Here is a 52,992-nt window from a genome sequence, read left to right on the forward strand (position 1 = left end):
TTTTAAGTTATTACGTGCGAGATAGTGTAATATTTTGTTACATAATATACGTATTTTATATATATATGTTTAAAGTATCTGCCACCTCCCACCTTTTTTGTAAAGATGTAGATACGGTAAGGCTTAGTGAGGGTGGCAGATAGGTATTTTAAGTGCCACCCAGTGCCACCTCCACGTTTTCACACTTCTAACGGAGCGACAAAGATCATGAGCAGAGACATCGAGAAAATACTACTCCACTGGGGCGGGTGGTGTGCGGGTAATCCGTATGCCGCGGTAAGTTGGTTGCCGGTGGCATCGGGCTTTGATCGCTTCATGCCGTTTACCGGGGCAAATCGTTTATCATGCAGTGATGCAGATGGGTTAGTGATTGATGTGTGCGTCAGTCGCCTTAACACGGTGGGGATGGCGAGAGAGCTGAATTACATCGAGGATTATTATATCCGTGGGATATCCAAGCGTGCTATCGCGCGAAAGTTTGCGGTACGAGAGGATGAGGTGCGAAAAAGAATGCAAATTGCGGAAGGCTTTATTTTGGGATGCTTAGAAACCCTTGATATTCAATTAGATATCGATGTGTTGTACAAATATCATACAAACAGTTATCAAACACTGGTGCGGCCGCAAAAGGTATGCTAAAGTGCCCATGATGAATTTTTGCGTCCAGCCGAAATGTACGCTGATAAATAAAACCTCGATTAAGTATTTTTTGCTCACCTCGCTTTTGCGAGGTTTTCTTTTTTGTGGGGTGGGGATGAACAAACTTCCAAGTGATTATTTCCTTGATGTGGATGATGACCTATTGGCATTTCTTGAAAAACAAGGTGAGGAGTGCGCTAAAGAAATTTACAAGTCGAATACGGTTAATATTGAAAACGCGTATAAATTGCTAAACATTTTGATAGTAGGCATTGGCTCCGCTTTCTTGCTCTTAACGCAAAAGCCAATTTTTGCGTATTTAACGATGGGTTTAGCTACCTTCCTGATGTGTTGGGTGCTCTGTGCAGGGTATCTGGTCTTGTTCTGCTTACGACCAAATATTAGAGGTGCTGTGTTTACTTCGCCAAACAGATTGTATACGCAACCTTACAAAGCCATTTGTGATACCGATTATAAAAATTTAGAAATCAAAGGGTTCAAAGCGCAAAGAAAACCCTTAACGCTCATACGGCGTTACCGGCTAATTGATTTATGTGCTACCGCGGATGAATTGATTGATATTAACATCAAAATTAGAAAACATTTAAATAGAGTGAGGATCGCAACAATCCTCACTCCAATATTATCAATGACAATATCTGCAATTACTTATTACTTTTTTTGATATTTTTCGCTGAATCCCCGACAACCATACGTTTTGTTGTGAAGTCTTTAGCACCTTGTTCTGGCGTGGTTTTTCCGGCGTTAGAAGATTGGGTGTTGTTTTCACTTGGTGATTGTTTTTGGTCAGACATAATTTTCCTTATTTTGACATTGGTTTATTTGACGATTTAACAATATCAAATACGGATATGTGCCGCCAGTCGCTTAACTGGCTTTATTTCGCTTTGGCATTTACGCCACCGCAATACTGACAAATCTAATAATCGAAACGAGTAAGGCGGTTGGCTCCCCTGTTTAATCCAAGCAATGGAACCCTCAACAAGGAGGGTATATGCGCATGCCTGAAAAATACTCAACCCCAACGGCCTATCTCTGGGGTATTATGACGACCATTTTAGGTTTTTTTACCCTTGAGCAGTGGGTGGCTATTGTCGGTATTGTCTGCACGATAGGGACATTTTTAATCAACGTGTACTACCGCAAAAAGGAGTACAAACTCAAGGAGCGTCAGTATGAAAATACCGAAAAAAATAGTGATGGCAACGGGCGGTAGTGCGTTGTTTTTGGCCTCAAGCATAATAACGCATTTTGAAGGGTTGAGACTTAAGCCCTATTTCGATGGGGGTGGTGTGCTTTCCGTCTGTTACGGGCACACAGGCAACGAGATTGAGCCTAACCGGACGTACACGCAAGAAGAGTGTGATAAGTGGCTTAATGACGATTTAAACGCGGTTAAGCGTTACGTTGACCCGTTGATTAAGGTCAGTATCAATACGCTCACTCAGGCAGCCCTTTACTCATTTGCCTACAACGTGGGCGTAGGAAATTTCGCTAAATCGACGTTACTCAAAAAGCTCAACGCTGATGACCGAAAGGGAGCATGTGATGAGATGAAACGATGGGTTTATGTGAAAGGCGAAGTCTGGAAAGGACTAATGACCCGTCGAGAAATAGAGAGCGTAATATGTTATGGCGACCTTACGCATTTGTCGTAGTGATTATTGCAGGATTAATCTTATGGGCATCTTGGTTGTTGACATCCTTAAACGAAGTCAGGGCATTAAATAAAAAACTCACTGTTGACCTCAATAAACAGGTAGCCATCACGACTAATGCTTTTCAGTCAATAAGGGTAATCAATGATATTGCACGAATTAATAGTGAAACCCGTCAGCGTAAAGCGGTTGACTCTGAAGCAACACAAGCAGCAATTAAAACGCATGTCGCCAATCGGAATTGTGCCAATCGCATTATCCCTAATGGTGCTGTTGTCGAGTTGCAGCAGCACACAAATCGAATACGTTCAGATTCCTCACATTCCGATACCCTCTCACCTACTCGCTGACTGCTTGCCGCCAGCGATTGCGGGTATGATGACATGGCGTGATAGCCTGATACTCAATGAGCAGTTACTGACAGTGATTGAACAGTGTAATCTTGACAAACAGGCAATAAAGCGAATTGAAGAGCAGAGAAATGATAGTTGAGAACGATAAGCAGACAGAATATTTACAGCAGTACATCAAAACACAGTGTCAATAAATCAGTAAACGTGTTTTCGATTGAAATTAACCAGAATAAATTATATTAACTTAGTAGGAGGGGTAACCAATGGCGGCATTATCTCCAGAGGTTAAGGCCTTCATCGTGCAGTCGTTAGCCTGTTTCGATAGCCCAACTCAGGTGCTCAAACAGGTGAAACTGGAATTTGGATTAACGCTCACCGTACAACAGGTCTCTTCCTATGACCCCACAAAAGCGATTGGAAAAAGCCTTGGTCAAAAATGGGTTGATCTCTTTCACTTCACGCGAGAGCGATTCAAAAAAGAGATTAGTGATATTCCTATTGCCAATAAAGCGTATCGACTGCGTGTGTTAAACCGTATGGCGATTCGAACAGAGTCGATGGATAATTTTTTACTCACGGCGCAAATGATAGAGCAAGCAGCTAAAGAATGTGGTGACGCGTATACCAATAAACAGAAAATAGAACATTCAGGAACTTCACATAATCAGGTTGAATTAATCACGCATGAGATGACCCCCGAACAGGCGGCAGAAGCCTATAAAAAATTGATGGGGTAAAGGGCTAAAAATCGCTTACTTATTTTTACTAGAAATAATATTTAGATAAATATTATGTATTAATATCAATATATTACGTTAATTAATTTCCTGTTTTTATTTTTTATGTACGCAGTTATGTGCGATATATTTTTTTGACTCGCTTTTTTCTGGACAAATCCCTATGCCATTACCGTTCACTTTTGACTTTAAAAAGCCGGATTATGTCCAGGTGTTTAAGTGGCGCGCGGAGCGACTACAACGTCTTCGGGAGCAGCCGGAAAGTTTTGAACTATTAACCCGATTTTACAAGGATAATCCCGCGCAGTTTATTATCGACTGGGGCATGACAACAGATCCGCGCAATATTGATTATGGACTACCGGTGACTATTCCTTTTTTGCTGTTCCCGAAACAGGAAGCCTGGATTGACTGGATAATGACCCGCTGGCGTGGGCGTGAAAATGGCATTACCGAAAAAAGCCGCGAAATGGGCTTAAGCTGGACGTCAATTGCGTTAGCCTGTGCGTTATGTCTCTTCAACAAGGAAATGGTGATTGGCTTTGGCTCCCGCAAAGAAGAGTACGTTGACAGCACCGGTGATCCGAAAGCGCTATTTTGGAAAGCGCGCAAGTTTGTGGAATCGTTACCTCAAGAGTTTAGGGGCGGTTGGGAAGCGAAAAAACACGCCCCCTACATGCGGGTCAATTTCCCAAACACAGGCGCCATTATCAAGGGTGAAGCAGGGGACAATATCGGACGGGGTGACCGCACGACACTCTATTTCGTCGATGAAGCCGCCTTTTTGCCCAGACCGTTACTGATTGATGCTGCCTTATCTCAAACCACCCGTTGCCGCATTGATTTGAGCTCGGTTAACGGCATGGCTAATCCGTTTGCCCAAAAACGTCATAGTGGCCGTATTCCGGTGTTTACCTTTCACTGGCGAAGTGACCCGCGCAAGGATGATGGATGGTACGAGAAAGAATGCCAGAAAATTGATAATCCGGTCATTGTGGCGCAAGAGTTGGATTTGAACTATCAGGCGTCGGTTGAAGGGGTGCTGATTCCGGCAGAGTGGGTACAAGCAGCAATTGATGCCCATACGAAACTTGGCATTAACCCAACCGGAATACGTCTAGGGGCCTTTGATGTGGCGGATGAGGGCAGAGACAAGAACGCCTTTTCTTGGCGGCATGGTTTTTTGCTTGAGGGTATCGAAGAGTGGTCAGGAAAAGGCAGCGATATTTTCGGCAGCGTTGAAACCGTTTTTCAGTTAGCGGATAAGTATCAGCTTGAGAGTTTTCGCTTTGATGAGGATGGGTTAGGTGCGGGCGTAAGAGGGGATGCGCGAATTATCAATGACCAGCGCAGACAAAGAAGAGCCGTACGTATTGACGCCGTGCCGTTTCGCGGCAGTGGCGGGGTGTTTGACCCAGACAAAGAAGCGATCGCCGGATTTGACGGCCAGAATGCGCGATTAAACAAGGATTTTTTTGCCAATGCCAAAGCGCAAAGTTGGTGGCATTTACGTAAACGCTTTCAAAATGTGTATCGTGCGGTGGTGGAAAAACAGCCATTCAAACCGGATGAACTCATTGCAATTAATGGTGCAATGCGACTCAAAGACAAACTCATCGTTGAATTATCGCAGCCAACCTATTCCATCAATGCCGTGGGGAAAATCGTAATAGATAAACAACCCGATGGGACAAAGTCACCCAATCTAGCCGATTCAGTGATGATCAACTTTGCCCCAATGAACACGGCACTTGAAATCTGGACACTACTGGGTAGAAGCGCATGACAAAAAAGAAAAAATCATTCTCTCAAAAAACGGCTGACGGGTATGAGAATTTTACCGCCCGTGTCGGGATGCAAACCCCCAATCAACATGCGGATTCAACTTATCGCCCTGACTGGACAAGTCGAAACCGGTTATTACTCGAATATGCTTATCGCTCATCGTGGATCATTGGTGCGGCGGTCGATACCGTCGCCGATGATATGACCCGAAAAGGTGTTCGCATTACTTCACAAATGGAGTCGAGCGACAAAGGGGAAATCGAATCTTTATTTGATGAACTGGAAATCTGGGAGAGTCTCAATAACGCGATCAAGTGGTCACGGCTTTACGGCGGCGCATTAGGGCTTATTATGATAGAAGGGCAAGCGCCTTTTACACCATTACGTATCGAGACGATAGGACAAGGTAAATTCAAAGGTATTTTACCGCTTGACCGTTGGCAGGTTAACCCGGATTTGAATCGTCGTATCAAAACGTTAAGCAAGGACCTAGGTAGACCAGAATTCTACGACATTGTGACCGTTGAGAACGGCATTCCCGCCTGGAAAGTGCATCATAGTCGATTAATCCGTTTTGATGGGGTGACACTCCCTTACCAGCAAGCCAAAACCGAGAATGAGTGGGGCATGTCGGTCATTGAACGTATTTTTGACCGGTTAACCGCCTTTGATAGCACCACAACCGGTATTGCGCAATTGGTGTATAAAGCGCATTTACGAACATTCAAAGTGAATAAGCTCCGTGAAATCATCGGTTTTGGCGGCAAGCCATACGAATCGCTGATGAAGCACATGGACATGATACGTCAGTACCAGAGCAACGAAGGGATGACGCTCATGGATACGGACGATGACTTTGAAACGCATAGCTATTCGTTTTCAGGATTAGATAACGTGCTGGCGCGGTTTGCTGAACAGATTAGCGGAGCGACAGGTATTCCCTTAGTCCGGCTGTTTGGTCAATCCCCGTCAGGGTTCAATACTGGCGATGCCGATTTAGCCAATTACTACGACAATATCGCCACGCAACAATCAAGGCGATTAAAGCAACCGTTAAGGAAGCTATTTGAGATAGCGCATCAATCGGCATTAGGTAAACCCTTACCCGATGATTTTAGTTTTGCGTTTAATCCCCTTTGGCAAATGTCAGACATGGATAAGTCTACCGTCGCGGTTAACATGATTAATGCGCTCAATGCCGCGCAGGATGGCGGCATGCTGTCAATGAAAGCGGCCATGTCCTCGCTACGGGATTTGTCCGATGTTATCAGTATTGGCAGTACCATCACCGATGAGGATATCAATCATGCGGAAGACGAACCGCCGCCAAGGCTCAGTGCTGTCCACGCAGCGACGGTCAAAACGGGCGGAAACCCAATATCGAACGAGCCTGAGTAAGGTTGCCCGCGAAATTGGCGCTATTATCAACCAACGCTACGACGGTTCGAATGATTCAGTGCTGGACATTCAGCAAGCATTAGAGGATTACAGCGAACTTATCGAGAGTTGGGCAAGGCGGGTAGCGACAAAATTTGTCGACACGGTATCACAAGATAACGCGAAATTGTGGCAACAAAATAGCCATGAAATGAGCGGGGAACTCAAACAGTTAATTGCTCAAGCACCCGTGGGGCATGTCATGCAGTCTATTGTCCATGAGCAAATCAAGTACATTAAATCGCTGCCAATGGATGCTGCTGATAGAGTCTACGATATCCAAAACAGAGCGATTGAAGCGGTAGTGAACGGCGAAAGACCTGAACATTTTACCACAATGATAGCGCAATCCGGTCAGGTGGCGGCATCGCGGGCAAAGATGCTAGCCCGTACCGAACTAGGCCGAGCAACGCAAGCCTTAACTCAAGCGAGAGCATTGGCAATTGGCTCAACCGGCTATATTTGGCGTACCGCCCATGATGGTGATGTAAGGCCATCACACAAAAAACTGGAAGGTCAATTTATCGATTGGCACAACCCACCTACCCTGGATGGTATGACAGGGCACGCGGGCGCATTACCCAATTGCCGTTGCTACTGTGAAGTCTCTTTTTCTGACAGATAAAACCCATGAAATATTATTTTGAAACCCGTCTTGGTAACACCCGTTACCAGATGGCGAACGGCTCGCTATTGTGTAAAAACGTACCGATTGCCCGAACGGGCACGCAGGTTTATTCCGCCTTGGATTTGCCGAAGGTCAAACCGGATAGCCGCGGACAAATCCTGGTAGAAAGAGAGGAAAGTGACGTCTTTCGTCCCGAAACGCTGGCCTCGTTTGAAGGGATGAGTGTCACACTACTGCATCCCGAAGATGAAGAAGGCAATGTCATTTTTGTTGATACCGACAATTGGCGCGATTTGGCGCAGGGGCATGTACAAAATGTGAGGCGCGGAGAAGGTGAACAGGCGGATTTGATAATCGCGGATTTAATTATCAAAGATGCGCTCGCAATCGAGGAAATTAACAACGGCAACGACGAAGTCTCGTGTGGCTATGATGCGCAATACGAACAGATTGCGCCTGGCATCGCACGTCAGTATGAAATCGTTGGCAATCATGTCGCTCTGGTACCTAAAGGCAGAGCGGGAATACGATGTGCAATTGGAGACAGTATGTCAAACAAAACACAAACCTGGTTCAAACGGCTGCTAAGTGCCCATCGCACGAAAGACGCCGTGGCAATGGAATCAGTCCTAAATAATCCGCCTGAATCCCTCACCGGTGATGAAGGCACCGGCGAGTTACCGAAGGCGATTAATATTACTATCAGCCCTCAAAACCCGATGCCAGCCGAAAAACCCGAAGTCGTGACCAGTGATGAGGGGGTACCGGATTACATTCAAGCCATTTTGACAAGGTTAGATGCCCTTGAGGGTAAAACCGCTAATAGTGGCGATAAACCGGATGATAAAACAGACGGTACTGTTGATGACGAGGAAAAAAACGAAAAGGCAGAAACCATTACCGGCGATGCGGCATATAAAGCAGAGTTGATTATGCCAGGGGTAGCCCTTTCAACACCGGTAAAACCCACGGCCTTTAAACGTCAGGTGTTAGCCAATGCAGACCAAACTATTGTGCGCTCTATTGTCGGCGATGCGGAAATTAACCGATTACCCAAACGCACTGTGGATATGGCGTTTAATGCGGTCGCAGAACTTTCGAAAAACCGCAATACCGCCAATACCCCCACTATCGATTCAATCCGAAAATCCGGCAATGCGATTGCGGATTTAAACAAGTCAAATGCCGAATTTTGGGCGACACGAGGTAAAAATCTATGATGATGAAACCTTATTTATACCGGATGCCAGTTGGTATCGCCGGTGCAATCTCCCGTTACCGTGATTTAACCACCGAACCGGTGTTACTAAAATCTAAAGACGGTTTTCCGGATTATGGACTAGCAGGTAAATATGACGGCGATTATTTTGTGCCGCTTGCTGAAAATGACACGGCAGACGTCATCAAAGGCATTTATATTCGCCCTTATCCAACGACGCAGGCGCCGGATTTTATCCGGCAGGTTGGCACCGAGAAGAACTTTACTGGTGATGCGCTAAAGCGAGGCTATGTCTTGGTGAATGTTGGCGTGGATAGTCAACAGGTTAAAAAAGGCGCCAAGGTCTATGTGCGAGTGGCAGGGGCAACGGATAAGAGCCCACTGGGTGCTATTTTGATTGCCGAAGAAAAAACAGGGTCAGGGGCATCAGAAAAAACCAATACCGTGATATTGAATAATGCTGAGTTTACCGGCCACGGTGATGCTGACGGCAACGTTGAAATCTCGTACAAAATTTAAGGAATGACTATGTTAACTTTTGACCAACGCACGATTGATTCAACGAGTGCGTTTTTAATCGGTGAGCTTGAGCGTTTAGACCCTACAATTAATATGCCTTTGGTGCAATACACCAACAGTCGGGATGTGCAGCGTAGGGAAGATGTCTCGATTGCGGATGAAATTTCGAGCTTTACCCGTACCGGATTTGCAGCAGCAGGCAGTGGCGCTAATCCTAACGGTAAAAACTGGATTAGCATGGATTCCACCGCATTAGCGGGCATCAATATCGATATTCAAAAAAAGGGTTTCCCTCTGCCACTGTGGGGAATGGAGTTGGGCTGGACGGTTGTCGAATTACAATCCGCCAGACAAGCAGGTCGCCCCGTGGATGCACAGAAACATGAAGGGATGCGTCTGAAGTGGAATATGGATATGGACGAACAAGTCTATATTGGTGATACCGGATTGGGCATTAAAGGCTTGCTGAATCTTGACAATATCAAGACTAATAATGCCTCCAAAACCTGGAGCCAGTCCACCGCTGATGAAATCCGTGACAGTATTAATAAAATACTCAGTGATGCGTGGGCAGCATCGGCCTACTCGATGGTTCCCACCGACTTACTTATTCCGCCTGAACAGTTTGCTCACATATCCAGTATTATCGTTTCGAGCGCAGGTAATCAGTCACTGTTAACGTATCTGAAGACCAATACCATTGCCTATCACCAAAACGGGGTGCCACTCAATATTTACGCGGTGAAATGGTTAAAAGGGCGAGGTGTCAGCAACAAAGATCGCATGATCGCTTATACCAATGATAAACAGTATGTTCGCTTCCCGATGGTGCCGTTACAGAGTATCCCTATCCAATACCGCGGATTGTATCAATTGGTGACTTATTATGGTCGTCTGGGTGCGGTTGAAGCGGTTTATCCGGAAACACTTGCTTACTGCGATGGTATCTAAGCCCCTTATTGGGGCTTCATTTTTGGAATCTAATTATGCGAATTCAGGCAAATTGGGGAATGGAGCTGGGATGGACTCCCGTTCAGCTGCAAACTAAAGAAAACGGGAATGCCAAGACCGAGAAAAAAGGGAAAGAAAAAATCAACCAGGAAACTGAAAATAAAGAGGGTATCGATGAGCCAACGGAACAAACACCTGCCAACGGTACAACGATTTCGCAATGATTTTCCCCCGTTTAACGATGAGGTTAAATTTCCTGATGCACAAATTCAGTTTCGCTTGAATTTAGCCGACAAATTCCTGAGCGAAAATGTCTCAGGGAGTGAAGTTTTTCCTTACTGGGCGGGGCTGTTCGTGGCGCATTATCTGGCGCTTTATGCCATGGATGCACAGTATTTAAAGGTTGGTGGCCTTGCGGGCTCAAGTTCGGGTGTCGCTGCTTCGGAATCGGTCGATAAGGTGAGTGTCAGTTATGACAACGGTATGACACTCAACCCCAACGCCGGATTTTGGAATAACACCCGTTTTGGCGCGGAATTTTATCAGTGGGTACTGATGTTTGGCGCAGGAGGGCGGCAATTATGAAAAGTGGTGTAGCGATACGTCTTGATAAAACGAGTCAGTTATTTGCTGCCCTACACCAGCTGACCAAACAAGACGTAATGGTTGGTATTCCGGCTGAAAATAGCGAACGGGAGGATATTCCCTTTAGCAATGCGGCGATTGGTTATATCAATGAGTTTGGCTCACCGGCAAAAAACATTCCGGCAAGACCGCATTTGATACCGGGTATTCGTTCAGTGGAACCCAAAACCACTGCTGAATTGAAATCTGCCGCTAAAGCCATTTTGGATGATCAGCCGGATAAAGCAGAGCAAGCGTTAAATCGAGCAGGTTAGATCGCCGTTCAAGGCGTGCAAGCCGTCATTACTCAAAGCAAATTTGTGCCACTGGCGGACAGTACATTAGCTGCCAGAGCAAGACGTGGGCACAAAGGCGCGGCACAAGAGCTTGAAAATCGAAAAGCCGGTTTAGCGCCGGATAATGCCAACGCGAGACCCCTGATTGACACCGGCATTTATCGTCGGGCGATCACCTATGTTGTGAGGAAGAAAAATGCCAATGCTTGATGTTACGCGGGTATTACTCAATCCCCGTTTTAATGACTCTACACTCACGTATACTCGACGGGAAATTTTGATTGATGATGAAGGTATTACTTCGACAAAAGAAAGTACGTATCCTTTTTCAGGTGTAGTAACGGTGGATAGTTCAATTGAGGCACAAATAAGAACGTCTGGTCAACTGGTCAGTGGTCGAATATTGGTGGTGACCACCACCCGATTAATAGCCGGTGAAACCCATCATATTGGCGATATTGTCACCTATCAGGGGCGCAAATATCTGGTGAAATCCGTCGATCCTTACACCGCTTATGGCGCGGGATTTGTTCAGGCGCATTGTGAACTGATGCCGTTTGACGGAGGCATCGCTCATGAGCAATAACAGCAGTACGGAGGCGGGATGGCTAACGCCCTTTGATGATAATGCCCTGTATAATGAAGGCTTAAATCGTATGTTAAGTCTTTGGGTTGGTGGCGTTTCTGGATTGCCAGCGAAACACGTTTTACCCCGCTGGCAACGCGATCCGGCACCGTTGCCATCCCCTGATACTAACTGGTGTGCCTTCGGTATCATTGATATTACCAGTGAGCCAAATCCCGCTTTGGTAAAACAAAGCGATGAATCGAGCGAACTTTGGCAGTACGAAACCTTAACCTGTATGGCTTCTTTCTACGGAAGAGAAGGTATGGTTTACGCCGCCCGATTTCGGGATGGCATTATGCTCAGTCAAAATAACGCCGAACTGAATAAGTCCAATCTTACCCTCGGTAGCCACAGCCAAATTACCGCGTTTCCTGAGCTTATCAACAATCAGTGGGTGAACCGGTTTGATATAACCGTTCATCTACGTCGCAAAGTGGTGCGTCGCTATCACATAAAATCAGTGACAGATGCCCACGTCACGTTTTTGGGAGACAAATAATGTCAACAGGTTTACCCGTTTCAAGGGTGGTTAAGGTCACTCTTGATATGTCACCGCGTGCCGCAAGTAGCCGTAATTTTGGTTCACTACTCATTTTAGGTGATTCACCCGTTATCGATCCGCTTGAGCGATTACGGGCGTATTCCAATATCGAGGAAGTCGCCAATGATTTTGGTACAACCGCACCCGAGTATCAGGCGGCTTCACTCTATTACCAGCAGTCACCAAAACCCGTCGATTTATACGTGGGACGCTGGGTAAAAGCAGCCTCACCCGCATTATTGCGCGGTGGCATTTTGTCCGAAGAAGAGACAAAAATTAACAATTTTAAGGCGATTACCGATGGCGCGATGAATATCAGTGTAAACGGAAGAACGGTTAAGTTAAGTGCCATTGATTTTTCGCAAGAAACCAATTTAAACGGTGTTGCCGCCCGAATTGGTGAAAAAATGAGCACGTCTACAATAACGTGGAATAATAACGATAGTCGATTTGTGATGACATCGAATACGGCAGGTAAAACAAGCGCAGTGGGTTTTGCTTCCGCACCGGAATCAGGTACCGATTTATCGGCGTTGTTGAAACTAACCCAAGAGAGTGGCGCAACCCCTGTTTTAGGTATGGACGGTGAAACTATCGTTGATGCGGTTTCAACATTGGCGGATTTTTCGAGCGGCTGGTATGGACTGGTGGTAACCGCTGCGCTTTCTACCGATGAAGTGAAAGGTATCGCCAACTTTATTGGCGCGGCCGGAAGTTCCCGCGTTTTTGGGTTTACCACCCAAGATACCGCCGTACTGGATAGTACGAAAGCGGATGATATCGCTTCTGTTTTGAAAAAAGCGAAATATCAACGGGTCTTTACACAATATTCTTCATCAACCCCCTATGCAGCAGCCTCTGCTTTTGGACGGGCGTTTTCAGTGAATTTCAACGGCAATAACACCACGATCACCCTCAAATTCAAACAGGAACCGGGTGTTAAAGCGGAGACGTTGACTACGTCACAGGCGAATACGCTGGCGGCCAAAAACTGCAACGTGTTTGTCAATTACGATAACGACACCGCCATTATACAAGAAGGCGTGATGGCCAATGGTGATTTTTTCGATGAACGCCATGGGCTGGACTGGTTGCAAAACTTTGTGCAAACCAATCTGTATAATCTTTTGTATACCAGCACCACCAAAGTCCCTCAAACGGAGCAAGGCAGCACGCCGCTTCTGACCAATGTTGAGCAATCGTTAGCGCAGGCGGTCACTAATGGGCTACTGGCACCGGGGGTATGGAACGGTGGCAGTATAGGTTAATTAACAAGCGGGGATACGCTCACCAAAGGATATTACGTTTATATTCAACCGCTGGCAGAGCAGGCGTAATCTGAGCGCGAAAAACGCAAGGCGCCGCCGATTCAGGTTGCCTGTAAGTTAGCGGGTGCCGTGCATTTCGCGGATGTCTTAATCACCATTGTTCGATAAGGAGAGAAAATGGCCGCTTATAGTTTTGCTGATGTTTCCGCCACGCTAACCGGCCCCACGGGGGTGATAGATTTGGGCTCTGGCTCGGCGAACTCGGAAGAAGGAATAGTGGTGACAATGACCGAAGCCAAAAACACCATGACCATTGGTGCTGATGGTGAAGGGATGCATACCCGACATGGCGGAAAATCCGGCACCGTTACGGTCAGTCTGATTAAAGCCTCACCGGTTAACAAAAAACTGATGATCGCCTATAACGCGCAAAGCGTGTCATCTACCCTTTGGGGTAATAACGTGATTGTGATCCGTAATCCGGTATCTGGCGATATGATCACCGCGCGCAGTTGTGCGTTTCAAAAAATACCGGATTTGCAAAATGCAAAAGAGGCGAATGTTTTAGCATGGGTCTTTGACTGCATTAAGATCGACGCCTTATTAGGAGAATTCTAGTGGAAATTGAAATTAACGGTCATGAATATCGAAGTCAAAAACTCAATGTGTTTGACCAGCTTAAGGTGACGCGAAAGTTATTGCCGGTGTTATCCGGTTTAACGGGTGAACTGCAAAAATTACAGCAAGGGGAAATGCCAATGGCAGCGGTGTTACCCATTATGGCAAATTCCATTGCCCAAATGAGCGATGAAGACTGTAACGCGATTTTGCACCCTTGTTTAGCCGTGGTTTCACGCAAAAATGCCAAGGCATGGACGCCGATTTTTCGCCAGGGCGAATTGATGTTTGATGATATTGACTTAAAAACCCTGCTTGAGATTGTGGCGCAGGTGATTGGAGATTCCCTCGGTAATTTTTTTCACGCACCCCAAGGCGACGAGACAGCCAGCCTCCTGTCGCAGGATTAACCCTGGATTCAATGCCGGATGGTAAAGACTTTTTACGCCTTCCTGTTAAGTATGGGTACATAAAATTCGACAAATTAAAAGATGGCTCAATCGATTTGGCAGATTTAGCAGAAATGAATGAGTGGATAGATATCGAACAGGATAACGAAGCGCGAATTACGCGTTGGAGAAATCGCCATGGCGAATGCTGAAACGTTGCAAGATTTTCTCATCAGCTTAGGTTTTAAGGTTGATGACAGTGGCCTGCGAAAATTTCAGTCCGTTGTTACGGGGGTGAGTGCCAATGTTATCAAACTAGGTGCGTCGGTTGAGGGGGCAGCGCTTGCCGTCGTGGGATTTACCACACAAATTGCCGCCGGTCTTGATAAGATGTACTGGGCGTCACAGCGTACAGGCGCTAGTGTTAACGGCATGAAAGCATTAGGGTATGCCGCCAGTCTCACCGGCAGTAGCGCAGAAGCGGCAAGAGGTTCACTTGAAAATCTGGCACGATTTTTGAGAAACAGTCCGGGTGCTGAGGGGTTTTTAAATCGTCTTGGGGTGCAGACCCGTGATGCCAATGGCAATTTGCAGGATATGAGCGCTATTTTTACCCGTGTGGGGAATAAACTGGCCTCAATGCCCTATTACCGCGCCAATCAATATGCCCAACTGTTAGGCATTGATGAAAATACGCTAATGGCCATGCGTAGAGGGTTGAACAAATTTTCTGCTGATTACCAGCGTATGCTTAAACAAACCGGATTTAACGCAGACGTTGCTGCCAAACAGTCCAACCAGTTTATGACCTCGATGAAAGGATTGACCGGGTTATTTGGTATTTTACGCGATAAAGTCGGATCAAACCTAGCAGGGGGGTTGACTAAAGAGATAGACAATCTGCGCAAAAGACTGCTGGATAATTTTCCTAAAATTGAGAGAGTATTAACCCGTCTCATTAGTGGCATTATTCGAGCCGGTGAAATGGTGGGGCGCGTTATCTGGCGAATGAGTCAGGCGATCGAGCAGATTTTTGACTGGTGGCGCAATTTAGACGGAAAATCTAAAAAACTCATCACTACCTTTAGCGGATTGGCAGTGGCTATCTGGGGGCTCAATCGGGCATTCTTTGCTTCGCCCATCGGGATTATCACCGGTCTTATCGCGGCCTTATTGTTACTTTGGGAAGACTACCAGACGTGGAAAGAAGGTGGAAAATCCTTTATCAACTGGTCTAAGTGGGAAGGTGAAATCAACCAGGCAAAAGAGGCATTTAAATGGTTAGGTGAAAAATTAACGGGATTGGTTGACCTGGTGGGTGGATGGAAAAATGCACTTGAAATCTTAGCAATTTTTATTGCGGGCGCGTGGGTAAGTAAGGTATTGGGCGCTTTTAGTAAAATAGCGAAGTTACCTATCCCACCTTGGCTGAAATTGTGGGGTCTCTATGCGGGGTATCTGATTTCAGATAAAGATAATATTAGTGATAGCGCAAGCGCATCATGGGATTACAATACCCGTCAAGTCAAACGTGCGATCGGTAACGGTTTGCGTTTTTTTGGTATTGATAATGACTGGGCAAACAAAAATCAAGGCAGCAATATACCGGATAATATCGCTGATGTGCCTACCGGCGATATTCCACGGGGTATTCGTAATAACAATCCGGGTAATTTGAATTTTGTTGGACAACGCGGTGCAGTACGTGAATCACCTAACGGAAGATTCGCCAAATTCAATACCGCATTTGAGGGCTTACAAGCACTTTCTTCACAGCTTAATCGCTACGCTGAAAGGGGATTAAATACCGTTGAAAAAATTATTAGCACCTGGGCTCCCGCCAGTGAAAATAATACTCGTGCCTACATTGATAAAATATCCGGTAAATTAGGGGTTTCCCCTGACACCGTGTTGAATCTGTCCAATCCGACGGTCATGACATCGCTCATGTCTGGCATCGTTGAGCACGAAAATGGCAGACAGCCGTATAGTCAGGCAATGCTCTATCATGCCGCAAATGCGGGTATGCGAAATAATATTGACCAGAATATCACGATCAATGTTGAAGGCGCATTAGACCCCCACGCTACCGCCAATGCGATTGCCGATAAACAAACGGGCGTTAACGCCAGACTGATTGGACAATTAACCCAGCGAGCCTACTGATGGATATCCTTTCTACGCTTTTTTCACAACGATCGCGCAAAATCGGTTTGCTGGTGCCGGATGTCATTATCTCAGAAAAACATCACGACACCCTTGAAATCACAGAACATCCGGTTGAACTGGGCGCGGAAATTGCCGATCACGCTTACAAACGTCCGGCGGAAGTGACCATGGAGGTGGGTTTTTCAAGTGGTGGATCTCTACTGGATTTTTGGGACACGGCAAAAGTGGCTATTCGCGCAGGGTTAAGCGCACCGGAAATCTACCAGCAAATTTTAGCGCTTCAAGCCAGCCGTCAACCGTTTGATGTCATAACAGGTAAGCGCAAGTATAAGAATATGCTCATTCGCGCTATCGAGGTGACCACGGATAAGCACACAGAAACCGTGTTGATGGCGATATTAACCTTGCGGGAGCTTAACATCACCCAAACCCAAACGGTTAATATCAAATCTACCGATGCAAAAAATATGCGGGAAGGGAATACAACGAGTGGCGTGAGTAATACCGGTATGAAAACGCCAAAACCCGTTGATAATCGCAGCCTATTACAGCGAGGAGCCGCATTTTTCAATGGAAATTAACGAAATACCGCTTACCCCCACCAACCAGCAATTTACGATTAAGCTATCTGATACTGTTTGGCAGTTTCGCCTTATCTGGCGTGATAGTGCGGGCTGGGTGCTGGATATGCTCACGGTTGACAATCAACCGGTGATACAGGGTATTCCGCTGATCGTGGGTGAAAATCTACTGGCTCAATATAGTCACCTTATCAGTAAAGGAAATCTCGTTTTGCTATCAGATGAAGAAAGCGATATCAACGCGGATACGTTGGGCGCAACCGTAAAATTATACTGGATCACGGACTGATTGTTATGTCAAAAAACTGGATACGAAAATGCTCACTGATTGTTTCTGATAAAAACGGGGAAGGTATTGAGCTATCGGATTTTCGCGCCACGTTCAATATCACGTGACCAGATACGCGTTACCCTCGTGCGGGGGTGTTTAAAGTCTGGAATCTGAGAAAAGAAACCGTCAGTCAAATTCAGGCGAAGGAGTTTGTTAACATTCAGCTCATGGCAGGCTATCAGGATAATACGGGTCTGATATTTACTGGAAAAATCCGCTACACGATTTCAGGTAGAGATAATCCTACTGACACGTTTGTTATTGTTCAGGCGATTGATTCTCATGAGGCCTATGACTACGCCACGCTAAATACTACCTTAAGCGCAGGGCATACTCAGGCAGAGCAACACAATACGTTACTGACAGGGCTTACCCCTTACGGGATTGTCAAAGGCGTGACGCCTGAGTTTGATAGTATCCGCTTTCCAAGGGGTAAAGTCTATTTTGGTATGGTTAGGGACGCCGCTGATAATCTGGCAGGGCAATGCCTTGCCTCGTGGCAATACATTAACGGCCAGCTCGTGATGGTGCCGGAGAAGAATTATATCCATGAAGCGATTGTCCTGAATAGCGCAACGGGCTTGATTGGCTTACCGCAACAAACGATTGAGGCGGGGGTGAATGTGCGTTGTTTGATTAACCCAAACATTCAAATCAATGGGCTTATTCGTCTTGACCAGGCGTTAATCTATCGCACGATGTTGCCCAACAGCGATATCGCTTTGGGGTACAGCAAGTTAAGCGAAAACGATGACGGCGGCTTACAGCAAACCCAAGGCGCTGTTTCACAACCGGCCAGTCTTTCCACCGATGGGGATTATATTGTGAAAAACATCACGTATTCCGGCGATACGCGCGGCAAGCCGTGGTATATGGATTTGGTGTGTATTGCCAAGGGATCAAATGACCGAATCGATATCAAGAAGGTGGGATGATGGCGATTTCCGTATCAGCGCGCACCGGCGACCAACAACAACTGCTTGAAGTCTTTCGCCATGCGATTTCGTCACAACTTCGCGTCGCGATGCCGGCTATTGTTCAATCCTTCGATGCCAGCAAAGTCACTTGTGTTGTACAACCAGCGATAAAGGGAGCCTTGACGGATACCAAAGGGAATAGCCAGTCGGTGAATTTGCCCCTGCTAGTTGATGTACCGGTTGTTTTCCCGCGCGGTGGCGGTGTCACAATGACCTTTCCCATCAAAAGCGGTGATGAGTGTCTGGTGGTCTTTGCGGATAGATGCATTGATTTCTGGTGGCAAAATGGCGGGATACAAGAGGCGATTGATCCAAGACAGCTTGATTTATCGGATGCCTTCGCTTTTATTGGCCCACAATCGCAAGTGCAAAAGATAAGTAACATCAATCAGGATGCCATGCAGTTAAGAAGTGACGATGGCGCAACCTATTTTGAATTAAATCCTACAAGCCAAAAGATTAAAATTGTTGCACCAAATGGGCTTGAAATAGTAACACCCGATGCTATTTTTTCGGAAAGAGTGACCATTAAAGGATTACTCAGCTGGTTTGCCGGAATGGTTGGCTCGACGGCATTAGGTGTGGCAGCAAAAATCACCGGTGCCATTGAGTTTTTAGGTACATTGACCGCTAATGGTAAACAAATTGACGAAACACATACCCACAAAGGCGTCAAAGCAGGTGGGGATAGTTCAGGCGAGGTAAAGTAAATGAAAGAAAGTATTAACATTTTTTTTGGCGGTTCTTATTTACACAAACTAAAAACCGCATGGCGACTTCTGGGTGTGATTTTTTTATTAATCATCAATGAAGAGACATCCTTAAAGTTAGAAGATATCGAGGTAGTTGAAAAAAATAAAAAGCAACAGTAAAAGGGTTCTATTGATGCGTTACCGACGAGAAACAAATGAGGGCGACTACAGCTTTGGGCAAGGGGATAACGCATTTTTAACCAACAGCCCTGATGCCGTCACCCTGGCGATTAAAACCCGCTTGTCCCTCTGGCAGGGGCAATGGTTTTTAGACAGTGAAGGAGGTACCCCCTGGTTACAATCCATATTAGGTAAACCTTATCTTGATGCTTATGGTATGACAGTCAAACAACGCATACTGGACACGCAGGGCGTAACCACGTTAACCGATTTTAATGTCAATCAAAATTCAACCACCCGAAAACTGACCATCACCGCAACAGTTAAAACGCAATACGGCGAAACTTCCTTTATCCAAGAGGCATAATGTTAAATCTTGATACGTTAGCGTTGTCAGCGAAAGTGACTGACGACGGCATCAGTGCGCCGGATTATCAGACCATACTGATGCGATTAACCGATTTTTTTCATGAAATTTATGGGCAGGATGCGTATTTAACGCCGGATAGCAAAGACGGCCAGATGATAGCCATTTACGCACTCGCCATTCACGATGCCAATAATGCGATAATCGATACCTATAACAGTTTTAGCCCAAGCACGGGTAAAGGCGCTGCACTATCAAATAATGTGGCTATCAATGGCATTTCCCGTCATGCATCGGGTTACTCGAATGTGGATGTCGTATTAACGGGGCAGGTGGGTACGGTGATAAAAAATGGCCGTGTACGCGATAAAAACGGCAATATCTGGCGATTACCTGAAACCGTCACACTCGATACGCACGGCGAAGCTACTGTCACTGCCGTTTGTCTGGTTACGGGGAGCATCACCGCATTAGTAGACGAAATTACCGAGATAGCTACCCCCACGCGAGGCTGGCAGACGGTGAATAATCCCAAACCCGCCACGCAAGGCAGACCGATTGAAACGGATAACCAGTTACGGGAGCGGCAACGCAAATCGGTATCACTGCCGTCACGCACCGTATTGGAAGGGATACAGGGTGCGATTAGCTTGATATCGGGGGTGACAAGGCAGCGCGGTTTTGAAAATGATACCAGCAAAAACGATAAAAATGGGATTCCGCCGCATTCCATTGCGATGATTGTGGATGGAGGCGATGTCACCACGATTGCCAACGTCATTGCGCAAAAGAAAACCCCTGGCGCTGGAACATTTGGCGATACCGCCGTGACAGTTAAAGACCGTTACGATATGCCAATTACCATTCGCTTTTCACGCCCCAAAACGTTTGATGTGCATGTGGAAATTGACTTAACGGCGTTTTTAGGATTTACCACGTTAACTGGCGATAAAATCCGGCAGAAAGTCTCAGACTATATCAATCAGCAACTGATTGGCGATAATCTCTATCTTGATAGGACGTGAGATATTTAAAAGGGAAACGTGCGATAAATGTGGATCTACCTGGGACAAACTGGATCTATCTGGGACGGGTGAGGTAATTAAGTTTCACATAGTGAAACAGAAATCAGTACTCAAATCGACCGATTATTGAAATCATGTTGCTGCTTGAAGTCGTATCCGGTTCAGTCAGGAGAAGAGCCTGATGGCTTTCCTGCTGTAATTACTTTTCAGTATGTGAAAGAGAAAACAGAATCAAAATCACCTGCCATTGCATCTTTCCTCAACGATAATCTAGAATCTCGTTTGCTAGTACATCGATTCTTATACTACGTGAGGAAAGTGCAATGAGTGATAACAAAGACCAGAGGCATGACCGGGTTGACTACTCTGACGACTCCAAAGGTATGGTGACGATTGTTTTCGACAAAGATGCGCTTCGTAATGAGAAAACAGACTCATCTTCTAAACCAGTCACACCACCGCCATCCAGACCAGCCCGACAATAACGTTACTCTTCAGGGAGAACCCTTGCCTCTTTGAACTTGGTTCTCCTTACCTGTACCCGCGCTATCTGATCCGCAGGGACATAAGTCGCCAGTGCTCCCCAAGTTTCATGCAGTACATCACTGCATTCTTTCCAATCTGTGCTGCCAGCCGCTTTTTCATGGGTTACATAGAGCAAAATGTCTTTTTCGTTTCCCAGAACAAAGCATCCGCATGGTTGCCCTTCAAAGTGGCCAGGTGCTTCCGACAAAAGCGTTGAGCCATTTTTCAGGTAAACATAGACTTCCGAAGCATAGTAGCCACGCTGGTCAAACATCCTCTGCCAGGCAGAGTTGGTGCTGTCAGACCACGATATATCATATTTCCGCAGGAGGCCATACATCCATTTCTTGCCGTATTTGCGCCAAACCGAACCTACAATAAAAGCAGAGATAACAGCCGGAACAGATGCTATGTAGGTGTTGAACCCCAACCACACTGCTGAATGATAAAGCCCGGCGGGTAAAAGACAAAAGACCAAGGTCGTAAACGTGATATCAATAGGCTTATGGTGCTGTTTCAAGCCAACATTGGCAATAAAATAACCGATGTAGCCAGAGGCCAGTGTTACCAGAGTTGCCCAAGGCAGATTCAGCAGCGATGCCTCTATCATTCAGTCCTCCTTCGCCCCGTGTTGCCAGGGCTCATTAGTGCTTTCTCGCGGAACATTCTTGTATACATATGGCAAATAGACTAGTAAACACCTTTAATGACGTTGAGAATTTTACCCTCATTGCACAACAAGTGATGAATCGAGCATATGAAATATTCTTCTATTGTCTGGTTAGCATTAAACCAATACTCACTATCTGGTGTATAGGTTATGTTTTTCTCTCCGACGTTTCACTGTGTGAAACAAGAAACGGTCATCGAGGCGGCTTATCTTCATCTTCAAACAGATTGCCCTGGATGCGAGCCAGTTCTTCTTTTTTAACCCGCTTGACTACCGAATAAATCCACTGTAGCGAGACTTTGTATTTACGCGCCAGCGCGTGGTGGTTATGGCCGTTGAAGTCGGCAAATATCTCCCGGTCACGCTGGCTGACTTTCCATATCAACCCCATCGGGAAATAGACATTCTGCCCACCCCAGACCGCCATCATCTGACTGGCGACGGCATCGCCTATCTGGCTGGCGACGGCGGGGTCAACATCGATAATCTGCCTGACGGTCTGGGCGGTGTGTTCGGCCAGCTCAACCAGTAACTCCGGCCCTTTGCTACGAAAGGTATTCTCTAGCATGATGTTGCCCTCGCCACGCGTTTTTGCCACTGCTTGAGTTTCTCGATAACCTGGCTGGCCTGCTGGCTATCCAGCCAGTAAGGCGAATCACAGCCGGTTTCCCGTTTAACAAAATGGGCCAGGGCTGTTGCTGACGCATCACGGACAATGCCCTCGTGGGCCATTGCCTGCCACAGGGCTTGCATTTTTTGGATTTGCGGACGGTCAGTCTGCTTTTTTGTAGTGGCGTGATGGGGCTGGATGCGGAAGCCTTTGGCTTTCAGGGCGTTTAACACCTGAGCCAGTTGACCGATATTCAGGGCTTTTGCCGATGTTTTCCCGGTTAGCCTGTGCAGCATCTGGCGGTAAGTCGTGTCGTCCAGCTTGAGATTGTGGGCGGCAATATGGATTAACTGCAGGTACTTTTGTCGGGTCATCGGGGGCGTCCTTTATCGTTGTGGTCGGGGTCAGGGTTCCTTATGCAGTGAGCAAAAAATAATCCTTCGGGTTTTGAAGGATTATAAAATGAATAGCGTTATTATACAATTGAATGAATTACATGTCGCTTTTCCGCTATGACTTCTTTACGCAAATTGCCCTGGCATCAATACCCTTGAAGGTTTCAAATTTTTCCGCAAACAGTCTGGCGGCCTGTTGACAGGCGGTTTCCGTGTCAAATTCCTGTGTATGCAGAGTGGAAAAGGCATTATCGCTATAAGGACTGGCGTACATGGCCAAAATTAATATCCACATGGTGATGTCCTCCTCGTTAATCGGCGGGTTTATGGTGAGTGTGTGGCGTTGATGGCGAATTTGCCGTGATACCTTTTAGTGGCACGACATCCCAGTTAAGTACCCAGGCGCTATACGACTGTCCGCAGTGTGGGCAGGCCAGTAGCAGGTCAATTCCCCACTCGCCGCTTTCCGGTTGTTGGATAATGTCTGCCTGGGTAGGATTCAGGCGTCGGGTTGCCTGATGGCAGCTGATGCAGGTAATACTCATAACGGGTTTTCCTTATCTAAGTCGACGATGAGTTCGGCCAATATCTCGAAGGCATTTTGAAATTCACAATACGCGGCGGCGGAATGGTCTGCCCGCAGGTGATGCATGGCGCGGTTTATGTGCCTTTCAATCTGACGGCGCAGATGTTTTATTTCCTGATAGCTCATGAGGTCACCTCCTGCGCCAAGGGTGTAATAATGACGTTTGACGGTGGGATTGTTTTAGTGGTGTCCAGGGTCAGGGCGTGCATACAGGCAGCGATGAAGTTCTCGGCCTGTGGCGCGTTGAGGGTGTTACCGTAGGCGCGCAGTCGTCCCACTCTGTTGGTAATCCCATTAGCCAGCGGGAGTGTGCCGGGTTCAACTGGCCGCCACTTGCCATCCCGGCAGAAGAGCCAGTCAGCCTCTTGCCAGAAGCCGTTAGTCGGACAGGTGGTGTCATTTGTGTCCATCCCGTCAGACAGGCAACGTCCTGTAAATTTGACTGTCTCCCTGCTTGTTTTCGGGCCAAAACTTTCTTCCAGTCCTGATAGGCATTTTTTATGTTGCCGGCGGTCGGCGTTGGCCAGCCCGTTAACCACACCACCCTCCCCAGTAGGGCATTGAGCGACACATTCGGGCATTCCCTGCCATCCTTTCCGTCCCGCGTGGTGGGCGTCGGCCACCCAGTAAAGTCGTTGTCTGATGTGCGGCGCACCGAAGCCCGCAGCGCATAAATCAAGCGCTGCTGTGGCGTAGTTCTCTGCTTCCAGGTCAGTCTGTACAAGGTCGAGCCATGCGAATCCGTCTTGACTTGCAACCTGTTCACCAAAGACAACGCCAGGCTTGCACTGCTGGATGAGGTGGAAGAACGCGGGCCATAAGTGCCGCTCATCAGTAAACCCCTTTCCTTTGCCTGCCGCGCTGAAAGGCTGGCAGGGGCAACTGCCTGTCCACACGGGTTTATCATCGGGCCATCCGGCTTTTCGCAGGGCGTATGACCAGGTGCCGATACCGGCGAAGAAATGACACTGGGTGTAGCCCTGTAACTCATCGGGTTTAATCTCCTCGATTGAACGTTCATCGACATCACCAGGCGCAATATGCCCGGCGGCTATCAGGTTTCGCAGCCACTGCCCCACATAGGGGTCAGTGTCGTTATACCAGGCGCACATTACTGCACCTCCTGCTCGAAGGGCGTAATAATGAAATCCTCAAGCTGGTGATGAAAGGTAATGCCGCGAATATTAAGGGAGCTGATGGTATCCTGATTTTTTAGCAGGGCATTTTTATCCACCTGTGCCTTGCGAATAATGCAGTGCTGTTGCCCGTTTTCTTCCAGCGCCTGCAGGATATCGTCCATCCCTTTAAGGGAGACGGATGGCGGGCGGTTACGCCATGACACCTCGCCGGTTATCAGGTTAACGGTTTTGGTTTTGCCGTTTTGGGTCAGCCCCTCCCGGTTGGCGTCGCACCAGGTCTGGATACCTTTTTGTAACAGGGTTATCCGGGCTTTCATGGCCTCAATATCAGCCGCATGCTGATGCGTTAACCGTGCGATTTCATCATTAATCTGCGTCTCCAGCCGGGTCATTTCCCGCTGGATATCGCCCATCCGTTTAATATCGTCCATCACCTGTTCGCGGGTTTGCGGCGTGCAGGCACCCGCCGCGGCTTTAAGCCGCGTTATTTTCTTTGCCATCTTTTTTACCTTTTAATTAACAACGTCGGGAATTAAACGCGCTCGAAAATAATGTCTTCAAGGGCGTCACTGTGTTGAATATGCTCAAATAAATTCATGTTGTATCGGGCCGCGATTTCACCAAGACGCTGGTCTTGTTCATCAAAATCACGGCAGTTTTCGCAAATCGATAAATAGGCTTCATAGTCCTGCTCGGTAATATCCACGGTTTTTTCCAGATAAACCGATTGGCGAGCGGTAATACGGACAGGTCGTGTTGTCATGATTAACGTACCTCCCAGGTTATTCGGCAGTTATCTTGCAGGAACTGGTATTTTTCCCAGCGGCCCTGACGGTCAGTGCCCAGGGCATAGCGAACGGCATGCCCCTTTTTATGTAAGGCATCACACCGTCGGTCATGCAGCAGGGTAATGGTCGGACGGCTATAGCCATCAACGGTAAACTGACTGACGATAAAACCTTCCTGGCTGAGTTTGTCCATCACTGACAGGCATTGCCTGAACTGTTGCTGGATGGTCTGGTAGGTCATCGCTGATGGGTTTTTAATGGTCACGGCGGGGTTCAGCATAAAAGCCTCCTTAATGCACACTGTGAATAATATTGGCGTCGATAACCGGGATGGCGTTTTGCGCGGCCAGGTTCATGGCGGCGGTCACCAGATTGCCGATAGCCAGGGGGTAAAGCAGGCTGACCGGCGTGTCTTTTTTCGGGCGCAGCCAGCTTAAGCGTTGGCGTAGTGCCGGTATCGCATCCGGGCCGAGAACGTTGTTCATGTCGCCGCCGACGCGCTTAAATTTGAAGTCAAGAAAGTCGGCCAGATGTTCATCCAGTGGCGGCAGGTCAATCACCTCGCAGCGCTGTACCACTTCCCTGACCGCCAGCAGGCGCTCAGATAACTTGTCGCCCAGCTCGGGTTGTCCCAGCAGGACGATGGACAGCAGTTTTTTAAAGCCGTCTTCCAGCTCAAAGAAGCGTTTGAGGTGCTTTAAGGTCGGTATGGGCAGCGCATGGGCTTCTTCAATCACCAGCACATGGCTGTACCCGGCACGGCTGCTGTCTTTTAATACCCGGTGTAGCTGACGAAAGCGGGCCTCCGGCGAGCGTTTGAGCTTTTCCAGTGGAGCCAGCGTATGAACAATAGCCTCGGCAAGACTGGCGGCTTTCAGGGTTTTGCCCTGATGGTCGTTGTCTTCCATGGCCAGCACGTAGGGTTCAATCACCACCACAGGGGCATGTTCCCGGTTAATCCGGTCAACCAGGTCGCGCCTCAGGGTGCTTTTACCCGAGCCGGATTCACCGATAACCGCGATAAAGCCGCCATAACGGGCGGTCTGGTACAACGCCTCACGCACATAACGGCTTTCAGGGGTTAAAAACACATCGTCATGACCTTGTACCGCGTTGTCATCAAACGGGGCGCGAAACAGCCCAAAATGCTTTTTGGTGGCAGGCAGTAATACCTGTTTTTTTAGTAACATGGTGTCTTCCTCATTGCTAAATAGTGGGCACTTTTCCTTGCCGTTAAGCGTGACCCCGTCAAAGCAGTCGTCCGCCGCGATGCCCTGGTCACGCAGCCAGGCCCGGATACGGTGTTTTAGCGCGTCGGTGTCCTGTTTTGGCCACTGGTGGTGATTGACTATCTGCGCCAGCGTCGCCTCGGAAAGGTCAAGCGCGCGGGCCAGTGCTGCTTGCGTCAGGTTGTGTTGTTGTAACAGGGTTTTCAGTTTCAGCATGATGGCCTCCCGTTAACCGTGACTGGCCAGGCTGACCACCACATCGCCCGTCTGCGCCATTAACTCATCACCCAGCGCGTCGACCTGGCCAGCGGGGATGCCGTCCGGGAAGCGCTGGGTTAGCGTAGTGTAAAATTCACTACGCCAGGTCTTGCCCGCCGCCTGAAAACGCGCCCGCAACTGTTGAACCACCACGACTGGGTTTAAACGTTCTTCAAAACGTGGGGCACAAACTGTGGATGCCTGCCCCTGTTTGGCGAGGTAAATGGGTGGGGTATCGCGTTCATTATCAAGATAAGGGTTAAAGCGCCCACCAAAGGGTAAGGCGTTGGCTTTTTGCACGGCGGCGGTTTCCCCCGGCGTGGTGGTGCCATACAGGGTCTGCTCGACTTCCGCCAGATGGTGTTGCGCCGGGGTGTGGGGTAATGCTTTGAACGATTCGCCGAGGGTCGGGCTGTTGAGGGCAAAGCCGTAGTCATCTTTCGCCACTTCCGGCACCCGGCAAAAGAATTCCAGTCCGTCCTCATTAATCATGACCACCTGCGCCTCACTGTCACGCCAGGGGTTACGCACTATCTGTACGGTGTCGCCTACGCAAACGCCAGGGACTTGCCGTACATCGTATTCACTGCCCCTGAACGACACGCGAAGATGCGTCGTGACCTTACGGCTTTCCGGCAGACTCACTGCCAGCTCACGGCATACGTCAACGGGCGGTGCCTTGATTAACTGTCCAGGGGTAATACGCAGCCAACAGTCGGTGCGGGTCATGCCGGTACGGCGATGCAGCGCGGTGCGGTTATACTTTTTACGCCATAACCCGACCAGGCGGTTCAGTTCATCAATATGATTGACTTGCACAAACCGCAGGCCGGATTCAAAATGGCACTCGAGAATGTCGCGCGCCTTTTCCACTGAGCCGGTAGCGCGGGCATTACCGGCTTTATGGGCGATAAGTTGAATACCAAGGGTTTTACACAGGTTGCGCAGGGTGGACGAGACCAGGGCGCAACCGGGGTCGGTATAAAGGATGCGCGGCACGCCATGCAGGACGTCGGCCCCACCGCGTTCTTGCATGGCATTAATCAGTACATCGGTAAAGTTTTGTGTCGTTTCGCCGCCAAAGCGGTACTCGGCGTAAATCCAGCCGCTGGTATGGTCGGTCAGCTCAAATGACCAGACACGGTCGTTAACAATACGGTCGAGATTTTTGGGCTTGTTCTTGTTAAATTCCGCCTCACTCATCATGCGCAGGCCGCTATCGCGCTTAGTGCGACCTTTGGCGGGATTTTTCAGGTAATAAAGCACACACAGCGACGCATCCAGTTGCCAGACATGATTGGGGTGGTCGGTTTTTAACTGGACGCACGGGGTCGGTGCCCGTAACTGGTTGGGGTGCAGGCGATATTGGTACAGCGCCCGACTGATGGCATCGACCGACAGGGGGAACCACTCGCCGGTCTCGTTATCAATATACCCAGCATTAATCAGGTTGTTCGCCCGTAGGTCATTAACCGCCTGCTCAAGGCTGTAAAGGCGCTTGCCGTTCTTGCGATGCGAGGCCATCATCACGCCAGATATCTGCAGGGCTTCTTCACGTGTCAGGGCACTGGTACCACAATCCACCCGTTGCTTGCGCGGCGGTTTAACGCTGACCTGTTTGATTTTTCGTAGCAGCGTGGCTTTGGAAATGCCGAGTGCCTGGCAACCTGTCTGATAAACGGCGTCTTTGCCGCCATGTCCGGCTTTTTCGGCGGCCTGGGCAATCGCCAGTACGCGTTCGGTCAGGATGGCGTTCATAACACCACCTCCTCGCCGCTATCCTGTCCGGTACCACGCAGGTGTTCCGGTAACTGAAAATCCGCGTCTTCAGCATCTGCATCATCCTTTACCCAGTCTGGTACGGTCTCTGATGGGGTGTGATGGGGGAGCGAAAAATCACTGCGTAACACATTGATTTCAAACTCAATGTCATTAAGCAAGCCTGCTAAATAGTCAGCATGGGACGTGATATCGCCACTGTGGCTATGCAATTTTTCCAGCCCTTCCCGAAAGCGCCCCATTAATATGGCTTTAACATCAAAGCCCACCAGGCCAATTTCTTCACGGAGCTGGCGTATGCCTTCTTCCCCTAACGGGCGATGCTGATTAAGCAGGCGGTTTTCACTCAGCTCATTGATTTTTTGGTCTTTTTCGTTGGCTAGGCGGCGGCTGGCTTCCAGGCTGTCACGGGTTTCACGCAGTTTTGCTTTTAGTTCACGCACGGACATGCGATCGACCTCATCGAGCGTCAAGCCCGCGATGGTGCCGCCTTCGGCGAGTTCGGCGAGGTCTTCATCGTCTTCTAACATCAGTTCATAGAGTTTTGCCTTGCCGAGAGCCGCAAACGTCTGCGCTTTTCCACCTAATTGAGGTGATAAATATTTTAGCGATGCCTTCATCATAATTTGAGCGGTTCTTTCAGCTAGCCCTAACTGGCTTGTTACGATATTTACAAACTCTCCATGCGGCTCATTCTCTTTCAGAATAATCAACCGCTTTCCCGCCTCCAGCATGGCTTCGGCACTTTGTGCCATATAGAAGCGCGCCTCATGTACAATCCTCTCTCGTTCATAGGGCAGGCCCTCGCCGTACTTCTCCATAATGGCCTGCTGATGTTCAGCCAGGGCATTAAGGTTGTTCATTAAATCCGGTGCTAAAGGCTGTTCGGGAGCGATTTCAGCCGTCATCGGTAACGCTTTTCTACCCATTATTTTTCTCTCTTACAATTTTGACGGTGAGGCTACGCAGCGGCCACGTCGTTCTGCCATCTTGATTTGCGCCCGTTCGGTTTCATCGAAAAAGGCCAGGGCAATCTGTATCAATTCCTCGCTGAGGGCGTAATTCCCATTGAAGCGCTGCTCAACCATGCCCTCTTCCACTAAAAATGGCAGAGTACGACTGATATTGGCGGGTGAGTCATTGATAAGCTCCGCCAGGGCTTTATTGGACAGGCCGTCACGGTAATGCCCCTTCATGGCTTTTAAAATACGCAGCGCCCGTCGTGTGCGTGAAGAAGGGTGCAGTAATAAGGTGTTTTTCATCGGATGCCTCTTTTTCATTAATGGAAATTGTGATACCGTCAGTGAAACAGGCGAATGTTATGTTTTATGGCGTTTTTTACTGTGTGGCATCGGTGAACCGACTATCTGTTCAATGGCGCGTTTTGCTTTACGGGCTTTTCCGCGTGAACCTTGGCAAGCACCATTCAGTAACACATAGATGTCATGAGGCTTAAAGCCAGATTCCTGTGCCCACTTAGCGACTGAAGGATATTGCTGATAGACATGCTCGTAAAAATTGCGCTTAAAATCGGCGGGATGTTGCAGTGACATGGTGTTATCTCCGTCATAAAAAGTTAAAAATAAATATATATTGGTATACAAAATATTGTAAAGTCTTTTTTGTTTATTTTTGTATATTTCTTATTACCGTAAAAAAACACTGGCTGTTATCGGCCTAAAGGAGACCTGTATGGCAAAGAAAAAAGCGGCAACCAGCCTGTCTGTAACTACCGCGGACAATATCACGATTGCGGGGGGGGGGGGGGCAATTGCATACCCTGAAAAAAATGCAGCAAACAGTGCCCAGCAGGAGGTGATGGCACGTTTTGGCGATGGGCTGCCCTATGAACGAGAGAGGATTGTGCATGAAGCGCGCTTCTATATGGCACAAAGTGCCGAAGCCATGCTGGAGGCGGGAAAGCGGTTGATTATTCTGAAAGAGAATGAGCCGCATGGAGAGTTTGTAAATATCGTAACAAGCCAGTTAGGGCTAGCTGAAAGAACCGCTCAAATTATGATGAAGGCATCGCTAAAATATTTATCACCTCAATTAGGTGGAAAAGCGCAGACGTTTGCGGCTCTCGGCAAGGCAAAACTCTATGAGCTGATGTTGGAAGACGATGAAGACCTCGCTGAACTCGCCGAAGGCGGCACTATCGCAGGTCTGACCCTCGACGAAGTTGACCGGATGTCGGTACGGGAATTACGGGCAACATTACGTAAAGATGAAGCGGCGCTTAAACGCAGCCAGCAACTGGTGGCCGAAAAAGAGAAGCAACTACAACAGTTAAGCCAACAACTGGCGGGCAAAACCTCGTCGGTTGCTGCGAGCGATGAACAAATACCCGTTGATGCCCAGCAGTGGGTCACGCTGACACTCGAAGGCGTGGGAGATCGCCTCAAATCCGAGCGCCTGCGGTTGGGGCTTAGCCAGGAGATCTTCGCCGAACGCTGTGGGGTTAAAAAGCTCACTCAGTATAATTATGAAAAAAGTGAGCGACATCCGGATGCGGGCTACTTAATCGCGGCAAAAGCGTTAGGAGTCGATCTTCTTTATGTGATGACCGGTGAGCGCAGCGATGAAGCCAGTGCGCTCGATGTGGTGAGGGATGAGGAGGAAGCCACTTTATTGACGACGTTCCGACACATCCCTGGTGAAACACGCGAGGTGGCACAACGTACCCTGGCTGCAATGGCAGAGAAAAAATCCACTCGTCACCGCGCTTAAGTCTTCCCTGCATTCGTGGCCGCAAAAGGGATTATTTGACGGTAATAATCAGCTCACGCCGTTGGGTGGGCTGATTGCTATTGAGACTATACCGAATCGGTACGCTCTCCATCTCGAACCCCTGAAACACTGCCCGCATTTCAGGAATATCATTGACCGAAATAATCATCATCCCCGCCAGGTCTCGTCCCATCCCCGCCAGTTTTTCGTATTGTTCCAGACCAAAATCGACGCCATAGCCTTCCGTTCCCCAATACGGCGGGTCGCAGTAAAACAGCGTGTGCGGACGGTCATAACGGGCAATACAGCTGGCCCAATCCAGGTGTTCAATGGTGGTGCGTGATAATCGCAGATGAGCGAGCGATAACTCTTCTTCCATGCGCAACAGGTTCAAGCGTGGCGCAGTGGTGGTGGTCACACCAAAGGTGTGATCCGCCACCTTGCCGCCGAACGCCTGTTTTTGCAGGTAATAGAAACGGGCTGCCCGCTGGATATCGGTTAAGGTCTCGGTCGGCGTGATGTTTAGCCATTGATACATCGCTCGGCTGACCAGCGCCCATTTAAACTGGCGCATAAACTCTTCCAGATGGTGTTTCAGCACCCGATAGAGATTGACCAGCTCGCCGTTGATATCGTTAATCACTTCCGCTTTGCTCGGTGACTTCATAAAGAAGAGCGCCGCTGCGCCACAAAACGGCTCCACGTAGCAGGTATGCGCAGGGAAGCGCGGTAAAATCTGTTTTGCCAGCCGCCGTTTACCGCCTATCCAGGGCAGTATCGGTAAAAAATGTTGCTGCATTGTCTGTAAGCCTTTTTCACTAATGGAAATTCGTGTAGACTCTTTCCTGTCCTCGAGGACGGAAAGCGCCACGGTTGACTCACAGGTTCGGTCTGTGTGTTGACGGCCTGTCCGGTGTGACTGCACTGGGTGGGTCGCGCTTTTTCCCTTGCCCCGTTAGGGGCTAATGACTGCGCCTAACCTAACCGTTCACCCATCCTCCCACTAGTAAACCGCTTTAAAAGCGTTTAGCGACCTGCCTTGTCACACTGTCTGCCTGATTCTCAGGGAGATGGTGATGAAAACACGAAAAAAATTAATCTTACCGCCCTTAACCACCCCGCGATTAAGCGGTTGGTTGCTCACCGCTGCCGGTTTGTTGCTGGTGATTGGCCTGGTCTCGCCACAGCAATTACCGGTGGTGCTCTACAAGCTGGCTTTGATTACCCTGGCGGCGGTGGTCGGTTACTGGCTTGACCGCTCGCTGTTCCCCAAGGCCCGCCCCGGTCAATACCTGCACCATGACCATCCCGAGGTGGCGCAGGGCCGTCATCCGGTGCGCGGCGGCTGCCATCAGGTGTTTGCTGCTGCACAACTGCGCCGGGCGCTGATTGTTGCAGCCGTTTGCCTGGCTGTGGCTACGGGGCTTTAACGATGACTCTCTATATGTACGGGCCTCAGGTTGTCTGGGCTGTGCTGGTACTGCTGAAACTGGGCATCGAGTTAGCCCTCCACGGGCAGGCCCGTACGAGTAAGCACAGTTTCTGGGGGCAGCTCTTTCGTTCGGCCACGGTAGCCTGGCTGCTCTGGTGCGGTGGTTTCTTCAGCCAGGCCAGAGCGGCACAGCCACCGCAGACGTCCCTGCAGTACCGTGCTGATGTGATCCGCAATGCGCGCCTCGAATGGGGAATGTCTGCGCCAGTGGCAGACTTTGCCGCGCAGCTGCATCAGGAGGGCGGATGGCGAGCAAATGCAGTTTCACCGCTTGGCGCTCAGGGGATGGCACAGTTTATGCCTGCCACCGCCGACTGGATTAGTCAACGGGTACCTGGGCTGAACAGCCGGGAGCCGTTTAATCCGGCATGGGCTATCCGGGCGCTGGTCAGCTACGACCGCTGGCTGTGGCAGCGTGTCAGTGCTGTTGATGACTGTGAGCGCATGGCGATGACCCTGTCGGCCTACAACGGTGGCCTGGGCTGGGTACAGCGTGACCGCCGTCTGGCGGAAAGTCAGGGGTACGATAGCCGCCGCTGGTTTGACAGCATTGAGCGAGTCAATGCCGGACGTCGCGTGAATGCCTGGCGTGAGAATCGTCATTATCCACGCCGCATTTTAAAAAGCCTGGCCCCCCTTTACCTGAGTTGGGGAGGGGCAAGCTGTGTTTAGTTCAGTCAGCCTAAAAAGCCTCGGCGGGGTGCTGGTGATGGCTCTGCTATCGGGCATCTGGTGGCACGGCTACACGCAAGGCAGCCATCGGGCAACGCAGAGGAGCGAGGCAACCCTCCATCAGCTGCGTGAAACATTTGCAATGCAGGAAAAGCAACGCGCCGAGCAGGCCGCGCAAGCCCTGCGAGTCCTGCAGCAACGTTTTGCCCATCAGGTGCGGGTCGCCCATCAGGCCGAACAGGACTACCTGACGCGTATTGAGCAGCTTCGCACTCAAACCCAACAATTAACCCGGCGGATAGATGATGTTACCCAACGTTGGCAGGATGAAAAAGGCCAGCCGCATGCTGTGTCCTGCGTATTTACTCGTGGCTTCGTGCAGCACTACAACGCCGCCCTCGGTGTGTCCGACGCCAATGATTCAGGCGCTGCCGCCGCTCCCGGCGGCGCTGGCAACACGCCCCAGCCCACTGCGCCCGCTGGTGAGCCGCTCAGACCCAGCCCGGTCACCCAGCGCGATATCCTCGCCAATATCACCGACAACGGGCAGCAATGTCAGGTCTGGCGGGCACAGGTAAACGGGCTACTGGATTATATTGAAGGATTAACACCATGACATTACAGGTCGATTTTTGGGTACTGGTGAGCTATCTGTTCGGACTGGCAGGCTTTTTGGGTGGGCTGGCCCGCTGGTTTATCCGGGAGACGGAAAAGCGCCAGGCCGAGCGGTTTGCGTCACTGGAGCGGTTAATGCGCGAGGCATCCGATAAAGGGTCGCGCCTTGAGCGTGAAGTCCTGGAGTTCAAAGTGGAAGTGCCGGCGCGTTATGTCCGGCGCGACGAATTTATTCATTATCAGCAGGTGGTGGAGTCACGGCTTGACGCGATTTACCAGAAGCTGGAAACGATACAACTGCGTCAAGTGACGGGAGGATAAGGATGATAGAGACCGAACAGGTGCGCCGCGAAGGGTTGCGCTGGGTGTTACTGCAGGTGGTCAACAAGGCACGGCCCTATCCGGCCAATGACCGGCTGCTATGGGATGTGGGCCATTCGCTCTACCCGGACATGACCATGCTGGAGCTGCAAAAAGAGTTACTGTTCCTTGAGGGCTTAAGTCTGGTTCGCCTGACCCGACCGCCAGCACGTGCCTGGACTGCCACGCTAACGCCGGAAGGGGTGAATCTGGTGGAATACGTCACCGACGATATCCCCGGGATTGCCCGCCCGGCCAAATACTGGAGGGAGTGACGATGGCACCGCGCAGTCATATCGAGGTATTGCCCCCATCGGTACGTGAATGGCTCGACCGGGCGCTGACCGAGCGCAATTTCAGTGGCTACCGGGAGCTGGAGACGTTGCTGCGTGATAAAGGGTATAGCATCGGTCGGGCGCAGATTTCCCGTTACGGTCAAAAGGTGCAGCGCCGCTTTGCCGCCATTCGTGAAGCCACCGAAATGGCACGCGTCATTACCGAAGGGGCGGAAGACGACCAGGACAAACGCTCGGAGGCGATTATCGCCACCATTCAGGCCGATATCCTGACCGCGCTGATTGACGTACGAGAAGCCAGTGATGACGAGATGGAGCCCGCCGAGCGCGCATCCCTGTTAGCCAAAGTGGGTAAAAGCATTGCCACCCTGACCCGCTCGTCAGTCAGCCTCAAACGCTATCAGGCAGAGGTGCGCGAGAAAATCGCCGCCCGTCTCGATGAGCTGGAGCAGGAAGCGGCGCAGCAAGGTAAAGCACATGTCAGTCTGGATACGCTGAAGCGGGTGCGTGAAGAAATTTACGGGATTATCGCATGAGCAAAAATGTTGAACTCTACCCTTACCAGCAGCGCTGGCTGCTTGACCGGTCGCGCTTTAAAATCGGCCAGTTTGCCCGCCAGACCGGCAAAACCTTTACCACCACGCTGGAGCTGGTTGACGACTGCTTTGAGACCGAGGCCCGTGGCGGTCGTACCCGCTGGGTCATTCTTTCGCGCGGTGAACGACAGGCCAAAGAGGCGATGGAAGAAGGCGTCAGAAAGCATTGCCAGGCTTATAGTCTGGTGGCGCGTGAGTTTGAAGGTTACCTGATGGGCAGTGGAGGTGAGCGTTATACGATGCTAGAGGCGGTGCTGCCCGGCGGCTCGCGTATTACCGCACTCCCGGCCAACCCGGATACGGCGCGCGGCTTTGCCGCCAATGTGTTTCTCGATGAGTTCGCCTTTCATGCCGACAGCCGCAAAATCTGGACGGCGCTATTTCCGGTGATATCGAACGGCTACAAGCTGCGCGTCACCTCCACCCCTAACGGCAAAGGCAACAAATTCTATGAACTGATGACCGATGCGTCATTAGATACCGTCTGGTCACGCCATGTGGTGGATATCTATCAGGCGGTGCGTGAAGGGCTGCCGCGCGATATTGCCGACATGCGTGCTGCCTTGAACGACGAGGATGCGTGGGCGCAGGAGTTTGAACTCAAATGGCTCGATGAAGCATCAAGCTGGCTCTCCTATGAACTGATTGACGGCGTAGAGCATGACCTGGCGGGCATTCCTGAGCACTATGCCGATGGCCCCTGTTTTGTCGGCGTTGATATCGCCACCCGTCATGACCTGTTTGTGATTTGGGTGATTGAGCAGGTGGGGGATGTGTACTGGACGCGCGACATCATTACCCGCAAACGGGCCACCTTTGCCGAGCAGGACGCGCTGCTCGATGATGTCTTTTTTCGCTACCGGGTACTGCGTTGCTGCATTGACCAGACCGGCATGGGCGAAAAGCCGGTGGAAGATGCCAAACGCCGTCATGGTACCCATCGCGTCGAGGGGGTGCTGTTTACCGCCGGTAATAAACTCACGCTGGCCACGCGCGGCAAAGAAATCTTTGAAGACCGCCGGTTGCGTATTCCGCAAGGTGACAAGGATTTACGGGCTGACCTGCACAAGTTAACGCGCGTGACCGGCCCGACCGGTGCCCCGCGCTTTGTGGCCGATAGCGATGCCAGTGGCCATGCTGACCGCACTTGGGCCTGTTTTCTGGCGCTCAATGCCGCCGACAGCCCGACCGGGCCGGGACGTGTTTACTCCCGCCGCCCCCGGCAGGCTAACCGATTACTGGAGGGTTATTAATGGCACAAGGACTCTATGTGACACCGACCGAATTTGTCGCCTTCGCTGACCCGCGTCGGCCACTGATGCGCACGATTGCCTCGCGCGAGCGCAGCCCGGCAGGCATTCTGGGGTTTACCCAGTGGCTGCCTAACCCGGACGTTATTCTTAAATCCCTGGGGCGCGACATCAGCGTCTACCGTGAACTGCGCGCTGAGCCGCTGGTCGGCAGCAGCATTCGCCGCCGTAAATCAGCGGTCAAGGCGCTGGAGCGGGGACTGACGCCCCGCAATGCCGATCCGGCGGTGGTGGATTTTCTGCGTGAGGTGATGGAAGGCTGGGATATCGACCGTATCATTGGCGAGCTGCTGGATGCGGCCTTCTTTGGCTACCAGCCCGCTGAACTGACCTGGGTCAAACGTCACGACCGCCTGCAGGTCAGTGATATTGTCGGTAAACCGCCGGAGTGGTTTAGCTTTGATGACGGCAACCAGCTGCGCTTTCGTGCCAGACAGGCCGGGCTGGCCGGTGAATTATTGCCGCCGCGCAAGTTTGTGGTGGCAACACAAGATGCCACCTTTGATAACCCCTACGGCTTTCCTGACCTGTCGATGTGCTTCTGGCCGGTGGCGTTTAAAAAAGGCGGCTGGCGTTTCTGGATGCGCTTTACCGAGAAGTACGGCAGTCCCTGGCTGGTTGGCAAACACCCACGCGGCACCGCCGATGCGGAAATTGACCTGCTGCTCGATTCGCTCGACAAGATGGTGGAAGACGCGGTGGCGGTTATTCCCAATGATTCCACGGTGGAAATCATTGAATCGGCGGGCAAGGGTGCCTCCAGCGACATCTATCGCCATCTGATTGAACTGGCGCGCTCTGAAATCGTCATTGCCCTGCTGGGACAAAACCAGACCACCGAAGCAGAGACCACGCACGCCTCGGCGCAGGCCGGACTGGAAGTCGCCGCCGATATCCGCGATGGCGATGCGTCCATGGTGATGAGTGCCATCAATCAGGTACTGCGGTTTATGGTGGAGCTTAACTTCGGTGAGGTGCCGATGCCTTCATGGGAGCTGTGGGCGCAAGAGACCATTGACGAGACCCAGGCCAAACGCGATTTGAGCCTGTCTCAGGCCGCGACGCTGTTTACCCCGCAATACTTTATGCGTGAGTACAACCTGCAGCCGGGCGACCTGCGCGAGTCTGCGGTCATGACGCCCCTGACGAACGCGGCCTTTGCCGAGACGCAGTCCGACGCCGCCGGGCTGGCAGAGGATGAACTGGAGCACGCGCTGGAGAGTCTGATAACCAGCGGGCAACGGGATAAGGCCATGCAGCCGATACTGGCTCCGCTGTTTGCCGCCGTCGAGCAGGGCCAGTCTCCCCAGGCATTAATGGGCATGCTGGCAGAAATGTATCCGCGTATGGCGGCTGACCGTCTGCAAGCGCACCTGGCGCGGATTTTATTTGTGGCGAACATCGCCGGGAGGCTCAGTGCTCAACAGTAACGACATTGCCGTCTGTTTTGGCCTGCCGCCTGCACGCGCCATTGCCTACCTCAGAGCCAAGGGCTACCGCATCACCTGGGACTGGGAGGAGATGTGGCAGGAAGCGCATGCACAAGCCTTTACCGTGGCGAAAGTGATGCGCCTCGATATTCTGGAGGATATCCGCCAGGCACTGGAAAAAGCCCTGGCGGAAGGCAAGACACTGCAGTGGTTTAAAAAGGAACTGACATCGGTGCTACAGGCTAAGGGATGGTGGGGAAAAACCGATACCACCGACCCCGTCACGGGCGAGCCGGTCACCGTCCAGCAGGGCAGTGCATGGCGGCTGGAGACGATTTACCGCACCAATCTCTCTATGCTCTACAGCGCCGGACGTTGGGCCGAGCAGCAGGCCAATATCGATGATCGGCCTTACTGGATGTACGTGGCCATCCGCGATAACCGTACGCGCAAAAGTCATCTGGCACTGCACGGATTGGTTTTCCCGGCGGATGATCCGTTCTGGCAGACTTTCTATCCCCCTAACGGCTGGCGCTGTCGCTGCAGCGTGATTGCGCTCTCCGCCGACGACGTTCGTCAGCGCGGGCTGGCGGTGGGGACGGCAGCCGGTCGACTGGAGACGGCGCTCAGACTGGTCTCTGAAAAAACCGGGGAAATGAAGCCGGTGACCACGTTTCATTTACCGTCCGGTAAAACCTTCAGTCCGGACGTCGGCTTTTCCTATACACCCGGTCGTGCTTACGAGCCTGACCTCGCGCGCTACGGCGGCCCGCTGGCTGTACTGGCGCGTCAACAGTTACGAGGGCTATCATGAAAGACCTGATGCACATTCAGATTGATGCCCGCGAACTGGCAAAGGCGCTACGCGACCTGAGCCTCGCCGGGCAGGACATGACGCCGCTGATGCGCGCACTGGCAGAAACCCTCAAGACCGAAACCGACCTGAACTTCGAGGATGAGGGGCACCCGGCCTGGCAGCCTTCCGTGGCCGCCTTGGCGCGCAAGGGGATGACCTTGTCGGCCAGTGGCCAGCTACGCGGCAGTGTCACCACCGATTACAGTAGCCATCATGCGGCGCTTGGCAGCAACCTCGATTATGCGCGTATTCATCAACTGGGCGGCAAGGCCGGACGCCAACGCCGCGTCACCCTGCCTGCGCGACCGTATCTGCCTGTGGATGAGCAGGGTGCGCTTCAGCCCGGTACCGAACAAAAACTGCTGGCGTCGGTGCTGCGCTATCTGGAACGGGCCACCCGCCGCTAACGCCCGTGGCGCGTTTTACGGCGTTCAGGCGGGTCAGTTTACCCCTGAACGCCCTGACGGCCTTTATAAACCTTTATAAAGGCTTTCCTGTATAAAGGCTTTCCTGCGCCATTTTTATCACCTGCGTTGACGGTCGTCGCCTTTTAACGGCATGATGTGGGTGACCCGCCGTTATCCGTACATTCTTAAACCCCTTTAAAAGCCTGCCCCGTTTTCACACGCCACACTGTCCCCCTGTCTATTGACCGGAGGGGACATGAGCACACTCCATATTTTCAAAACCGGTACGCATACCGATATGCACGGCAACCGGATCCAGTTTAGCGAAGCGGCGGTCGCGGCGATGGTGCAGGCTTACGATCCGGCGCTGTACGATGCGCCTATCGTGGTCGGGCATCCTGCGCTCGACTCCCCTGCCTACGGCTGGGTAAAAAGCCTGGTGGCACAGGGTACTGATGTGCTGGCTGAACCCCAGGACGTCGACCCGGCCTTTGCCGAACTGGTGGCGCAAAAACGCTACAAGAACATTTCTGCCTGTTTCTACTCCCCCGATGCGCCCGGCAACCCGAAGCCCGGTAACTGGTATTTGCGCCATATAGGTTTTCTCGGCGCACAGCCGCCCGCGATTAAGGGCCTCAAGCCTGCCGCGTTCAGTGAAGCGGAAGAAGGCGTGGTCGAGTTTGCCGACTGGAGCAGTACAACCAGTGCGTCACTGTTCGCCCGGCTGCGTGACTTTTTGATTGAGAAATTTGGCCGTGAAGCGACCGAGGCGGCGCTCCCTGCGTGGCAAATCGACGCGCTGCGCGACGCAGGCCAGGAAAGCGACAGCGTGCGTCCGGCTTTCACTGAAAGCACACCTGCCGCCCCAGCATCCCCTACACCATCAATTCCCCCCACCACTGAGGACAACACTGTGGATGAGAAAGAAACGCTGCGCCTGGCGCAGGAGAACGCTGACCTGAAGCGTCAGCTTGAGGCGCGTCGTCAGGCCGACAGTCAGGCCGAACAACGTCAGCGCCATGAAATGAATGCCGCCTTTGCCGACGGTCTAGTCAGCGAAGGGCGTCTTGCCCCTGCCGCCAAAAACGTGGTGGCGGCGCTGCTGGATGCGGTTGAACGCGGCGACTCGCCGGTGGCCTTCAGCGAGGGCAGTCTTACCCAGCCGCTGGGCGAGGCGTTTCGCGCCGTGCTGAAAACCGCCCCGCCGCTGGTCAGTTTCAGCGAGGTGGCGACCAAGGCACGCGGCAACCCGTTGGGGCAGTCGTTGGAGTTTGCCGATGCTGACCCGGTCGCGCTGGCCCTGCACCAGAAAGCGCAGGCCCTGGCGACGTCTGAAAACATCAGCTATGAAGCGGCGGTCAAGCGCTGCCTGTAAGGAGAGAGTATGTCTGATTATCTCAAGGGGAAGCGCATCGCTGACCCGGTACTGACCACCGTCGCCCGTGGCTATAAAAATGCCGCGTTTATCGGTGAGCAGCTGTTCCCGATGGTGATGATGGAAAAGGAAGGGGCGAAAGTGCCCACCTTCGGCAAGGGGCTGTTTGCGGTGTATGAGACGCAACGCGCCGTCGGTGCCGACAGCAATATCATGATCCGCGAAAAGCAGGACGCGATGGATATCGTGCTGGATGAACATGATTTGGCCGCGCCGGTGGATTACCGGGAACAGGCAGAGTCGATGTTCAACGAGGAAGCCAAGGCCGCACGCCGCGCCACCAATGGCATTGAGCTGCGCCGCGAAGTGTATGTGGCCGAGCTGGCACAGAACACCAAGATCTACCCGGCCGATGCCGTCAAAAAACTCACCGCCGCCACCGGCTGGGGAGCCAAGGACAGCAACCCCCTCAAGGATATTGAAGCCGGCATGGAAATTGTTCGCCAGAACATTGGTCTGCGACCGAATGTGATCACGCTCGGTGCATCCGTGATGGCCCTGCTGCGTTTTCATCCCGCTCTGCAGGCTGCCATCGGTGCCAATGAGCGCAAGCGCATCACCGAGGAGATCCTCAAGGACCTGTTCCAGGTGGACAAGGTGCTGGTCGGCGCGCCACGGGCGATCGCCGAGGACGGCAAAAAGGTCTCCGACCTGTGGAAGGACAACGTGATGCTGCATTACGTGTCCGGGCCACAGGCCAGCGGCGACAGCGCCGATGAACACGAGCCGTCATTTGGTTACACCTTCCGCCGTCAGGGTATGCCGAGGGTCGATAAGTTTGACAGTGCCGGGGGCAAGGTGGTGAACGTGCGTTACACCGATATCTACAAGGTGGCGGTGGTGGGCAGTGATGCCGGTTATCTTATCACCAACGTAAAAGGAGCCTGAGTCATGGTGACCCAACAGGTGGTGCTGACCACCACAATGATTGCCGCCGAGGCGTTAATCCAGCACCGACTGGTCGGTATCTCCGGCAAGGTGTTTAAAGGCAGCGGCGCAGAGCTGGGCGTGGCGGCGGTAGACGGTAAAACCGGCGATGCCGTCCCGGTTAACGTGATAGGCATTATGGCGGTGGAAGCCGGGGGCGCAGTCAGTGCCGGTGAATATGTGAAAGCCGATACCGAGGGGCGTGTTATCCCTGAAAGTCCACTGGATAAGGGGGCGTTGCCCGTTTCTACGGTGGGGGTCGCGCTCGATAGCGTCACTGCCGAAGGCCAGCTTATCCGCATGGTGCGAGGTATCTGATGGATTACTGCACACCCGATGATGTGGCGGCGGTGATTCCCCGCCAGACGCTGATTGAGCTGACGCAGGATGGGGTGAGCATGGCGATTTGCCAGGCGCTACCGGAAGTGGTTAATGAGGCCGTGGTCAGTGAGGCTATCCGGTATGCGGTCGAGCTGATTGATGCGCATCTGCGCGGGCGCTATACCCTGCCGCTGACGCAGGTACCCACTGTCCTTAAGGATTTGGCGCTGAATCTGGTGTGCCATGCCCTCTATCGCCGCCGCCCTGAAGGTGACCTGCCGGACGCGGTGAAGGAAAGCTACCGCGCCACCGAGAAAACCCTGGTGGCATTGCGCGACGGCAAGCTGACGCTGGGCATTCAGGCGACACAGAAGGATATGCCCGAGCCGGGGGAATACCGTGTCCGCAGCCGGGAACGGCAGTTCGGTGGCCGTGATGGCCTGTTGGAGCGCTACTGATGGATACCCTTACCCTACTGAGTGCGGTGGTTGAACGCTTGCGCCTTCAGCTGCCAGGGCTGCATGTGGATTTTTTCCCCGAACGGCCTGAGCAGTTTCGCCTGAACCATCCGCACGGGGCGGTGCTGGTCAGCTACGGCAAATCCCGCTTTGGCCAGACGCAGGATATCGGGGTAGTTATTCAGCCGCAGACCGTCAGACTGACCGCCACGGTGGTAGTGAGACAGCTTAACGGCAAAGACGGCGCGGTGGCGGTACTTGACCAGGTGCGCCAGTGTCTGGGCGGCTGGCGTCCACCCGACTGCCAGCGTGATATCTGGCTGGTCGAGGAGGTCTTTTTGGGGCAGACCGAGGGGCTGTGGCAGTACGCGCTCACTGTTGAGACCGTGACGGTCTTTATCCAGAACGACAGCCCCGAAGACAATCCCCCATTAACCCATATAACCCGTGAGGAGCAATAAAGATGGCCCTGTTTCGTTATGACGGCCCACCCAGTGGCGTCACCCTGCGTACCGGCGAGGTGCTGCAGGAAGTCCTGCTCTGGCCAGGGCGGGAAGTGAAAATGCCGGAAGATCATGAGTACACCCAGACACTGGTGTGTCTCGGCTATCTGACGCGCCTGGATGCGCAACCAGTCTACATTGAACCGGCGGCGCGTCCGGTGACATCCCGGCCTGCCGCCACCCCCTCGCCGACAGCGAAGGCGGGAGAGCGTAAAACAGACAACCCGCGCACGGAAGGAGAAAAAGCATGAGCGATCCCTATGTACACGGCCCGGAGACCATTGAGGTCGAGCGCGGCCCCCGTCCGGTACGAGGCTCTAAATCATCGGTGATAGGACTGATAGGCACCGCCCCGACCGGCCCGGTGAATAAACCGATACAATGCCTGTCAGAAAAGGACGCGGCCCAGTTTGGCCCGGAAATCGACGGTTTTACCATACCGCAGGCGCTGCGGGCGATTTACGATCATGGAGCCGGTACGGTGGTGGTTATCAACGTACTGGATCCAACACGGCACACCCAGCACGTGGATGAAAATGACCTGAAATTTGATGTACAGCATCAACGTGCCGGACTGCGCTATGGCTATGTCAGCCATCTGGTATTGAAAAGCGCCGACAGCAAAACCACGTATCGGCGAGAGACGGATTATCAGCTTGAGCCGATAAGCGGGACGCTAACGCGGCAAGCCAAAGGCGCTATCCCGGCAGGCGAAGCCTGTATCGCCAGCTACGATCATCTGGATACCGGTCAGGTCACGCCGGCAGATATTCTGGGCAGTATCGATACCGCCGGACGACGGAGCGGCATCAAGGTGCTCGACGATGTTTATAATCTGCTGGGCTATGACGCCAAAATTTTGATTGCACCGGTCTATTGTACCCAGACCTCGGTCACGGCGGAGCTGGCGGCCTATGCCGACAAGCTCAAGGCTATCGCCTATGTGGATGCGCCGATTGGCACCACCTTTGCGCAGGCTATCGCCGGTCGCGGGTCGGCGGGTACCATCAACTTCAACACCGCCTCCGAGCGGGTGCGCCTGTGCTATCCGCATGCCCTGGTCTATGACAAGGCCAGCAACAAAAATCGCCTGGAGCCGCTCTCGCAACGCGCGGCGGGATTGCGGGCGAAAGTCGACCTGGAAAAAGGGTTCTGGTGGTCGTCCTCCAATCAGGAGATTGCCGGGATTGTGGGTATGGAGCGGGCGCTGTCGGCGAAACTTGGTGATGCCCAAAGTGAAGTTAACCAGCTTAATGAAAACGGCATCACCACGGTATTTAACGGTTTTGGTACCGGTCTGCGCCTATGGGGCAACCGTACGGCTGCGTTTCCGACCGTCACCCATATGAAGAACTTTGAAAACGTGCGGCGCACCGGCGATATGCTCGACGAGGCGCTGCGCTTTTTCAGTCTGCAGTATATGGACAGGCCCATCGATCAGGCATTGATTGATGCCCTGTGCGAGTCGGTCAATGCCTACGGGCGCAAGCTGATAGGCGATGGGGCATTGCTTGGCTTTCGCTGTTGGTATGACAAGGCACGTAACACGCAAGAAGCGCTGTCTGCCGGGCATCTGCTGCTGAATTACGCCTATACCCCGCCCCCTCCGATGGAGCGGCTGACCTATGAAACCGAGATCACCGCCGAGTTTCTGGCTAACCTGAAAGGAAGCGCGTCATGATAAGGAGAGGTGGACGCCCGGTATTACGTCAGCGCCACTGTGTGGCGGTGATAAGCGGGCGTCTAATAAAAGAAAACAGCGGCGATGCGCGGCCCTGTGCTGTCAGCGGCATTAATGTTATCGAGGAGAATGCGTATGACCGGTAAAATTCAGCTTAACGCCATTAGCAATGCCAATATTTACGTTAATGGCAATAATCTGCTGGGCAGGGCCGAAGAGGTGAAGTGCCCGGAGATACAGGCCATTATGCAGGAGCGCAAGGCGCTCGGTCTGGTGGGCAAGATAGAGTTGCCCTACGGTTTTGACAAACTGGAGGGGGAAATCAAGTGGAACAGTTTCTACGCCGATGTCGCCCGGCTGGTCGCCAACCCGTTTAGCACCTACCAGCTGCAGTGCCGTTGCAGTGTTCAGCAGTTTGCCAGCCAGGGTCGGTTCAATGAAGTGCCGATGGTGACCTATATGACGGTGATGTTCAAAAAGAACCCGCTGGGCACCTTCAAGCAGCATGAGGATCCGGATTTAAGCAGCGCCTTTACCTGCACCTATATCAAGCAGGTGCTGGATGGCGAAGAATTACTGGAGCTGGACTACATGGCGAATATTTTTCGCGTCGGCGGGGTGGATATGCTGGCAGACTACCGGGCCAATATTGGTGGTTAGCGGGTGATCCCTTTTCAGCGGTGTTATCACGCCGCTATTGTCAACGACGGTCGAAAAGTGATCCACTTTTAGCACGTACCAACGGTTGAATAGTGATCCACACTTTTTAATGGTGTTTAAAAGACCCTGACCGCACCAAAAGACAGACTGTCAGGGTCAAGATCATCCTCTCAATCCAGGAGCTTATTATGCACGACACTTACCCCCTGCGTTTTCCCTATCAGCTCGCCAACGGCGAGACGCTGACCCAGGTCACCGTGCGGCGTTTGACCGTGCGCGACATGAAACAGGTACGCAAGCAAAGTCAGGATCCGTCTGATTTGGATGAATTGCTGGTTGCCAGCATGACCGGGTTGTTGCCGGAAGATTTGGACAAAATGGATCTGGCGGATTACCAGGCATTGCATGGCCGATTTCGCGACTTTGCGGGGCTGGATACAGTATCCGGGACAACTGCGTAAGGCGGAGGCGTTACTGGCAAGGTGGTTTCGCTGGCAGCCCAGTGAAATTGAGCGGCTAGCGGTAGAAGAATTTGAGGGCTACCTTAAGGAAGCGGGCGAACAGATAAAGCGCGAATACGGCGAATAGTCCAAAAAAGAAAGCGAAAAAAACCTTCAGTGGCGAAAAAAGCCAGTGCGATAAAGGGACCAAAACAGAACGCAAGAAGGGCTAAAGCCAGGCTAATTACGGCTGTAGCAATGCCGGACATCATAAAAATGGTTATCCAGGATTCGCTTTTGGCCACCATAGGTTCTATTACCCAGTACAGGCCATAGCAATAACATACAGTGACCACCATACCGATCAGCACGTTAAAGATATTAAGACGTGTTTCCATGGTTGCTCTCCTCATTGATTATTAGTGAGTTTACCATTATGGCAAGTAGTTTTTCAATTGGCATTGTCGTTTCCGCTGCCTTGCACGGCACGTTTCGGGCTGTCATGGGAAATTCGCAGCGCGCGCTGGAACGGCTCAGTTCAGCGACCAGTCAACTCCAGCAGCGTCAGGCATCGTTGACACGCGCGGTAAGTCGATATGGCGACATTGGCGGCGATGCTGCCCGTCGCCTGAACGGTGAACTGATCCGGGTTGGCCATACCCTGTCCCGGCTGGAAAGGCAGCAGGCTCGCCTGACGCGTGTTACTGCCACTTCGACTGCCTTACGTGATAATCGCCTGAAAATTTACGGTCAGGGACTGGAAACTTATGGCATGGCGCGCGCTGCCTATGGTGCCGTTCAACCGTCAGTAAAACAGTTCATGACTTTCCAGGACAACATGATCGACATGGCGATCACGGCGGGCTTTAACACGAAAACCCGTGACGCGCTGGGAAAAGATATTCGCGTCTGGAGCCTGAAGTACAACCAGACTCAGGACGATTTACAGGCGGCAAGCAGTTCACTGATTGGCAATAATATTGATGATTTGGATGATCTGCGCGCCTACCTGCCAAGTATTGCCCGCGCGGCGACGGCCACAAAAACCCCAGCAGAACTGTGGGCGCAAGCCGCTTTTACCACCAAACAATCATTAGGCATCGCAGCCAAAGATTTTGCTGCCGTACAGAACATCATGACCTATGGGGGTAAAGCAGGATCGTTTGAAATTGCTGATCAGGTGAAGTGGTTACCCGAGCTAGCCCCACAAATGGCGAGTGTAGCGCAGGGTAAGGAGGCCGTTGCGGAGATGGTGGCCGCCTTACAGGTGGCAAAAATTGGGGCGGGCAGTTCAGATAAAGCAGCGAACAATTTTAATAATTTTCTCGAAAAACTGTATGCCCCAGAAACAAGAAAACGCTTTGCCGATGTGCATATCGATATTGAAAAGTCGTTAATGCAGCAAAAAGCGTATGGCATTTCACCGATTGAAGGGATGATGAATACCCTGCAAACCTATCTGGCGCGAAAAAGTCCGCAAGCCCTGGCACAATTTAAATCGGCGATGGCACTGCAAGACGATAAGGCTCGCGATAAGGCGTTATTGGCACTTCAGCAAAATTTTGGGCTGGGTGAGCTGTTCGCCGATATGCAGGTGATGGCTTTTGTCCGTCCGATGCTGGCCAATATGGAGAAGTACCGCACTATCCGTGCTGAATCCTTGAGCACCGCCAACACCGACGTGCAGGCGGAGGACTATTCCAAGCGACTGGCATCGCCGATTGAGAAAATGAAGCAATTGATGATCGCCAGCAGTGATCTGGGGATCAGTATCGGGGAGCAGCTCACACCGCAAGTCGTCGGATTTGTCGATACGGTTGTGCCCTTGATAACGCAGATCAACAGCTGGGTTCAGGCTAACCCTCAACTTGTGCAAAGCATTGCCGGTGTGGTTGGGGGATTGCTGGCCTTTAAAATCGGACTATTTGGTGTGCGAATGGTGTTAAACTTGGTCGCTACCCCATTTGTCTCGCTTTTGAAGGGCTTTCAGACAGTTCGCAGCGGCTGGTTACTGATGTCTGCCGCCTTTAGCCAGGGCGGTAGCCTTCGCCGCCTGACCGGCTTTATGGGCCGACTCTCACGTGGCGCGTTGCGTCTGGGCAAGGTGCTTGGCGGTGGACTGGTGCGTGGTCTGATGATAGCGGGACGTGCCGTGCTGTTTATCGGTCGGGCACTGATGCTGACCCCCATTGGGCTGCTGATTACTGGCATTGCTGTGGGGGCTTTCCTGATTTACCGCTACTGGGGGCCTATCAGCGCCTGGTTCAAAGCCCGCTGGGCGGATATTAAACAGGCGTTTTCCGGCGGTATCGGGGGTGTCGCGGCGCTGATTATCAACTGGTCGCCGGTGGGGCTGTTCTATAAGGCGTTCGCGGGCGTCATGCGCTATTTCAATATTGAGTTACCTGCCAATTTTACCGATTTCGGTCGCAACCTGATTGAGGGGCTGGTCAGTGGTATTCGCAGCAAGCTGACGGCGGCGAGAGAGAGTATCACCGAGTTTGGTGGCAGTATCAAAAGCTGGTTTAGCGAGACGCTGGGCATTAATAGCCCTTCGCGGGTCTTTATGGGTTTTGGGGACAATATCGTTGAAGGTGCCGCTATCGGTATCCGACGCACCACCCCGAAAACCCGCAGTGCCACTACCGACTGGCTGGCGGCGTTGTTGCAGGCTGGTGCAGGACTGGCATTGCCGGGTCTGCCTGGCTGGCGACCCGCACCCATCCCCTCGGTGCCGAACGGGGCGGGTCATGGCATGGCAGGCCAGGGGGGTATCGTGGTGCATTTTAGTCCCAACATCGCGCTTGATGGCCGGTCGCAAACCCCTGGTTCGGCGGTACAGCAGGCGTTGAGTCTGGGTGCGCGCGAACTGGAGCAGATGCTGGCGCGCGTACTGCAACAACAGCAGCGCAGGAGGCTGGAATAATGTTTGCCGTATTGGGGGATATCCCTTTTCAGCTGGGTACCAGCTTTGATGCTTTGGACGGCACCTTTGGCAATGACTTTGCCGAGCAGGCACGCATTGGCCACAAGCCGGGCTTACAGTTTACCGGGGCAAAACTGGATGAATACCATCTGACCCTGGTGCTTCATCAGCGTTATTGTGACCCGGCGCGTGAGTGGCAACGGCTGCAGGCGGCGAGCCGTGCCCATCAGGCGCTGGCCTTTGTGCTGGGTAACGGCGATTACAAGGGCTGGTTTGTGATCACCGACCTGTCGCTCAGTACCCAGCTTTGCAGCGCGCAGGGCAGTGCCCAGGCGCTGTCGGTTGAGGTGACGCTGCGCGAATATACCGGCGACCCGCAAAAGCCGCTCAGACCCCCTGCCGTCAAAGGTGGGTTGCCAAACCTGAATCAGACCCGGCAGGCGGCCTTGCCCGCGGCGCTACAGACCGCCTCCAGTGTCATCCGGGTCGCACGACAGATGAAAAGTAATCCGGTGGCGGCGCTGACCCGCGTACCCGGCGTATTAACCAGCCTGGGCGATGTGGCCGCGCCGCTGGCACAATCGCACCCCTGGCTACGCCAGTTAACCGGCACCTTACCCGACGCCATCCCGCTCCTGCGGGCGAGCGGTGAGGCGGCCACGATGATAGACCATGCCCAGGCTACCCTGCGCGGCCTTGCGCCGGGCGAGAGTCAACAGCTGCCCGGTGCGCTCGATACCGTCGCCGGTCTGGTTGGTAATGCCGTGACGGTGTACCAGCATCAGTCCGCACCGCTCAGTCGCCTGGCCAGCCGTATTATTAGCAGGAGGGGATAATGATGGCTACCGAAACCCCTGACGTCATTATCCATACCACCCGCCAAGGCGAACGCTGGGACACCCTGGCGCATCACTATTATGGCGATCCGTTCGGCTATGGGCGCATCATTATGGCTAACCCGCAGGTAGCCATTACTGCGTCGCTCCCGGCAGGCGTACAGCTGCTTATCCCTATCATCGCGGCAGATGACACCGAGGAGAACATACCACCGTGGCTGCGCTAACTCCCCTGTCCGACACGATAACCCCGGTAGATACGCCTACCTTTACCCTGCATTACGACCAGAAAGATATCTCGCGGGAAGTGACGCCTTATGTGTTGTCGGTGAGCTTTACCGACCGGCTGGCCGGGGAAGCCGATGAAATTGACGTTGAGCTGGAAGACAGTGACGGTCGCTGGCGTGAGGCTTGGTATCCAGGTAAAGGCGATAGCCTGACGCTGGCGATAGGTCTGGCCGGTCAACCGCTGCTGGCGTGCGGGACGTTCTCGCTGGATGAGCTGGAATTTTCCAGCCCGCCGGACAGCGTACGGTTACGGGGGCTATCGGCTCCGGTGACCCGCGCGTTGCGTACCCGCAGTAACCGGGCTTTTGAAGCCACCACGCTGCGGGCAATCGCCAGCCGGATAGCCAAAAAACATCATCTGCGGCTGGAAGGGTCCCTTGCGCCTTTGACGCTCGACCGGGTGACGCAGTATAACGAAACCGATCTGGCGTTTATCACCCGACTGGGGCGTGAGTATGGCTATATTGTCAAGGTGACCGATAAGGCGCTGGTGTTTTCCCATCGCGCGACATTGCGCGAAGCCACGCCGCTGTTGACGCTGACGCCATCAGCGGTGAGTCGCTTTACCCTGCGCGATACACTGAATCGCATTTATCAGCAAGGCAAGGTTAAATATCAGGACACCCGCACCAAAAAACTGGTCACCGTCGGGGTGCTGGCCGATGGCAGCATCGGCACGGTGGCAGAGGAAACCGTCCCTGCCAAGGGAAGCCGAACCACCAGTGCCGATACGCTGCACATGCAAAACCGGGCACGCACCCGCGATGAAGCGGTCAGTAAACTGTGCGCCGGACTTAACCGCCACAATGAATACCAGCGCACAGCAAATCTCAGCCTGCCGGGTCAGACCCGGCTAAAAGCCGGTATCACGGTGCAACTGGCGGACTTCGGTCGCTTGTCCGGAGTCTGGCTCGTCACCTCGGTGCGGCATGACCTTAACCGGCAAAGCGGCTATACCTGCGAACTGGAGTTAGGTCAGGGGCCGATTGCCAATGCGCATAAAAAAGGCAAGGCCAGCAATCCACAGACGCTGATGGTCATCGGCAAAAAAGCCGACGGCAGTATTGGCGTGGTGACAACAGAAACCCCCGTTGCACAGGAGAAAACCCGATGAGCGGTATCAAATTTACCACGGGCACGGTGAGTGCGGTGGATGAGAAAACAGTGCGGGTACGCGTTCGCCTGCCGGAGCTGGATAATCTGCGTACCGCCTGGCTTGAGGTGTTGCAGCGTAACACGCAGAACAACAAGGATTACTGGCTGCCGGATATTGGCGAGCAGGTCAAACTGTTACTTGACCCCTATGGCGATGATGGTGTGGTGCTCGGCGCGGTCTATTCACAGGTCGACCGACCGGCGATTGCGTCACGCGACAAACGCCGGGTCGATTTTGCCGATGGCACCTTTGTCGAGTATGACCGCAAAACCCATACGATGGCCGTCGGCGGCACCCTCCAGACCCTAACGTTGATCACTCAGGCTAATGTGCTTATTCAGACGCAAAATGCGACGGTGAAAGCGAGTCAACAGCTCATACTCGATGCACCTGATACCCTTACGACCGGTAACCTGACGGTGCAGAAGCAACTCACTTACCTGGGCGGTATGAGCGGCTCGGGTGGCAAGGGTGTGGCAGCCACCATTAACGGCGATATCAAGGCCAGCGGTGATATCCGGGCCGGGAACGTGTCGCTGGAGAACCATCAGCACAGTAACGGTCATGAGGGCAGGCCAACCGGCAAGCCGATATAAGCGCTTGCAGGCTTTAATGCGCTTTAATACCCTCTGTTGCCCGCCTGTGTCATGCTGCCGGTATGAAAAATGATTATGCAACGTCCGTTTACTGGCAGCCCGCGCTGAACCGTCCCGGCGAACGCGTTTCCGGGTTGGCCGATATTGAGCAGTCCATGCGTATTATTCTGGGTACGCCTTGTGGCGCAGACCTGCATCGACCCGATTTTGGCAGCAACCTGTACCGCTATCTGGATATGCCTACCGAGCAAGCTATCCCCCATGTCGTCAGAGAGACGGTCGATGCGCTGCGGCGCTGGGAGCCACGAATACAACTCCTTGAGGTGAAACCGCGGGTCGACGCCGAACATCTATGGTTGCGGGTACGCTGGCAGCCGATAACTGACGGCACGCCACAGATGACGGAGGTCGCATGGCGTTAACGGACAAGAAACCGGTATTTGTCAACACCGATGCGGTGGCGCTGACCGCTGAAATGATAGCCTGGTATGAAAAAGTCAGCGGCAAGACGCTCTATCCGGCGCAGGATGAACGGCTGCTGATTAACCTGATGGCTTACCGTGAGGCACTGGTACGCATGGCGATCCAGGATACCGCCGAGCAGAATCTGGTGGCCTTTGCCCGCGCCCCGATGCTGGACTACCTGGGTGAACTGGTCGGTGTATACCGCTTGTCGGCTGCGGCAGCGCGTACCCGACTGCGTTTTCAGCTCGAAGAATCCCCCGACACGCCGCTGGTCATTCCGGCGGGCACGCGCGTCAGCGCCCGCGACAGTATTGTTTTTGCCACCGATGAGGCGGCCACCCTGAGCGACACTACCGTCAGCGTGACGGCCACCTGTACCGAGCGCGGCACACTTGGCAACGGCTGGCAACCGGCGCAAATCAGTACCTTGCTTGACGGCATCAACGATGCAGACCTGAGCGTGACCAATACCGAACCCAGTACCGGTGGCGCTGATCCGGAAGAGGATGCGCATCTGCGTGAGCGTATCCGGCTGGCCCCCGCGTCATTTAGTAACGCCGGTTCGCGCGAGGCGTACCGCTTTCATGCCATGAGCGCCCATCAGGATATCCGCGATGTGGCGGTGATGCGCCCGGTACCGGGTACGGTAGCGCTTTATCCACTGGTCAAAAGCGGCCTACCATCCGACACCTTGCTGGCGCTGGTTAATGGAGCCTGTTCTGACGACAAGGTGCGCCCGCTGACCGATACCGTCAAGGTGGCTTCGCCGGTTAAGGTGACTTACCGGATTGAAGCGGCTATCCGCGTTTATGCTGGCTACGATAGCGCCGAGGTCATGGCCGCCGTGAAGCAGGCCGCCCAGCGTTATGTTGACAAGCAGGCCGCACAACTGGGATGTGATATCGTGCCCAGCCAGATACAGGC

At 52.1% G+C, this 52,992-nt stretch carries 75 protein-coding genes and 3 pseudogenes (1 of these 78 only partly in view); 60 read left to right on the forward strand and 18 right to left on the reverse strand.

Annotated features, from left to right (window positions below):
- Positions 1-207 precede the first annotated feature (207 nt).
- Together AACL31_RS05760 and AACL31_RS05765 are read left to right on the forward strand one after the other, a co-directional pair.
- Positions 208-639 (forward strand): antiterminator Q family protein, encoded by a 432-nt coding sequence (locus AACL31_RS05760; protein ID WP_310513603.1) that lies wholly within the window; start codon positions 208-210, stop codon positions 637-639.
- A 115-nt stretch (positions 640-754) separates the two neighbouring features.
- On the forward strand, positions 755-1,324 hold the full coding sequence (locus AACL31_RS05765; protein WP_339053350.1) for a hypothetical protein: 570 nt from the start codon (positions 755-757) through the stop codon (positions 1,322-1,324).
- Here the strand turns inward: AACL31_RS05765 and AACL31_RS05770 are convergent.
- Positions 1,305-1,454, reverse strand: a complete 150-nt coding sequence (locus AACL31_RS05770) for a hypothetical protein (RefSeq protein ID WP_339053351.1) — start codon at positions 1,452-1,454, stop codon at positions 1,305-1,307. The genes AACL31_RS05765 and AACL31_RS05770 overlap by 20 nt on opposite strands.
- A gap of 200 nt (positions 1,455-1,654) precedes the next feature.
- Here AACL31_RS05770 and AACL31_RS05775 point away from each other — a divergent pair, with 200 nt between their 5' ends.
- The 30 genes and pseudogenes from AACL31_RS05775 (at position 1,655) to AACL31_RS05910 (ending at position 21,118) form a co-directional block, all read left to right on the forward strand.
- Positions 1,655-1,876: a phage holin family protein gene (locus AACL31_RS05775; protein WP_339053352.1), complete on the forward strand. Its 222-nt coding sequence runs from the start codon at positions 1,655-1,657 to the stop codon at positions 1,874-1,876.
- Entirely contained in the window at positions 1,836-2,318 is a 483-nt protein-coding gene (locus AACL31_RS05780; protein ID WP_339053353.1) for a lysozyme, read from the forward strand. The genes AACL31_RS05775 and AACL31_RS05780 overlap by 41 nt, the downstream gene beginning before the upstream one ends.
- Entirely contained in the window at positions 2,288-2,668 is a 381-nt protein-coding gene (locus AACL31_RS05785) for a hypothetical protein (protein WP_339053822.1), read from the forward strand. Before AACL31_RS05780 ends, AACL31_RS05785 begins: the two co-directional genes overlap by 31 nt.
- Complete coding sequence (gene lysC / locus AACL31_RS20940; RefSeq protein ID WP_422389257.1) at positions 2,583-2,810, forward strand: Rz1-like lysis system protein LysC; 228 nt, start codon at positions 2,583-2,585, stop codon at positions 2,808-2,810. The genes AACL31_RS05785 and lysC overlap by 86 nt, the downstream gene beginning before the upstream one ends.
- Positions 2,800-2,865, forward strand: coding sequence for a hypothetical protein (locus AACL31_RS20945; protein WP_422389280.1), 66 nt, complete (start codon positions 2,800-2,802; stop codon positions 2,863-2,865). Before lysC ends, AACL31_RS20945 begins: the two co-directional genes overlap by 11 nt.
- 69 nt (positions 2,866-2,934) lie before the next feature.
- Positions 2,935-3,408, forward strand: coding sequence for a DUF2280 domain-containing protein (locus AACL31_RS05790; protein WP_310513533.1), 474 nt, complete (start codon positions 2,935-2,937; stop codon positions 3,406-3,408).
- 163 nt (positions 3,409-3,571) lie between these two features.
- A complete protein-coding gene (locus AACL31_RS05795) occupies positions 3,572-5,194 on the forward strand; it encodes a TerL protein (RefSeq protein ID WP_339053823.1) in 1,623 nt (540 codons plus the stop codon).
- Entirely contained in the window at positions 5,191-6,591 is a 1,401-nt protein-coding gene (locus tag AACL31_RS05800) for a DUF1073 domain-containing protein (RefSeq protein WP_339053824.1), read from the forward strand. The genes AACL31_RS05795 and AACL31_RS05800 overlap by 4 nt, the downstream gene beginning before the upstream one ends.
- Entirely contained in the window at positions 6,500-7,255 is a 756-nt protein-coding gene (locus tag AACL31_RS05805; RefSeq protein ID WP_310513535.1) for a phage minor head protein, read from the forward strand. The genes AACL31_RS05800 and AACL31_RS05805 overlap by 92 nt, the downstream gene beginning before the upstream one ends.
- A gap of 5 nt (positions 7,256-7,260) precedes the next feature.
- Positions 7,261-8,478, forward strand: a complete 1,218-nt coding sequence (locus AACL31_RS05810) for a DUF2213 domain-containing protein (RefSeq protein WP_339053825.1) — start codon at positions 7,261-7,263, stop codon at positions 8,476-8,478.
- Positions 8,478-8,996, forward strand: coding sequence for a structural cement protein Gp24 (locus tag AACL31_RS05815; protein ID WP_422389281.1), 519 nt, complete (start codon positions 8,478-8,480; stop codon positions 8,994-8,996). The genes AACL31_RS05810 and AACL31_RS05815 overlap by 1 nt, the downstream gene beginning before the upstream one ends.
- A gap of 9 nt (positions 8,997-9,005) precedes the next feature.
- Positions 9,006-9,947 (forward strand): DUF2184 domain-containing protein, encoded by a 942-nt coding sequence (locus AACL31_RS05820; protein ID WP_339053826.1) that lies wholly within the window; start codon positions 9,006-9,008, stop codon positions 9,945-9,947.
- 35 nt (positions 9,948-9,982) lie between these two features.
- Positions 9,983-10,171, forward strand: a complete 189-nt coding sequence (locus tag AACL31_RS05825) for a hypothetical protein (protein ID WP_339053089.1) — start codon at positions 9,983-9,985, stop codon at positions 10,169-10,171.
- Complete coding sequence (locus tag AACL31_RS05830; protein WP_339053827.1) at positions 10,122-10,532, forward strand: DUF4054 domain-containing protein; 411 nt, start codon at positions 10,122-10,124, stop codon at positions 10,530-10,532. Before AACL31_RS05825 ends, AACL31_RS05830 begins: the two co-directional genes overlap by 50 nt.
- Positions 10,529-11,077: pseudogene (locus tag AACL31_RS05835) on the forward strand (hypothetical protein). Before AACL31_RS05830 ends, AACL31_RS05835 begins: the two are co-directional and overlap by 4 nt.
- The gene (locus AACL31_RS05840; RefSeq protein WP_339053828.1) at positions 11,064-11,453 is read left to right on the forward strand and encodes a head-tail adaptor; all 390 of its coding nucleotides are present in this window, start codon (positions 11,064-11,066) and stop codon (positions 11,451-11,453) included. Before AACL31_RS05835 ends, AACL31_RS05840 begins: the two are co-directional and overlap by 14 nt.
- Entirely contained in the window at positions 11,443-11,994 is a 552-nt protein-coding gene (locus AACL31_RS05845) for a phage neck terminator protein (RefSeq protein ID WP_339053829.1), read from the forward strand. The genes AACL31_RS05840 and AACL31_RS05845 overlap by 11 nt, the downstream gene beginning before the upstream one ends.
- Positions 11,994-13,472, forward strand: a pseudogene (locus AACL31_RS05850) (DUF3383 domain-containing protein). The gene AACL31_RS05845 and the pseudogene AACL31_RS05850 overlap by 1 nt, the downstream one beginning before the upstream one ends.
- 9 nt (positions 13,473-13,481) lie before the next feature.
- Positions 13,482-13,922 carry a phage structural protein gene (locus AACL31_RS05855; protein ID WP_339053095.1) on the forward strand — a complete coding sequence of 147 codons (441 nt, stop codon included), beginning with the start codon at positions 13,482-13,484 and terminating at the stop codon, positions 13,920-13,922.
- Positions 13,922-14,332 (forward strand): phage tail assembly chaperone, encoded by a 411-nt coding sequence (locus AACL31_RS05860; protein ID WP_339053115.1) that lies wholly within the window; start codon positions 13,922-13,924, stop codon positions 14,330-14,332. The genes AACL31_RS05855 and AACL31_RS05860 overlap by 1 nt, the downstream gene beginning before the upstream one ends.
- 11 nt (positions 14,333-14,343) lie before the next feature.
- A complete protein-coding gene (locus AACL31_RS05865) occupies positions 14,344-14,523 on the forward strand; it encodes a DUF6889 family protein (protein ID WP_339053830.1) in 180 nt (59 codons plus the stop codon).
- On the forward strand, positions 14,510-16,477 hold the full coding sequence (locus tag AACL31_RS05870; protein WP_339053831.1) for a lytic transglycosylase catalytic: 1,968 nt from the start codon (positions 14,510-14,512) through the stop codon (positions 16,475-16,477). The genes AACL31_RS05865 and AACL31_RS05870 overlap by 14 nt, the downstream gene beginning before the upstream one ends.
- On the forward strand, positions 16,477-17,061 hold the full coding sequence (locus AACL31_RS05875; protein ID WP_339053117.1) for a phage baseplate protein: 585 nt from the start codon (positions 16,477-16,479) through the stop codon (positions 17,059-17,061). Before AACL31_RS05870 ends, AACL31_RS05875 begins: the two co-directional genes overlap by 1 nt.
- Complete coding sequence (locus tag AACL31_RS05880) at positions 17,051-17,350, forward strand: phage baseplate plug family protein (protein WP_339053118.1); 300 nt, start codon at positions 17,051-17,053, stop codon at positions 17,348-17,350. The genes AACL31_RS05875 and AACL31_RS05880 overlap by 11 nt, the downstream gene beginning before the upstream one ends.
- Positions 17,351-17,355: 5 nt before the next feature.
- Positions 17,356-18,327 (forward strand): annotated as a pseudogene (locus tag AACL31_RS05885) (phage protein).
- Complete coding sequence (locus AACL31_RS05890; RefSeq protein WP_339053991.1) at positions 18,327-19,079, forward strand: Gp138 family membrane-puncturing spike protein; 753 nt, start codon at positions 18,327-18,329, stop codon at positions 19,077-19,079. Before AACL31_RS05885 ends, AACL31_RS05890 begins: the two are co-directional and overlap by 1 nt.
- Positions 19,080-19,241 carry a hypothetical protein gene (locus AACL31_RS05895; RefSeq protein ID WP_339053832.1) on the forward strand — a complete coding sequence of 54 codons (162 nt, stop codon included), beginning with the start codon at positions 19,080-19,082 and terminating at the stop codon, positions 19,239-19,241.
- A 13-nt stretch (positions 19,242-19,254) separates the two neighbouring features.
- A complete protein-coding gene (locus AACL31_RS05900) occupies positions 19,255-19,608 on the forward strand; it encodes a hypothetical protein (protein WP_339053833.1) in 354 nt (117 codons plus the stop codon).
- Entirely contained in the window at positions 19,608-20,633 is a 1,026-nt protein-coding gene (locus tag AACL31_RS05905) for a baseplate J/gp47 family protein (RefSeq protein ID WP_339053834.1), read from the forward strand. Before AACL31_RS05900 ends, AACL31_RS05905 begins: the two co-directional genes overlap by 1 nt.
- 323 nt (positions 20,634-20,956) lie before the next feature.
- Positions 20,957-21,118, forward strand: a complete 162-nt coding sequence (locus AACL31_RS05910; RefSeq protein ID WP_339053835.1) for a hypothetical protein — start codon at positions 20,957-20,959, stop codon at positions 21,116-21,118.
- Positions 21,119-21,120: 2 nt separating this feature from the next.
- On the opposite strand, the gene AACL31_RS05915 is transcribed toward AACL31_RS05910, so the two are convergent.
- The 15 genes from AACL31_RS05915 to AACL31_RS05985 all read right to left on the reverse strand — a co-directional run bounded on the left by AACL31_RS05915 (position 21,121) and on the right by AACL31_RS05985 (position 30,165).
- On the reverse strand, positions 21,121-21,768 hold the full coding sequence (locus AACL31_RS05915; protein ID WP_339053836.1) for a hypothetical protein: 648 nt from the start codon (positions 21,766-21,768) through the stop codon (positions 21,121-21,123).
- Positions 21,769-22,021: 253 nt separating this feature from the next.
- Positions 22,022-22,396 carry a Mor transcription activator family protein gene (locus AACL31_RS05920; protein ID WP_026821893.1) on the reverse strand — a complete coding sequence of 125 codons (375 nt, stop codon included), beginning with the start codon at positions 22,394-22,396 and terminating at the stop codon, positions 22,022-22,024.
- Positions 22,390-22,812 (reverse strand): regulatory protein GemA, encoded by a 423-nt coding sequence (locus AACL31_RS05925; RefSeq protein WP_310512882.1) that lies wholly within the window; start codon positions 22,810-22,812, stop codon positions 22,390-22,392. Before AACL31_RS05925 ends, AACL31_RS05920 begins: the two co-directional genes overlap by 7 nt.
- 136 nt (positions 22,813-22,948) lie before the next feature.
- Complete coding sequence (locus AACL31_RS05930) at positions 22,949-23,128, reverse strand: hypothetical protein (RefSeq protein ID WP_310513441.1); 180 nt, start codon at positions 23,126-23,128, stop codon at positions 22,949-22,951.
- A gap of 16 nt (positions 23,129-23,144) precedes the next feature.
- Complete coding sequence (locus tag AACL31_RS05935; RefSeq protein WP_026821890.1) at positions 23,145-23,378, reverse strand: hypothetical protein; 234 nt, start codon at positions 23,376-23,378, stop codon at positions 23,145-23,147.
- Positions 23,375-23,545 carry a hypothetical protein gene (locus tag AACL31_RS05940; protein WP_310512884.1) on the reverse strand — a complete coding sequence of 57 codons (171 nt, stop codon included), beginning with the start codon at positions 23,543-23,545 and terminating at the stop codon, positions 23,375-23,377. Before AACL31_RS05940 ends, AACL31_RS05935 begins: the two co-directional genes overlap by 4 nt.
- Entirely contained in the window at positions 23,542-24,531 is a 990-nt protein-coding gene (locus AACL31_RS05945) for a DNA cytosine methyltransferase (RefSeq protein WP_310512885.1), read from the reverse strand. The genes AACL31_RS05940 and AACL31_RS05945 overlap by 4 nt, the downstream gene beginning before the upstream one ends.
- Positions 24,531-25,058, reverse strand: a complete 528-nt coding sequence (locus AACL31_RS05950) for a host-nuclease inhibitor Gam family protein (RefSeq protein ID WP_310512886.1) — start codon at positions 25,056-25,058, stop codon at positions 24,531-24,533. The genes AACL31_RS05945 and AACL31_RS05950 overlap by 1 nt, the downstream gene beginning before the upstream one ends.
- A gap of 32 nt (positions 25,059-25,090) precedes the next feature.
- Positions 25,091-25,321 carry a hypothetical protein gene (locus tag AACL31_RS05955; protein WP_310512887.1) on the reverse strand — a complete coding sequence of 77 codons (231 nt, stop codon included), beginning with the start codon at positions 25,319-25,321 and terminating at the stop codon, positions 25,091-25,093.
- A 2-nt stretch (positions 25,322-25,323) separates the two neighbouring features.
- On the reverse strand, positions 25,324-25,626 hold the full coding sequence (locus AACL31_RS05960) for a hypothetical protein (protein ID WP_339053490.1): 303 nt from the start codon (positions 25,624-25,626) through the stop codon (positions 25,324-25,326).
- A gap of 10 nt (positions 25,627-25,636) precedes the next feature.
- Positions 25,637-26,791 (reverse strand): AAA family ATPase, encoded by a 1,155-nt coding sequence (locus tag AACL31_RS05965; protein ID WP_310512889.1) that lies wholly within the window; start codon positions 26,789-26,791, stop codon positions 25,637-25,639.
- 12 nt (positions 26,792-26,803) lie between these two features.
- Entirely contained in the window at positions 26,804-28,591 is a 1,788-nt protein-coding gene (locus tag AACL31_RS05970; protein ID WP_310512890.1) for a transposase family protein, read from the reverse strand.
- Positions 28,588-29,541 (reverse strand): DUF3102 domain-containing protein, encoded by a 954-nt coding sequence (locus AACL31_RS05975; protein WP_310512891.1) that lies wholly within the window; start codon positions 29,539-29,541, stop codon positions 28,588-28,590. Before AACL31_RS05975 ends, AACL31_RS05970 begins: the two co-directional genes overlap by 4 nt.
- Before the next feature lie 12 nt (positions 29,542-29,553).
- Positions 29,554-29,874, reverse strand: coding sequence for a helix-turn-helix domain-containing protein (locus AACL31_RS05980; protein ID WP_310512892.1), 321 nt, complete (start codon positions 29,872-29,874; stop codon positions 29,554-29,556).
- Positions 29,875-29,931: 57 nt separating this feature from the next.
- On the reverse strand, positions 29,932-30,165 hold the full coding sequence (locus AACL31_RS05985; protein ID WP_310512893.1) for a hypothetical protein: 234 nt from the start codon (positions 30,163-30,165) through the stop codon (positions 29,932-29,934).
- A gap of 139 nt (positions 30,166-30,304) precedes the next feature.
- Here AACL31_RS05985 and AACL31_RS05990 point away from each other — a divergent pair, with 139 nt between their 5' ends.
- Positions 30,305-31,342: a helix-turn-helix transcriptional regulator gene (locus AACL31_RS05990; RefSeq protein ID WP_339053837.1), complete on the forward strand. Its 1,038-nt coding sequence runs from the start codon at positions 30,305-30,307 to the stop codon at positions 31,340-31,342.
- Positions 31,343-31,373: 31 nt separating this feature from the next.
- Here the strand turns inward: AACL31_RS05990 and AACL31_RS05995 are convergent, their stop codons facing one another.
- A complete protein-coding gene (locus AACL31_RS05995; RefSeq protein WP_310512930.1) occupies positions 31,374-32,141 on the reverse strand; it encodes a DNA adenine methylase in 768 nt (255 codons plus the stop codon).
- A 277-nt stretch (positions 32,142-32,418) separates the two neighbouring features.
- On the opposite strand from AACL31_RS05995, the gene AACL31_RS06000 reads away from it, so the two are divergent.
- The 20 genes from AACL31_RS06000 (at position 32,419) to AACL31_RS06095 (ending at position 45,822) form a co-directional block, all read left to right on the forward strand.
- Entirely contained in the window at positions 32,419-32,772 is a 354-nt protein-coding gene (locus tag AACL31_RS06000; protein ID WP_310512923.1) for a putative holin, read from the forward strand.
- Positions 32,773-32,786: 14 nt separating this feature from the next.
- Positions 32,787-33,506, forward strand: a complete 720-nt coding sequence (locus tag AACL31_RS06005; RefSeq protein ID WP_310512931.1) for a transglycosylase SLT domain-containing protein — start codon at positions 32,787-32,789, stop codon at positions 33,504-33,506.
- On the forward strand, positions 33,499-34,122 hold the full coding sequence (locus AACL31_RS06010) for a hypothetical protein (RefSeq protein ID WP_310512924.1): 624 nt from the start codon (positions 33,499-33,501) through the stop codon (positions 34,120-34,122). The genes AACL31_RS06005 and AACL31_RS06010 overlap by 8 nt, the downstream gene beginning before the upstream one ends.
- Positions 34,119-34,442, forward strand: coding sequence for a hypothetical protein (locus tag AACL31_RS06015; RefSeq protein ID WP_310512925.1), 324 nt, complete (start codon positions 34,119-34,121; stop codon positions 34,440-34,442). Before AACL31_RS06010 ends, AACL31_RS06015 begins: the two co-directional genes overlap by 4 nt.
- Positions 34,443-34,444: 2 nt before the next feature.
- Positions 34,445-34,756 carry a hypothetical protein gene (locus AACL31_RS06020; RefSeq protein ID WP_310512926.1) on the forward strand — a complete coding sequence of 104 codons (312 nt, stop codon included), beginning with the start codon at positions 34,445-34,447 and terminating at the stop codon, positions 34,754-34,756.
- 2 nt (positions 34,757-34,758) lie between these two features.
- Positions 34,759-35,313: a DUF3486 family protein gene (locus AACL31_RS06025; protein ID WP_310512927.1), complete on the forward strand. Its 555-nt coding sequence runs from the start codon at positions 34,759-34,761 to the stop codon at positions 35,311-35,313.
- On the forward strand, positions 35,310-36,626 hold the full coding sequence (locus AACL31_RS06030) for a terminase large subunit domain-containing protein (RefSeq protein WP_310512928.1): 1,317 nt from the start codon (positions 35,310-35,312) through the stop codon (positions 36,624-36,626). The genes AACL31_RS06025 and AACL31_RS06030 overlap by 4 nt, the downstream gene beginning before the upstream one ends.
- Positions 36,626-38,113 (forward strand): DUF935 domain-containing protein, encoded by a 1,488-nt coding sequence (locus tag AACL31_RS06035; protein ID WP_310512929.1) that lies wholly within the window; start codon positions 36,626-36,628, stop codon positions 38,111-38,113. Before AACL31_RS06030 ends, AACL31_RS06035 begins: the two co-directional genes overlap by 1 nt.
- Positions 38,100-38,927 carry a phage minor head protein gene (locus AACL31_RS06040; protein ID WP_339053838.1) on the forward strand — a complete coding sequence of 276 codons (828 nt, stop codon included), beginning with the start codon at positions 38,100-38,102 and terminating at the stop codon, positions 38,925-38,927. Before AACL31_RS06035 ends, AACL31_RS06040 begins: the two co-directional genes overlap by 14 nt.
- On the forward strand, positions 38,924-39,376 hold the full coding sequence (locus AACL31_RS06045; protein WP_310513442.1) for a phage virion morphogenesis protein: 453 nt from the start codon (positions 38,924-38,926) through the stop codon (positions 39,374-39,376). Before AACL31_RS06040 ends, AACL31_RS06045 begins: the two co-directional genes overlap by 4 nt.
- A gap of 256 nt (positions 39,377-39,632) precedes the next feature.
- Positions 39,633-40,751 carry a peptidase gene (locus AACL31_RS06050; RefSeq protein WP_310513443.1) on the forward strand — a complete coding sequence of 373 codons (1,119 nt, stop codon included), beginning with the start codon at positions 39,633-39,635 and terminating at the stop codon, positions 40,749-40,751.
- A 9-nt stretch (positions 40,752-40,760) separates the two neighbouring features.
- Positions 40,761-41,699 carry a hypothetical protein gene (locus AACL31_RS06055; protein WP_310513444.1) on the forward strand — a complete coding sequence of 313 codons (939 nt, stop codon included), beginning with the start codon at positions 40,761-40,763 and terminating at the stop codon, positions 41,697-41,699.
- Between the two features lie 3 nt (positions 41,700-41,702).
- The gene (locus AACL31_RS06060; RefSeq protein WP_339053839.1) at positions 41,703-42,056 is read left to right on the forward strand and encodes a capsid cement protein; all 354 of its coding nucleotides are present in this window, start codon (positions 41,703-41,705) and stop codon (positions 42,054-42,056) included.
- Entirely contained in the window at positions 42,056-42,517 is a 462-nt protein-coding gene (locus AACL31_RS06065) for a DUF1320 domain-containing protein (protein ID WP_310513446.1), read from the forward strand. The genes AACL31_RS06060 and AACL31_RS06065 overlap by 1 nt, the downstream gene beginning before the upstream one ends.
- Complete coding sequence (locus AACL31_RS06070; protein ID WP_310513447.1) at positions 42,517-42,978, forward strand: Gp37 family protein; 462 nt, start codon at positions 42,517-42,519, stop codon at positions 42,976-42,978. The genes AACL31_RS06065 and AACL31_RS06070 overlap by 1 nt, the downstream gene beginning before the upstream one ends.
- 2 nt (positions 42,979-42,980) lie before the next feature.
- The gene (locus tag AACL31_RS06075; protein ID WP_310513448.1) at positions 42,981-43,271 is read left to right on the forward strand and encodes a hypothetical protein; all 291 of its coding nucleotides are present in this window, start codon (positions 42,981-42,983) and stop codon (positions 43,269-43,271) included.
- Entirely contained in the window at positions 43,268-44,701 is a 1,434-nt protein-coding gene (locus tag AACL31_RS06080; RefSeq protein WP_310513449.1) for a phage tail sheath subtilisin-like domain-containing protein, read from the forward strand. Before AACL31_RS06075 ends, AACL31_RS06080 begins: the two co-directional genes overlap by 4 nt.
- Positions 44,698-44,847 carry a hypothetical protein gene (locus AACL31_RS06085; RefSeq protein ID WP_339053495.1) on the forward strand — a complete coding sequence of 50 codons (150 nt, stop codon included), beginning with the start codon at positions 44,698-44,700 and terminating at the stop codon, positions 44,845-44,847. The genes AACL31_RS06080 and AACL31_RS06085 overlap by 4 nt, the downstream gene beginning before the upstream one ends.
- Positions 44,837-45,361: a phage major tail tube protein gene (locus tag AACL31_RS06090; protein WP_310513450.1), complete on the forward strand. Its 525-nt coding sequence runs from the start codon at positions 44,837-44,839 to the stop codon at positions 45,359-45,361. Before AACL31_RS06085 ends, AACL31_RS06090 begins: the two co-directional genes overlap by 11 nt.
- A gap of 188 nt (positions 45,362-45,549) precedes the next feature.
- Positions 45,550-45,822, forward strand: a complete 273-nt coding sequence (locus tag AACL31_RS06095; RefSeq protein ID WP_339053840.1) for a phage tail assembly protein — start codon at positions 45,550-45,552, stop codon at positions 45,820-45,822.
- Positions 45,823-45,905: 83 nt separating this feature from the next.
- Here AACL31_RS06095 and AACL31_RS06105 read toward each other — a convergent pair whose 3' ends face one another.
- Positions 45,906-46,199 (reverse strand): hypothetical protein, encoded by a 294-nt coding sequence (locus AACL31_RS06105; RefSeq protein ID WP_310513134.1) that lies wholly within the window; start codon positions 46,197-46,199, stop codon positions 45,906-45,908.
- 38 nt (positions 46,200-46,237) lie between these two features.
- Here AACL31_RS06105 and AACL31_RS06110 point away from each other — a divergent pair, with 38 nt between their 5' ends.
- The 7 genes from AACL31_RS06110 to AACL31_RS06140 form a co-directional block, all read left to right on the forward strand.
- Positions 46,238-48,727, forward strand: a complete 2,490-nt coding sequence (locus AACL31_RS06110; RefSeq protein ID WP_339053841.1) for a phage tail tape measure protein — start codon at positions 46,238-46,240, stop codon at positions 48,725-48,727.
- Complete coding sequence (locus AACL31_RS06115; protein ID WP_339053842.1) at positions 48,727-49,563, forward strand: phage tail protein; 837 nt, start codon at positions 48,727-48,729, stop codon at positions 49,561-49,563. Before AACL31_RS06110 ends, AACL31_RS06115 begins: the two co-directional genes overlap by 1 nt.
- Positions 49,563-49,790 (forward strand): tail protein X, encoded by a 228-nt coding sequence (locus tag AACL31_RS06120; protein WP_310513007.1) that lies wholly within the window; start codon positions 49,563-49,565, stop codon positions 49,788-49,790. Before AACL31_RS06115 ends, AACL31_RS06120 begins: the two co-directional genes overlap by 1 nt.
- Positions 49,778-50,965: a phage late control D family protein gene (locus AACL31_RS06125; RefSeq protein WP_310513008.1), complete on the forward strand. Its 1,188-nt coding sequence runs from the start codon at positions 49,778-49,780 to the stop codon at positions 50,963-50,965. The genes AACL31_RS06120 and AACL31_RS06125 overlap by 13 nt, the downstream gene beginning before the upstream one ends.
- Positions 50,962-51,603, forward strand: a complete 642-nt coding sequence (locus AACL31_RS06130; protein WP_310513009.1) for a phage baseplate assembly protein V — start codon at positions 50,962-50,964, stop codon at positions 51,601-51,603. The genes AACL31_RS06125 and AACL31_RS06130 overlap by 4 nt, the downstream gene beginning before the upstream one ends.
- A 62-nt stretch (positions 51,604-51,665) precedes the next feature.
- A complete protein-coding gene (locus tag AACL31_RS06135) occupies positions 51,666-52,025 on the forward strand; it encodes a GPW/gp25 family protein (RefSeq protein ID WP_310513010.1) in 360 nt (119 codons plus the stop codon).
- Positions 52,016-52,992 carry the 5' portion of a baseplate assembly protein gene (locus tag AACL31_RS06140; protein ID WP_310513011.1) on the forward strand. It continues 127 nt past the right edge of the window, so only the first 977 of its 1,104 coding nucleotides appear in the window; the start codon lies at positions 52,016-52,018; its stop codon lies beyond the right edge, outside the window. The genes AACL31_RS06135 and AACL31_RS06140 overlap by 10 nt, the downstream gene beginning before the upstream one ends.

Origin of the sequence: Arsenophonus endosymbiont of Crataerina pallida, assembly GCF_964020125.1 — a bacterium.
GTDB classification, from domain to species: domain Bacteria; phylum Pseudomonadota; class Gammaproteobacteria; order Enterobacterales; family Enterobacteriaceae; genus Arsenophonus; species Arsenophonus nilaparvatae.

Bases quoted from the DNA above. Each gene is read 5' to 3' on its own strand.
- AACL31_RS05760 (WP_310513603.1), top strand. From the start codon at position 208: ATGAGCAGAGACATCGAGAAAATACTACTCCACTGGGGCGGGTGGTGT.
- AACL31_RS05765 (WP_339053350.1), top strand. From the start codon at position 755: ATGAACAAACTTCCAAGTGATTATTTCCTTGATGTGGATGATGACCTA.
- AACL31_RS05770 (WP_339053351.1), bottom strand. From the start codon at position 1,454: ATGTCTGACCAAAAACAATCACCAAGTGAAAACAACACCCAATCTTCT.
- AACL31_RS05775 (WP_339053352.1), top strand. From the start codon at position 1,655: ATGCGCATGCCTGAAAAATACTCAACCCCAACGGCCTATCTCTGGGGT.
- AACL31_RS05780 (WP_339053353.1), top strand. From the start codon at position 1,836: ATGAAAATACCGAAAAAAATAGTGATGGCAACGGGCGGTAGTGCGTTG.
- AACL31_RS05785 (WP_339053822.1), top strand. From the start codon at position 2,288: ATGTTATGGCGACCTTACGCATTTGTCGTAGTGATTATTGCAGGATTA.
- lysC (WP_422389257.1), top strand. From the start codon at position 2,583: ATGGTGCTGTTGTCGAGTTGCAGCAGCACACAAATCGAATACGTTCAG.
- AACL31_RS05790 (WP_310513533.1), top strand. From the start codon at position 2,935: ATGGCGGCATTATCTCCAGAGGTTAAGGCCTTCATCGTGCAGTCGTTA.
- AACL31_RS05795 (WP_339053823.1), top strand. From the start codon at position 3,572: ATGCCATTACCGTTCACTTTTGACTTTAAAAAGCCGGATTATGTCCAG.
- AACL31_RS05800 (WP_339053824.1), top strand. From the start codon at position 5,191: ATGACAAAAAAGAAAAAATCATTCTCTCAAAAAACGGCTGACGGGTAT.
- AACL31_RS05805 (WP_310513535.1), top strand. From the start codon at position 6,500: ATGCGGAAGACGAACCGCCGCCAAGGCTCAGTGCTGTCCACGCAGCGA.
- AACL31_RS05810 (WP_339053825.1), top strand. From the start codon at position 7,261: ATGAAATATTATTTTGAAACCCGTCTTGGTAACACCCGTTACCAGATG.
- AACL31_RS05815 (WP_422389281.1), top strand. From the start codon at position 8,478: ATGATGAAACCTTATTTATACCGGATGCCAGTTGGTATCGCCGGTGCA.
- AACL31_RS05820 (WP_339053826.1), top strand. From the start codon at position 9,006: ATGTTAACTTTTGACCAACGCACGATTGATTCAACGAGTGCGTTTTTA.
- AACL31_RS05825 (WP_339053089.1), top strand. From the start codon at position 9,983: ATGCGAATTCAGGCAAATTGGGGAATGGAGCTGGGATGGACTCCCGTT.
- AACL31_RS05830 (WP_339053827.1), top strand. From the start codon at position 10,122: ATGAGCCAACGGAACAAACACCTGCCAACGGTACAACGATTTCGCAAT.
- AACL31_RS05840 (WP_339053828.1), top strand. From the start codon at position 11,064: ATGCCAATGCTTGATGTTACGCGGGTATTACTCAATCCCCGTTTTAAT.
- AACL31_RS05845 (WP_339053829.1), top strand. From the start codon at position 11,443: ATGAGCAATAACAGCAGTACGGAGGCGGGATGGCTAACGCCCTTTGAT.
- AACL31_RS05855 (WP_339053095.1), top strand. From the start codon at position 13,482: ATGGCCGCTTATAGTTTTGCTGATGTTTCCGCCACGCTAACCGGCCCC.
- AACL31_RS05865 (WP_339053830.1), top strand. From the start codon at position 14,344: ATGCCGGATGGTAAAGACTTTTTACGCCTTCCTGTTAAGTATGGGTAC.
- AACL31_RS05870 (WP_339053831.1), top strand. From the start codon at position 14,510: ATGGCGAATGCTGAAACGTTGCAAGATTTTCTCATCAGCTTAGGTTTT.
- AACL31_RS05875 (WP_339053117.1), top strand. From the start codon at position 16,477: ATGGATATCCTTTCTACGCTTTTTTCACAACGATCGCGCAAAATCGGT.
- AACL31_RS05880 (WP_339053118.1), top strand. From the start codon at position 17,051: ATGGAAATTAACGAAATACCGCTTACCCCCACCAACCAGCAATTTACG.
- AACL31_RS05890 (WP_339053991.1), top strand. From the start codon at position 18,327: ATGGCGATTTCCGTATCAGCGCGCACCGGCGACCAACAACAACTGCTT.
- AACL31_RS05895 (WP_339053832.1), top strand. From the start codon at position 19,080: ATGAAAGAAAGTATTAACATTTTTTTTGGCGGTTCTTATTTACACAAA.
- AACL31_RS05900 (WP_339053833.1), top strand. From the start codon at position 19,255: ATGCGTTACCGACGAGAAACAAATGAGGGCGACTACAGCTTTGGGCAA.
- AACL31_RS05905 (WP_339053834.1), top strand. From the start codon at position 19,608: ATGTTAAATCTTGATACGTTAGCGTTGTCAGCGAAAGTGACTGACGAC.
- AACL31_RS05910 (WP_339053835.1), top strand. From the start codon at position 20,957: ATGAGTGATAACAAAGACCAGAGGCATGACCGGGTTGACTACTCTGAC.
- AACL31_RS05915 (WP_339053836.1), bottom strand. From the start codon at position 21,768: ATGATAGAGGCATCGCTGCTGAATCTGCCTTGGGCAACTCTGGTAACA.
- AACL31_RS05920 (WP_026821893.1), bottom strand. From the start codon at position 22,396: ATGCTAGAGAATACCTTTCGTAGCAAAGGGCCGGAGTTACTGGTTGAG.
- AACL31_RS05925 (WP_310512882.1), bottom strand. From the start codon at position 22,812: ATGACCCGACAAAAGTACCTGCAGTTAATCCATATTGCCGCCCACAAT.
- AACL31_RS05930 (WP_310513441.1), bottom strand. From the start codon at position 23,128: ATGTGGATATTAATTTTGGCCATGTACGCCAGTCCTTATAGCGATAAT.
- AACL31_RS05935 (WP_026821890.1), bottom strand. From the start codon at position 23,378: ATGAGTATTACCTGCATCAGCTGCCATCAGGCAACCCGACGCCTGAAT.
- AACL31_RS05940 (WP_310512884.1), bottom strand. From the start codon at position 23,545: ATGAGCTATCAGGAAATAAAACATCTGCGCCGTCAGATTGAAAGGCAC.
- AACL31_RS05945 (WP_310512885.1), bottom strand. From the start codon at position 24,531: ATGTGCGCCTGGTATAACGACACTGACCCCTATGTGGGGCAGTGGCTG.
- AACL31_RS05950 (WP_310512886.1), bottom strand. From the start codon at position 25,058: ATGGCAAAGAAAATAACGCGGCTTAAAGCCGCGGCGGGTGCCTGCACG.
- AACL31_RS05955 (WP_310512887.1), bottom strand. From the start codon at position 25,321: ATGACAACACGACCTGTCCGTATTACCGCTCGCCAATCGGTTTATCTG.
- AACL31_RS05960 (WP_339053490.1), bottom strand. From the start codon at position 25,626: ATGCTGAACCCCGCCGTGACCATTAAAAACCCATCAGCGATGACCTAC.
- AACL31_RS05965 (WP_310512889.1), bottom strand. From the start codon at position 26,791: ATGCTGAAACTGAAAACCCTGTTACAACAACACAACCTGACGCAAGCA.
- AACL31_RS05970 (WP_310512890.1), bottom strand. From the start codon at position 28,591: ATGAACGCCATCCTGACCGAACGCGTACTGGCGATTGCCCAGGCCGCC.
- AACL31_RS05975 (WP_310512891.1), bottom strand. From the start codon at position 29,541: ATGGGTAGAAAAGCGTTACCGATGACGGCTGAAATCGCTCCCGAACAG.
- AACL31_RS05980 (WP_310512892.1), bottom strand. From the start codon at position 29,874: ATGAAAAACACCTTATTACTGCACCCTTCTTCACGCACACGACGGGCG.
- AACL31_RS05985 (WP_310512893.1), bottom strand. From the start codon at position 30,165: ATGTCACTGCAACATCCCGCCGATTTTAAGCGCAATTTTTACGAGCAT.
- AACL31_RS05990 (WP_339053837.1), top strand. From the start codon at position 30,305: ATGGCAAAGAAAAAAGCGGCAACCAGCCTGTCTGTAACTACCGCGGAC.
- AACL31_RS05995 (WP_310512930.1), bottom strand. From the start codon at position 32,141: ATGCAGCAACATTTTTTACCGATACTGCCCTGGATAGGCGGTAAACGG.
- AACL31_RS06000 (WP_310512923.1), top strand. From the start codon at position 32,419: ATGAAAACACGAAAAAAATTAATCTTACCGCCCTTAACCACCCCGCGA.
- AACL31_RS06005 (WP_310512931.1), top strand. From the start codon at position 32,787: ATGTACGGGCCTCAGGTTGTCTGGGCTGTGCTGGTACTGCTGAAACTG.
- AACL31_RS06015 (WP_310512925.1), top strand. From the start codon at position 34,119: ATGACATTACAGGTCGATTTTTGGGTACTGGTGAGCTATCTGTTCGGA.
- AACL31_RS06020 (WP_310512926.1), top strand. From the start codon at position 34,445: ATGATAGAGACCGAACAGGTGCGCCGCGAAGGGTTGCGCTGGGTGTTA.
- AACL31_RS06025 (WP_310512927.1), top strand. From the start codon at position 34,759: ATGGCACCGCGCAGTCATATCGAGGTATTGCCCCCATCGGTACGTGAA.
- AACL31_RS06030 (WP_310512928.1), top strand. From the start codon at position 35,310: ATGAGCAAAAATGTTGAACTCTACCCTTACCAGCAGCGCTGGCTGCTT.
- AACL31_RS06035 (WP_310512929.1), top strand. From the start codon at position 36,626: ATGGCACAAGGACTCTATGTGACACCGACCGAATTTGTCGCCTTCGCT.
- AACL31_RS06045 (WP_310513442.1), top strand. From the start codon at position 38,924: ATGAAAGACCTGATGCACATTCAGATTGATGCCCGCGAACTGGCAAAG.
- AACL31_RS06050 (WP_310513443.1), top strand. From the start codon at position 39,633: ATGAGCACACTCCATATTTTCAAAACCGGTACGCATACCGATATGCAC.
- AACL31_RS06055 (WP_310513444.1), top strand. From the start codon at position 40,761: ATGTCTGATTATCTCAAGGGGAAGCGCATCGCTGACCCGGTACTGACC.
- AACL31_RS06060 (WP_339053839.1), top strand. From the start codon at position 41,703: ATGGTGACCCAACAGGTGGTGCTGACCACCACAATGATTGCCGCCGAG.
- AACL31_RS06065 (WP_310513446.1), top strand. From the start codon at position 42,056: ATGGATTACTGCACACCCGATGATGTGGCGGCGGTGATTCCCCGCCAG.
- AACL31_RS06070 (WP_310513447.1), top strand. From the start codon at position 42,517: ATGGATACCCTTACCCTACTGAGTGCGGTGGTTGAACGCTTGCGCCTT.
- AACL31_RS06075 (WP_310513448.1), top strand. From the start codon at position 42,981: ATGGCCCTGTTTCGTTATGACGGCCCACCCAGTGGCGTCACCCTGCGT.
- AACL31_RS06080 (WP_310513449.1), top strand. From the start codon at position 43,268: ATGAGCGATCCCTATGTACACGGCCCGGAGACCATTGAGGTCGAGCGC.
- AACL31_RS06085 (WP_339053495.1), top strand. From the start codon at position 44,698: ATGATAAGGAGAGGTGGACGCCCGGTATTACGTCAGCGCCACTGTGTG.
- AACL31_RS06090 (WP_310513450.1), top strand. From the start codon at position 44,837: ATGACCGGTAAAATTCAGCTTAACGCCATTAGCAATGCCAATATTTAC.
- AACL31_RS06095 (WP_339053840.1), top strand. From the start codon at position 45,550: ATGCACGACACTTACCCCCTGCGTTTTCCCTATCAGCTCGCCAACGGC.
- AACL31_RS06105 (WP_310513134.1), bottom strand. From the start codon at position 46,199: ATGGAAACACGTCTTAATATCTTTAACGTGCTGATCGGTATGGTGGTC.
- AACL31_RS06110 (WP_339053841.1), top strand. From the start codon at position 46,238: ATGGCAAGTAGTTTTTCAATTGGCATTGTCGTTTCCGCTGCCTTGCAC.
- AACL31_RS06115 (WP_339053842.1), top strand. From the start codon at position 48,727: ATGTTTGCCGTATTGGGGGATATCCCTTTTCAGCTGGGTACCAGCTTT.
- AACL31_RS06120 (WP_310513007.1), top strand. From the start codon at position 49,563: ATGATGGCTACCGAAACCCCTGACGTCATTATCCATACCACCCGCCAA.
- AACL31_RS06130 (WP_310513009.1), top strand. From the start codon at position 50,962: ATGAGCGGTATCAAATTTACCACGGGCACGGTGAGTGCGGTGGATGAG.
- AACL31_RS06135 (WP_310513010.1), top strand. From the start codon at position 51,666: ATGAAAAATGATTATGCAACGTCCGTTTACTGGCAGCCCGCGCTGAAC.